Annotated in this window: 54 protein-coding genes and 1 riboswitch (2 of these 55 cut by a window edge); of the genes, 13 read left to right on the forward strand and 41 right to left on the reverse strand. The window is 44.6% G+C overall.

Annotated features, from left to right (window positions below; all coding sequences use genetic code 11):
- Positions 1–334 carry the 5' portion of a VanZ family protein gene (locus tag A7975_RS23245; RefSeq protein WP_053372993.1) on the reverse strand. Its footprint begins 209 nt before the window's first position, so the window shows 334 of its 543 coding nt (coding positions 1–334); its start codon is at positions 332–334; the stop codon falls past the left edge of the window.
- 107 nt (positions 335–441) lie between these two features.
- On the opposite strand from A7975_RS23245, the gene A7975_RS23250 reads away from it, so the two are divergent.
- Positions 442–762 carry a hypothetical protein gene (locus tag A7975_RS23250; RefSeq protein ID WP_053372994.1) on the forward strand — a complete coding sequence of 107 codons (321 nt, stop codon included), beginning with the start codon at positions 442–444 and terminating at the stop codon, positions 760–762.
- Positions 763–764: 2 nt separating this feature from the next.
- Here the strand turns inward: A7975_RS23250 and A7975_RS35515 are convergent, their stop codons facing one another.
- From A7975_RS35515 to A7975_RS23395, 32 genes are all read right to left on the reverse strand, one after another.
- On the reverse strand, positions 765–1019 hold the full coding sequence (locus A7975_RS35515) for an aspartyl-phosphate phosphatase Spo0E family protein (RefSeq protein ID WP_369688959.1): 255 nt from the start codon (positions 1017–1019) through the stop codon (positions 765–767).
- Positions 994–1167 carry a hypothetical protein gene (locus tag A7975_RS34305; RefSeq protein WP_176707792.1) on the reverse strand — a complete coding sequence of 58 codons (174 nt, stop codon included), beginning with the start codon at positions 1165–1167 and terminating at the stop codon, positions 994–996. Before A7975_RS34305 ends, A7975_RS35515 begins: the two co-directional genes overlap by 26 nt.
- A gap of 575 nt (positions 1168–1742) precedes the next feature.
- Positions 1743–2726 carry a copper amine oxidase N-terminal domain-containing protein gene (locus tag A7975_RS23255; RefSeq protein ID WP_065386681.1) on the reverse strand — a complete coding sequence of 328 codons (984 nt, stop codon included), beginning with the start codon at positions 2724–2726 and terminating at the stop codon, positions 1743–1745.
- Positions 2727–2750: 24 nt separating this feature from the next.
- Complete coding sequence (locus A7975_RS23260) at positions 2751–3437, reverse strand: hypothetical protein (protein ID WP_141680391.1); 687 nt, start codon at positions 3435–3437, stop codon at positions 2751–2753.
- A gap of 186 nt (positions 3438–3623) precedes the next feature.
- On the reverse strand, positions 3624–3773 hold the full coding sequence (locus A7975_RS34310; RefSeq protein ID WP_176707793.1) for a hypothetical protein: 150 nt from the start codon (positions 3771–3773) through the stop codon (positions 3624–3626).
- Positions 3774–3821: 48 nt separating this feature from the next.
- Positions 3822–3906, reverse strand: a riboswitch (cyclic di-GMP riboswitch).
- Positions 3907–4208: 302 nt separating this feature from the next.
- The gene (tagD, locus tag A7975_RS23265) at positions 4209–4610 is read right to left on the reverse strand and encodes a glycerol-3-phosphate cytidylyltransferase (RefSeq protein ID WP_065386683.1); all 402 of its coding nucleotides are present in this window, start codon (positions 4608–4610) and stop codon (positions 4209–4211) included.
- 49 nt (positions 4611–4659) lie between these two features.
- Positions 4660–5457: a LicD family protein gene (locus A7975_RS23270; protein ID WP_065386684.1), complete on the reverse strand. Its 798-nt coding sequence runs from the start codon at positions 5455–5457 to the stop codon at positions 4660–4662.
- Between the two features lie 64 nt (positions 5458–5521).
- Positions 5522–6943 carry a lipopolysaccharide biosynthesis protein gene (locus A7975_RS23275; RefSeq protein WP_065386685.1) on the reverse strand — a complete coding sequence of 474 codons (1422 nt, stop codon included), beginning with the start codon at positions 6941–6943 and terminating at the stop codon, positions 5522–5524.
- A complete protein-coding gene (locus A7975_RS23280) occupies positions 6943–8244 on the reverse strand; it encodes a glycosyltransferase family protein (protein ID WP_141680392.1) in 1302 nt (433 codons plus the stop codon). The genes A7975_RS23275 and A7975_RS23280 overlap by 1 nt, the downstream gene beginning before the upstream one ends.
- 57 nt (positions 8245–8301) lie before the next feature.
- Complete coding sequence (locus A7975_RS23285; protein ID WP_065386687.1) at positions 8302–9663, reverse strand: hypothetical protein; 1362 nt, start codon at positions 9661–9663, stop codon at positions 8302–8304.
- Positions 9664–9671: 8 nt separating this feature from the next.
- Entirely contained in the window at positions 9672–10649 is a 978-nt protein-coding gene (locus A7975_RS23290; protein WP_065386688.1) for a glycosyltransferase family 2 protein, read from the reverse strand.
- A 2-nt stretch (positions 10650–10651) separates the two neighbouring features.
- On the reverse strand, positions 10652–11779 hold the full coding sequence (gene wecB, locus A7975_RS23295) for a non-hydrolyzing UDP-N-acetylglucosamine 2-epimerase (protein ID WP_065386689.1): 1128 nt from the start codon (positions 11777–11779) through the stop codon (positions 10652–10654).
- Positions 11780–11801: 22 nt separating this feature from the next.
- On the reverse strand, positions 11802–12653 hold the full coding sequence (locus tag A7975_RS23300) for an SDR family oxidoreductase (protein WP_065386690.1): 852 nt from the start codon (positions 12651–12653) through the stop codon (positions 11802–11804).
- Between the two features lie 4 nt (positions 12654–12657).
- A complete protein-coding gene (locus A7975_RS23305) occupies positions 12658–13674 on the reverse strand; it encodes a polysaccharide biosynthesis protein (protein ID WP_065386691.1) in 1017 nt (338 codons plus the stop codon).
- Positions 13667–14878: a glycosyltransferase family 4 protein gene (locus A7975_RS23310; protein WP_065386692.1), complete on the reverse strand. Its 1212-nt coding sequence runs from the start codon at positions 14876–14878 to the stop codon at positions 13667–13669. The genes A7975_RS23305 and A7975_RS23310 overlap by 8 nt, the downstream gene beginning before the upstream one ends.
- A gap of 1 nt (position 14879) precedes the next feature.
- Complete coding sequence (locus A7975_RS23315) at positions 14880–15773, reverse strand: SDR family oxidoreductase (protein WP_065386693.1); 894 nt, start codon at positions 15771–15773, stop codon at positions 14880–14882.
- 28 nt (positions 15774–15801) lie between these two features.
- Complete coding sequence (locus tag A7975_RS23320; RefSeq protein ID WP_065386694.1) at positions 15802–16422, reverse strand: sugar transferase; 621 nt, start codon at positions 16420–16422, stop codon at positions 15802–15804.
- A gap of 67 nt (positions 16423–16489) precedes the next feature.
- Positions 16490–17122 carry a TraB/GumN family protein gene (locus A7975_RS23325; RefSeq protein ID WP_065386695.1) on the reverse strand — a complete coding sequence of 211 codons (633 nt, stop codon included), beginning with the start codon at positions 17120–17122 and terminating at the stop codon, positions 16490–16492.
- Positions 17123–17154: 32 nt separating this feature from the next.
- Positions 17155–18978, reverse strand: coding sequence for a polysaccharide biosynthesis protein (locus A7975_RS23330; protein ID WP_065386696.1), 1824 nt, complete (start codon positions 18976–18978; stop codon positions 17155–17157).
- Positions 18979–19023: 45 nt separating this feature from the next.
- Positions 19024–19716 (reverse strand): CpsD/CapB family tyrosine-protein kinase, encoded by a 693-nt coding sequence (locus A7975_RS23335; RefSeq protein ID WP_053373012.1) that lies wholly within the window; start codon positions 19714–19716, stop codon positions 19024–19026.
- A complete protein-coding gene (locus A7975_RS23340; RefSeq protein WP_141680393.1) occupies positions 19697–20464 on the reverse strand; it encodes a YveK family protein in 768 nt (255 codons plus the stop codon). Before A7975_RS23340 ends, A7975_RS23335 begins: the two co-directional genes overlap by 20 nt.
- A gap of 161 nt (positions 20465–20625) precedes the next feature.
- Positions 20626–22731 (reverse strand): S-layer homology domain-containing protein, encoded by a 2106-nt coding sequence (locus A7975_RS23345; RefSeq protein ID WP_065386698.1) that lies wholly within the window; start codon positions 22729–22731, stop codon positions 20626–20628.
- 120 nt (positions 22732–22851) lie between these two features.
- Positions 22852–23634, reverse strand: a complete 783-nt coding sequence (locus A7975_RS23350; protein WP_065386699.1) for a tyrosine-protein phosphatase — start codon at positions 23632–23634, stop codon at positions 22852–22854.
- 205 nt (positions 23635–23839) lie between these two features.
- Positions 23840–24817 carry a diaminopimelate dehydrogenase gene (locus A7975_RS23355; RefSeq protein ID WP_065386700.1) on the reverse strand — a complete coding sequence of 326 codons (978 nt, stop codon included), beginning with the start codon at positions 24815–24817 and terminating at the stop codon, positions 23840–23842.
- Between the two features lie 32 nt (positions 24818–24849).
- Positions 24850–26109: a Glu/Leu/Phe/Val family dehydrogenase gene (locus A7975_RS23360; protein WP_053373017.1), complete on the reverse strand. Its 1260-nt coding sequence runs from the start codon at positions 26107–26109 to the stop codon at positions 24850–24852.
- A gap of 323 nt (positions 26110–26432) precedes the next feature.
- Entirely contained in the window at positions 26433–27599 is a 1167-nt protein-coding gene (locus A7975_RS23365) for a mannitol-1-phosphate 5-dehydrogenase (RefSeq protein WP_065386701.1), read from the reverse strand.
- Positions 27600–27716: 117 nt separating this feature from the next.
- The gene (locus A7975_RS23370) at positions 27717–28379 is read right to left on the reverse strand and encodes an HAD family hydrolase (protein WP_053373019.1); all 663 of its coding nucleotides are present in this window, start codon (positions 28377–28379) and stop codon (positions 27717–27719) included.
- Positions 28380–28742: 363 nt separating this feature from the next.
- Positions 28743–29684 carry a DMT family transporter gene (locus A7975_RS23375; protein WP_065386702.1) on the reverse strand — a complete coding sequence of 314 codons (942 nt, stop codon included), beginning with the start codon at positions 29682–29684 and terminating at the stop codon, positions 28743–28745.
- A gap of 93 nt (positions 29685–29777) precedes the next feature.
- Complete coding sequence (locus A7975_RS23380; RefSeq protein WP_065386703.1) at positions 29778–30851, reverse strand: ABC transporter substrate-binding protein; 1074 nt, start codon at positions 30849–30851, stop codon at positions 29778–29780.
- Positions 30851–31651 (reverse strand): ABC transporter permease, encoded by an 801-nt coding sequence (locus A7975_RS23385; protein ID WP_065386704.1) that lies wholly within the window; start codon positions 31649–31651, stop codon positions 30851–30853. Before A7975_RS23385 ends, A7975_RS23380 begins: the two co-directional genes overlap by 1 nt.
- A complete protein-coding gene (locus A7975_RS23390; RefSeq protein WP_053373023.1) occupies positions 31635–32453 on the reverse strand; it encodes an ABC transporter permease in 819 nt (272 codons plus the stop codon). The genes A7975_RS23385 and A7975_RS23390 overlap by 17 nt, the downstream gene beginning before the upstream one ends.
- Positions 32443–33552 (reverse strand): ABC transporter ATP-binding protein, encoded by a 1110-nt coding sequence (locus tag A7975_RS23395; RefSeq protein WP_053373024.1) that lies wholly within the window; start codon positions 33550–33552, stop codon positions 32443–32445. Before A7975_RS23395 ends, A7975_RS23390 begins: the two co-directional genes overlap by 11 nt.
- Before the next feature lie 201 nt (positions 33553–33753).
- Here A7975_RS23395 and A7975_RS23400 point away from each other — a divergent pair, with 201 nt between their 5' ends.
- From A7975_RS23400 to A7975_RS23425, 6 genes are all read left to right on the forward strand, one after another.
- The gene (locus A7975_RS23400) at positions 33754–35190 is read left to right on the forward strand and encodes a PTS mannitol transporter subunit IIBC (protein WP_065386705.1); all 1437 of its coding nucleotides are present in this window, start codon (positions 33754–33756) and stop codon (positions 35188–35190) included.
- A 95-nt stretch (positions 35191–35285) separates the two neighbouring features.
- Complete coding sequence (locus A7975_RS23405) at positions 35286–37307, forward strand: BglG family transcription antiterminator (RefSeq protein WP_082198403.1); 2022 nt, start codon at positions 35286–35288, stop codon at positions 37305–37307.
- Positions 37308–37309: 2 nt separating this feature from the next.
- On the forward strand, positions 37310–37747 hold the full coding sequence (locus A7975_RS23410) for a PTS mannitol transporter subunit IIA (RefSeq protein ID WP_053373027.1): 438 nt from the start codon (positions 37310–37312) through the stop codon (positions 37745–37747).
- Positions 37744–38925, forward strand: coding sequence for a mannitol-1-phosphate 5-dehydrogenase (locus A7975_RS23415; protein WP_065386707.1), 1182 nt, complete (start codon positions 37744–37746; stop codon positions 38923–38925). Before A7975_RS23410 ends, A7975_RS23415 begins: the two co-directional genes overlap by 4 nt.
- Positions 38922–40655, forward strand: a complete 1734-nt coding sequence (ptsP, locus tag A7975_RS23420) for a phosphoenolpyruvate--protein phosphotransferase (protein ID WP_065386708.1) — start codon at positions 38922–38924, stop codon at positions 40653–40655. The genes A7975_RS23415 and ptsP overlap by 4 nt, the downstream gene beginning before the upstream one ends.
- Positions 40648–40908, forward strand: a complete 261-nt coding sequence (locus A7975_RS23425) for an HPr family phosphocarrier protein (protein ID WP_053373030.1) — start codon at positions 40648–40650, stop codon at positions 40906–40908. The genes ptsP and A7975_RS23425 overlap by 8 nt, the downstream gene beginning before the upstream one ends.
- Before the next feature lie 218 nt (positions 40909–41126).
- Here A7975_RS23425 and A7975_RS23430 read toward each other — a convergent pair whose 3' ends face one another.
- Both A7975_RS23430 and A7975_RS23435 read right to left on the reverse strand, forming a co-directional pair.
- On the reverse strand, positions 41127–43367 hold the full coding sequence (locus tag A7975_RS23430) for a YhgE/Pip domain-containing protein (RefSeq protein ID WP_082198404.1): 2241 nt from the start codon (positions 43365–43367) through the stop codon (positions 41127–41129).
- 76 nt (positions 43368–43443) lie between these two features.
- Positions 43444–44019, reverse strand: coding sequence for a TetR/AcrR family transcriptional regulator (locus A7975_RS23435; RefSeq protein WP_053377502.1), 576 nt, complete (start codon positions 44017–44019; stop codon positions 43444–43446).
- 235 nt (positions 44020–44254) lie between these two features.
- Here A7975_RS23435 and ytxJ point away from each other — a divergent pair, with 235 nt between their 5' ends.
- From ytxJ to A7975_RS23450, 3 genes are all read left to right on the forward strand, one after another.
- Complete coding sequence (gene ytxJ / locus A7975_RS23440) at positions 44255–44593, forward strand: bacillithiol system redox-active protein YtxJ (RefSeq protein WP_053373032.1); 339 nt, start codon at positions 44255–44257, stop codon at positions 44591–44593.
- Between the two features lie 450 nt (positions 44594–45043).
- Positions 45044–46291: an S-layer homology domain-containing protein gene (locus tag A7975_RS23445; protein WP_065386709.1), complete on the forward strand. Its 1248-nt coding sequence runs from the start codon at positions 45044–45046 to the stop codon at positions 46289–46291.
- 125 nt (positions 46292–46416) lie between these two features.
- Positions 46417–47526, forward strand: a complete 1110-nt coding sequence (locus A7975_RS23450; protein WP_053373034.1) for a stalk domain-containing protein — start codon at positions 46417–46419, stop codon at positions 47524–47526.
- 89 nt (positions 47527–47615) lie between these two features.
- Here A7975_RS23450 and A7975_RS23455 read toward each other — a convergent pair whose 3' ends face one another.
- Positions 47616–48998, reverse strand: a complete 1383-nt coding sequence (locus A7975_RS23455; protein ID WP_082198434.1) for an amino acid permease — start codon at positions 48996–48998, stop codon at positions 47616–47618.
- Between the two features lie 250 nt (positions 48999–49248).
- On the opposite strand from A7975_RS23455, the gene A7975_RS23460 reads away from it, so the two are divergent.
- The 3 genes from A7975_RS23460 to A7975_RS23470 all read left to right on the forward strand — a co-directional run bounded on the left by A7975_RS23460 (position 49249) and on the right by A7975_RS23470 (position 52883).
- The gene (locus tag A7975_RS23460; RefSeq protein WP_053377503.1) at positions 49249–49863 is read left to right on the forward strand and encodes a PH domain-containing protein; all 615 of its coding nucleotides are present in this window, start codon (positions 49249–49251) and stop codon (positions 49861–49863) included.
- A gap of 202 nt (positions 49864–50065) precedes the next feature.
- Positions 50066–50764 (forward strand): response regulator transcription factor, encoded by a 699-nt coding sequence (locus tag A7975_RS23465; RefSeq protein WP_231637327.1) that lies wholly within the window; start codon positions 50066–50068, stop codon positions 50762–50764.
- On the forward strand, positions 50742–52883 hold the full coding sequence (locus A7975_RS23470; RefSeq protein ID WP_065386710.1) for a HAMP domain-containing histidine kinase: 2142 nt from the start codon (positions 50742–50744) through the stop codon (positions 52881–52883). The genes A7975_RS23465 and A7975_RS23470 overlap by 23 nt, the downstream gene beginning before the upstream one ends.
- 72 nt (positions 52884–52955) lie before the next feature.
- Here the strand turns inward: A7975_RS23470 and A7975_RS23475 are convergent, their stop codons facing one another.
- The 5 genes from A7975_RS23475 to A7975_RS23495 all read right to left on the reverse strand — a co-directional run.
- Positions 52956–54128 carry a trans-sulfuration enzyme family protein gene (locus A7975_RS23475; protein WP_065386711.1) on the reverse strand — a complete coding sequence of 391 codons (1173 nt, stop codon included), beginning with the start codon at positions 54126–54128 and terminating at the stop codon, positions 52956–52958.
- Complete coding sequence (locus tag A7975_RS23480) at positions 54125–54952, reverse strand: carbohydrate ABC transporter permease (RefSeq protein WP_053373039.1); 828 nt, start codon at positions 54950–54952, stop codon at positions 54125–54127. Before A7975_RS23480 ends, A7975_RS23475 begins: the two co-directional genes overlap by 4 nt.
- A complete protein-coding gene (locus A7975_RS23485; RefSeq protein ID WP_053377504.1) occupies positions 54952–55833 on the reverse strand; it encodes a carbohydrate ABC transporter permease in 882 nt (293 codons plus the stop codon). The genes A7975_RS23480 and A7975_RS23485 overlap by 1 nt, the downstream gene beginning before the upstream one ends.
- A 72-nt stretch (positions 55834–55905) precedes the next feature.
- Positions 55906–57222 carry an ABC transporter substrate-binding protein gene (locus A7975_RS23490; protein WP_255314480.1) on the reverse strand — a complete coding sequence of 439 codons (1317 nt, stop codon included), beginning with the start codon at positions 57220–57222 and terminating at the stop codon, positions 55906–55908.
- Positions 57223–57329: 107 nt separating this feature from the next.
- Positions 57330–57671: the 3' portion of a FadR/GntR family transcriptional regulator gene (locus A7975_RS23495; RefSeq protein WP_053373040.1), read on the reverse strand. It continues 336 nt past the right edge of the window; the window shows 342 of its 678 coding nt (coding positions 337–678); its start codon lies off the right edge, out of view; it ends in the stop codon at positions 57330–57332.

Consider the following 57671-nt stretch of genomic DNA (forward strand, 5'->3'; position numbering starts at 1 on the left):
TCGAAATGAACCAACGCCCGCGGGTCAGCGCACGCAGGAACATAAACAGCATGGCAGCAAACGTAGCGTACACAAATAAATGCGCGCCCTTGCGAAATAGGAATTCAATGAAGCTATATGGCCGATCATGTGAATTAATAACGCTGGCTCGATAGGTAATCGTCATATCAGGCAGCCATCTCACAAGCTGATCATAATTAAAATGGCTCCGCAAGAAAGGCTGAATACTTTGCTGCTCATAGGTCTGGGACGAAAACATAAATAAGAGCGCGAGCCATCCGGTTAACAAAATGCCCCATATTAAGGTTGGTATCCATCTCGTAGATTTGTTCATTTTCTCTTGCACCTCCTGCTCAGCAGTCTTCTCCCGCTTTTCTCCTTCTATCATACTTGAAATGAATCACACAAACAAAATTTGAGCGTTTCGGGACAGGAGAAGGCATGCCAAAAAACGGCAAACTCGCTCAAAAGAAGCAGCCGTTGACATTATTAATAGCACGTATTTGGAAGAAAAAGAAGTATAACCCAATCAAATATAAAAAGATAGCAGTAAAAAAGTCCTATTTTAATATAGTCAATATGTCTAAAGTTTGGTATTATTACTTAAAAGATGCGAAAGAGGGAGATCATATGTCTAGTTATTTAATGTTCACCGAGATAACAACACCATTTAAGCTAATAGGAATAAGGGTTTTTAAGGATGAAAACGGTAAATACTGGTACAAATATAAGAATAACAAGCGTAAACGGATATTTAAATAGAGCTATTTTCTTTCAAATGAAAATGTAAGCGATGCGCAATTGGATTCATTTTTACATTTCCTTTCATATCTTACACAATCATAGCAATTTAGAACGCGATCCAACGCTTGGCTCGCTCCTAGCACTTCATCAGATTGGTAAGACTGGCTCACTAATAGCTTTTCGACCATTTCCTGCCGCAGCAGCTCGATCGTCTGCTCTAGCTTTATCTTCTGTAGAACAGTATCTCTATTAATGGACCCGCACCTCTCCCTGATTTAGTATATTCGAATCGACACCTACTGGCATTTCCTCGCAAAATAGATGATTCAACCTTCTTGCAGCTTGGTTATTCGCAAAATAATCGCCAGCTTTCTTGCAGCTGTCTATGTTCGGACCAGCATACTCCAACTTCATATCTTCCATTCGACTTCGCCTCTCTGGACTAATAAAAGGGTATATAGATTCCTGATTGCAGCATACACATGAGCTTCTTGATTCGTACCGCACAAAACGCTCTATACCCGGACTCTGAGCTATCCCTTATGTTATGCACTATCATTTTTTACCACTATGCCGCAGTAGTGAAACAGGCTGTAAGGTGCCGCACAAAGCAGCTCACGGGATTGAGTATTTTGACCCACCTCACAAACGTATATATTGCGTCCAGCAACTAGGCTGGAAGTATAGTCATCCATTCGGTAAAACGCTTTAAATATGCCCATAGTCCCCCTAGATTACCACTATTGTATGAATTTAGGCTGGCGTGTAATATTAGTGTAATTCATATTTTAGTACTATGGTAGTGGCTTTACTGGTGAATTGAGTTATTTTTTTACATTTCGTTGCACTGTGAAGTAAAGAAAGACAAAAACATGCAAAACAAGATATTAATACAATGTTTTTGCTGTTATTACGGTCAGCAGCATAGCCAAAAAAAGGGGCGGTAACGAAGTCTCATCGACTTCGCTACCGCCCCACTTATTTGTTTCAAAATTTGATTATGCCGTTGTTGCTACAATTGCTTTTAAATCTTCAATGTCCTTGTTGAAAGCTTCGCGATAGGAAGCAATGATGCTCGTGCTGTAGCCGTTTGTTGTCAGTTTAGACGTCGTATCCGTCATAATGACCTCAAAACTCGCCGAACATTTGTTAACCTCCGAGCGGCCACTCTCCTTGAGCTTAGCTTTTTCCTCAGCAGTCGACGCTAGGATGTATTGCATGCCAATATCTTTTAGCGTTGCATCGCAGCTTGCCTTCAATGCTTTAAGCTTCGATTCAGCTTCAGCCGTAATTTGCTCAGATGTCGGTTTAACCACACCTCCGCCCGCGCCGCCATTGCCGGCATTACCTCCAGTATTGCCATTGCCAGCGTTATTACCGGTACCACCTGTGCCTCCGCCTGTTCCTGGCAGAACCACACCTCCGCCAGCACCCTGTTCAGCCCGGTAAGCAGCCGATTCGCCGCTAACCGTCTTAGTCACGGGATCAAAGCTGATCTGCGTGCCCACGGACTCTGACAAGAAGCGTAGTGGCGCATAGATGGAGCCTTTATAGCCATAAATGGATTGGCCAGCTGGCAAAGCTGCTGTCTTCCCATCAAATACGAGCGTTGCCTTGACAGGCTGAATCGTAATTTCAACGCTTGCTTGCGGTTTTGGGCTACCTGATGCTGCACTCTGCAATTGCTTCTTCAGTGCGGCAAGCTCCTTCTCTGTCGGTTCGGAGATTGTAGCTTTTCCGCCATCCCAGTTCACCGTTTTTTGCAGTGCATAGGAAATGTAGCGAATCGGCACATATGTACGCCCCTCATAAATAAACGAATACTGACCGTCCGGCAGCTGTAGAGCTTGTCCATCAAATTGCAATTTAATCGGCTGCGTTGTTGCCTTAATCGTCGTTGTTGCCGCAGATGCGACGGTTGCCAGTGCAGATGACAGCATCATAATGGCAAGAAAAATAGATAGTACACGTGACTTTTTCATAGCGCCTCCTAAAAATAATAGAACTTACTTCTTGAGCGAGTTAGCAATTACAGTAAGCGCATTGGCTCTAGCAGCAGCCTTCGCGCTCTCGTATTGCGAGCTCCAATCAGGGAAGGACTGATCACCTAGATCGGCTGCCTTGTACTCGCTCTTGGCAGTGCTTATTAACTGATTAAACTTAGCATCACAGTCGGCTTCGGCAGCAAAAACCTTATTCAGATATTTGCTCTGAATCGTCGAAAGCGTCGCGTCTTTATCCGCGCTAAGCTCTTCTGCGATCTGCTGAACCAAACTATTGCTGCTTGCTTGACACGACGATTTCAGCTTCGCTAGTTTCGCTGTAACCGAAGCAACAATCTCTTTCTTCTTCTGGGACTTATCATCCGTATTGGTAGATTCATCCTCCGGCTTATGGCCTATATCTAAATTATCAGACGTTGGTTCTGGTGTCAAAGTTGCATCCGGGCTAGACTTAAGGCCTTCCTCACTCTGAGTCGTTGGAACCGGAACAGGCGTCTGCGTTGGTTCATCCTCCGGCTTTTGCACCGCTTGATTGCTAGGCTGCTCAGTGCTCTCTGGCGAGGCCTGTACCCCATCATTTTGAGCCGTCTCTTCTAAACGCCCATTTAACTCTTCTACCTTATTCAGCTTCGCATACAGACTCATGCTGCCATAAATGACAATTCCAATAACGACAATTGCACCTGCCATTATAAAAAGCATTTTATTAGATATTTTCATAGTATTGGTTTCATATGGGTGCTGCATGAGCTATAACCTCATATGATTCTCCTTTGTTTATTTTCAAAAAAACAAGCTGACGCTTCATAGTGACAGGGCGCCAGCTTGGGATCTCGGTTTTCCAAACCTATAATATGTACAACAAGAACTTGAACATTAGAGACCAACGGCTGCTAGTTTATCTTTATGATAAACAATCTTCAAATAAATCTCGATGCGCCTATCTTCATCCAAGCAGTCTTCCCACAGCATCTCATGAAATTCCATCCAAAGCTGATGCCATACAATATTGGCTCGTATGAACATACAAATAACCTCCATGTTCTCACATAAACCTTGACGGGAGGCACGATATTCGGTAGCTGGCTGGCAGTCTGATTTCAGATAAGCCCCTGTAGCTTTGCGTCACCACTTTTCAATGGTTTTGCCTTTATCGTACGGTTTATGCGGTTGTTTTGTTTAAGGGTATGGTAACAAAAATGTGGGTGGAAGTATAGATGGATCGTGACCAATACAAATCTTTTTGATAGCTAATAAACCTTAACTACTCTTTTCTTGAGAGTTCTCCAATTTTGCTACTTGTACACCATAACGCACATTCTTTAGAGAACAGTTAACCTTCTTGATCTTATTTAAGATAGCACCAAGATCTCTTCTACTATCTTTCGATAAAAGTATTGGTAAAGCAACTCTTTATTCGATTTTACCCATCAATGAAAAGAATAAAAAATAGATCTAATATCATACATTATGAATTTTAGACATTAAGTCACTTTTTATCTTTGTTGTTGATATCTCAGGCGACCTATCTAGATAAACTACGTCACAATATTCTTTAAGAAACTCAAATTTACCTTCCCAGTCATTTCCAATTACAAACAAATCAGCCTTAAATTCAATTACATCATGTTTTTTTTGTTCCCAACTGTATTCTGGAATTACCAAATCAACATACCGAATAGCCTCTAATAACCTTTTTCGTTCTTCATAAGAGAAATAACAACTTTTCCCTTTAATTTCATTGAACTCATTTGTTGAAAGAGCAACTATTAAATAATCTCCCATTTCTTTCGCGCGCTTTAACAAGTTAATATGTCCGTAATGCAACAAATCAAAAGTTCCATACGTTATAACCTTTCTCATACTGCAACTCCTCTCTGCATTAACAATTTAAGAATAATAATGTGCATATCTAAAACTTAATAAATTTAAATGAATGATGGCTTTTTCGTTTTTCTTCAGGAGGCATTTGCATATAGTCTCCGTATAATAACGTAAGATATCTATTATAATCACTTGGGACATTGTAATACCCGTTCTCAAAATACAACTTTGTACCATCACCAAAATACTTTTTCGGTGTTATTTCTCTCATTCCCCAACTTCCAAAGTAATTTGCGATTATCTCTTGCTCCTCATACTTATATTTCATCGAAAGTTTTTCGAGCTTTTTATGTAGCCATTCCCGAGTAAAAGTAAATCTAATGCAACTTATAAGCACTTTTTTACAGATATTCATTTCCTTTTTCGTCATTCCATTGTAAATATTTTGAACTTTTTTAAAAAATCTTATTTTTTGATAATGATAGTTCTGTAAAAATTTCGAGTCAGGAGCACCGTCTAATGGGAAAATATCTATATATATACAATGCCTGAAATTCAAATGACTTGTCATATTTTCTTCCAATATAGTATTTTTATTGCAAATTTTGGAGAAATAGTACGGATACTCTTTTTCATTATAAAAACTATTCAATATACAGCCCGCAGGTAATTCATGTTCAGGAATGTTTAGCAATTTAGAATAATCAGACCTAGGTATTCCTATATCAATATCATCATCCCACGGAATAAATCCATTATGTCTAGCTGCACCTAAAGCACTGCCACCAATAAGAAAGTATGATATCTTTTTTTTCTCGCAAAACTCAACAAATGCTTTTAATATTTCAATTTCAACACTATGTAATTTTTTTATGTCAAATTGCACATTACCATCCTCCAATTAACAATATTTCTTTTATAAAAAATACAAAGATATTTTTCAACAAATATTATACTTTCACCGATTTGTAAACTTTAATAATAAACCTTCTCAATAAACTTCGATTAATAAAAACATTTCCACAATTTATCAGGAAGAATATAAAGAAACCTATAACAGGCTTAAAAGATATAATGGTAATCACGAATAAAATAATCATTGAAAGTTCAATTATCATATTGCTGTAACTAGTAATTCCCATCTTCTTTTTCAAAAAGAACTCCGATGCATAACATCGCCAAATCAATGTTACTGTTGTTCCAATAACAATAGAAAATATAGAATGTGTAAAATAGAATGCAGGAATAATAGCTAATATAGCAAATACAACACTTGATAAATTCGCTATTAGCATCGCTTTTTCTTCTCGCAAGACTTTATAATATGTATTAATCATAAACTGCATTTTCCCTTGAGATACAACGATAATAAATAATAAATAGAAGTACTCAAGTATTCCATTAAAACTTGTATAATAGTTTTTAATCAAATAATGCAACGGGTAGTACCCCGCTAATAGAAAAAATAATCCAATGCAGAGAAGTTGATTCAATTCAACATAAATTACAGGTAGTTTCTGCTTCATTACTCTTTTTAATAATGGATACAACGACATGCTCGCCGCTGCAATGAATATTAATGCAAAAGTAGTAATAGTAGTGGCAAAAGAGTATAAACTATAAGTTTCAAGTGACATATATCTCTCAACAATAAATCTACCTACTCCAATAAGCAGAGAACCAACAATGTTTGCAAACATTAAACTTATTCCTATACTAATATCATCCCAGTATTCTTTAATGCCTATAGAAAAGGTAGCTGTATGCCCACGGAAAAGCTCATTGGATTTATATATGTTAAACGCTAATACAAATAGTTTTGTAATAATGTCCGCAATAATTATTACTCTAAAATCCACCCAGTCTATTAATAATAATGGGACTATAATAATAACAAATATAAGCTTATTTGCAATTGTAAGAAAACTATTCAATTTTATACGGTTAGTAAACTGCAATACAGTTAGCAGTGTTCCATTTATACCTAATATAATTAGATTTATACTTATTGCACAAAATGCAAACACCTTATTGGGATCACTTTCCCTGAAAGAAAAAACTAGTAATATTCCTGTCGTAATTGATATAGCAATAATAAATATTCTCATAGCTATTCTTAATTTATCAAACGGTAACTGATTATAATTATAACTACCATAACGTAGGTACAATCCATCATTGAACCCGAAGCAGAATAACATGATAAACCCTATATAAAATAAATACACTTGCCAATATCCATAATCCGCGACGCCCATTGTAATAGGTAAGATAAAGCCTGTCACAATACTTAATAAAAATGATAAAGCTTGAGAAGTTATTGAATACATAATATTTTGAATACCTAATTTATATATTTTCTTCTCTTCCATTACATTAATTCCTTACTTTCATTTTCATTCTCTTTATCAATAATTATATTAAGTATTTGGGATGCAATATATTTTGGCGATGCTTTACGAAATTTATATTCTATTTCTGAAAACTTTAAAGTTTTACCATTACATTCTTGATAAAATTTAATAATAGATTTGGCATTTTGTTCAATTAATCCCTTATCTTGTTTTAAACACAAGCTAATAGGATAAGATTTCAGGAGATCAACGATTGAATCATCATCTCTATTATAGAAATGAACAATTGGCTTTCCAGCCGATATATATTCAAAAACTTTACTTGGAGATTGCAAATTATCCCTATTTCCGACAGATACTAAAATCCCACTGCTTGCAACAGCTATATCAGCGTCTTTTTTGGAGACATATCCATGATTTACTATTTTCCCTTCCGCTTCCTTAGTATAAGGATCAATAATATCACCACAATTTCCAGACGTATAAAGATGAAGCTCAGAATCGTAATCAGATAATACAAACTGCATAGTTTTCAAAAGATAATCTGGATTGCGAACAACCTTATCGAATACCCCTGTATATGTTAATATTAACGGAGCTTTGTTTTCGCCTTCTCTATTAATAGTCAAATTATTAATATTTTCTTTCAACATTGGATGCTCAGTTGAAATTATACGACCATGAGAGTTGCTAAATTTATCAAAGTGATGAAGCATGTGATTTACACAAAATACTTTTGTTGATAAATCAAACATATTTTTTTCAACTTTTAGATTAGCCTTTCTTTTTAATCTTTTATTCCATTTAGCTCTATGAAGAGTATGGCTTTCTACGAATGGATCAAACAAATAAGGTATAAGCTTTGTTGTAGTCACATTCTTTTTAAACTTCATCCCCGCAACCACTGCTTCCATTGGGAAACACATTGGAATCACTGCCTCGACAGGAGCTAATATCTTATTTAATGCATTATAATAAGCATCTATCATAGACTTTTGCAGGCTTGCTCTTGATGAGATTAACTTAATATATTCCTTGAATCGTATACCGTTCAGTAAAAATTTAAACAATAATTTTGAAGCCCCTCTTTCGGTTCTTATCTTTTCATCTATTTTCATTCGTATATCCCACCATCTGTGAGACACTCTTACAACAGTATGTCCTCGATACTCTTCCACATCAGATTGATCAATTCTTGACTTCATACAAATAACTGTTACATTATTTTCCTTTGATAGTTCTTCAACTATATTAAGGCAGCATGTTCCTACAGCAGAGGAATATGGATAGTATGAACCAACCATAAATACTATATTCAATATGATCACTCCTTGCTAGAGCTACACTCCAGTTCCCATACATTAACATTATATATTTTATGATATTTTTAATTTGAAGCTTCTTTTCATAAACCATAATAAAGTTACAGTCCAAAAAGTCATAAATGTAGATGGATAAGAAAGAACTTGATTATTAGCTGGAAAATAAAAAAAGATTATAAAGAATAAACACATTAAAACAACTGCAGAGGGTTTTTTCAATATAACTACATCTTTTACAACCTCAGCGAAAAAAAATCCTAAAATAAACATGATTGGAATAACACCTATGAAATGAAAGTCATTTGCCAACCATACATATATGCTATGCCAATTTGCCATTGGGTTCCATCCATAATCCATAAGTTTTACTTGATATGTATTTGGGTACACATCATTTCCAGAAAGCTCTTTGAAATTTTCCATTAAAAACATTGAATTACCTATTCCAAACATAGGAGTCCATGGCAAAGTAAGTGCCATCGATAATGCATAATAACCCTGAGTGAGATACGAAGTTAAATAAACCAAGGTCGGTTGCAAGATCACCGGACATATTTTAGATAAAAATGAATCAAACTCAATTGGTACATTTCCAGTAGAGACACTTAAGTTATACCAATTCTCATTAACACGACTTCCTATTGAATTAGTAAAGTATGTAATGCCCAAAGTCAGCAATATCAATATAATCAATATTTTCCTTTTACTTTTTTTCTTGCTGCTACTTAAGATTTGAATTGCACTTAAATCTGCACGTTGCATTTTTTTTATTAAAACAATAATTCCTATTATAATCAGAATGTCAAAGATACCTTTATTTGTTCCCGTTGCAACCCACCTGAATGACTCTAATAATATAGAGAATATACTGATAGCTTTAAAAGACAAATTCAACCTTTTAAAATAAATTAAAGATAACGGTATAGACGACCAGCATAAAGGGGCAAAAAGAGTTGATGTTTTCGTTAATAGAGCTCCTCCAAATTGTGCCGATGAAAACTTATCTTTATATTGCTCATAAGGATTGAATAATCCATTTTGTACTTTTGAGTACAGGTCTTGAATAGAAAAACCACTCATTCCAGTATTATGAATAGTATTAAGAATTGTGAATATAAAGTTGATAGCTATCATTATATATAATAACTGCATAAATTTATAATCAGCCTCTGGAATATCACCATTCTGTTTAGTATATTTATTAATTGAAATCTTATATCCAATATATAAAGCAGACTGGGCTGCTATTAAAAATGTAAAAAACAATATTGAATTATGCATCGGCCATTTAAACGGACCAAAAAGAAATAGTACAATCGTAGCACATAAATAAAATTGTACAATTTTCATTGGCAACATTAATCGTTTTCTTATTCTTCCTATTTTGTTTTGTTCTATAATACCTATACTTGTCATTTTTACTCCTAATGAATAAATTTTGCACCATATTTACTGGAAAGTATTTTAAATAATAAAGGTGAGATAATAAACAGGAATGATGATATCGCTACTTTTGCATTATTAAATGTTATTAATTTCTTCAATTCATTCTTTATGTTGTATTTACGTATAAAGAGATTATATTGAACCCTATCTTTATAATTTGAAGCTTGCCATACAATGGACCACATTAATTTTGCAGCCCCATATTTTTTGTATTCACTTGAAAAATCGGGTGTTTTGGATTCGAAATAGACCTCGAGTTCTTTCATTAGAACATAACCATCAAATCTATCCTCATTAAATTTTGAAGTAGCAGAATTAGGTCTCAATAAATATTTGTACAAAGTTTTATCAAGATATGCTATTTTATTACAATTCGCAATTATACGCCATAACATATGCAAATCTTCACTATATTTAAATCCTTCTGCGAATTGCAAATGGTTATTCAATAGTATTTCTTTGGATACCATAATTGTGCAACAACCTGATTTTAGTCGTCCATATAGAAAATCTCTCAAACATGTAAGCATATCAACAATTTTCACGTGTCCAGTATCAATATAGTTGCTAAATAAGTCTTGATTATATGGAGCCTTTATTACTTTATGCTTACAAAAAACTATTTGAGTCTCTCTTTGATTTAGAATATTATACATATCATAAAGATAAGTATCTTCCACAAGATCATCTACATCGCAAAAACATAAATAATCACCTTTTGATTCTTTTATACCAATATTACGTGCGGCACTTACACCTTGATTAACTTGATTAATAATAGTCACGTTTAAGCCAGATCGTTCCTTATAATATAATAATTGATTGTACGAATCATCTGTTGAACCATCATTAACAAAGACTAATTCAAAATTTTTATACAGTTGCTTAGAAAAACAATTAATAATATTACCTATGTATTCTTCCCCATTGTACAAAGGTATAATAATACTAATCAAATTTATTCCTTCCCCCAAACTACTTTATTCACAATTTTTGTATAACTCTGTATAATCTTGATTACTTTAACTGATACATTTGTATCTACATAATCAGTAACCGCTAACACCTCTTCATTATTATCCCACATACCTCTACACAACTCGACTGACTGAAGAATATCTTCTTTTTTTATTCCACCAAGTATTATTGCAGCCTTATCAAGTGATTCCGGACGCTCTGATGATGTTCTAATTGAAACAGCTGGAAACCCAAGTATTGATGCTTCTTCAGGCACTGTACCACTATCCGATAGTACACAGTAAGAATTTAATTGAAGTTTATTGTAGTCAAAGAAGCCAAAAGGTTTCAAATTCTTCACTAATGGATGGAATTTAAATCCTCTTTTCTCAATTATTTTTTCACTTCTAGGATGTGTAGAGTAGATCACTGGAAGTTGGTAATGTTCTGCAATGTCATTGATAGCATTCATTAGAGAGAAAAAGTTCTTTTCATTATCAATATTTTCTTCTCTATGAGCTGAAACTAATATATATTTCTCTTTTTCTAATCCAAGTTCACTTAAGACAGCACTCTCTTGAATTTTATTCGAATATTTTTTCAATACTTCGGTCAGAGGGGATCCCGTAACAAATATATGTTCTTTTCGATAACCCTCTGATATTAAATACCTTCTTGCATGTTCTGTATATGCTAAATTCACATCAGAAATATGATCTACAATTTTCCTATTAATCTCTTCAGGGAGATTCTGATCAAAACATCTGTTACCAGCTTCCATATGAAAAATTGGAATTTTAAGGCGCTTTGCAGCTATTGCACATAATGCAGAATTCGTATCTCCTAGTATAAGTAAAGCATCAGGTTTCTCTTGTAAAAATAGGTCAAATGATTTTGCTATTATATTGCCCATTGATTCACCTAAATTTTTACCAACACTATCTAAAAAGAAGTTCGGTGCTCTTAATTCTAATTGATCGAAAAAAACTTGGTTTAGGGTGTAATCCCAATTTTGACCTGTATGAACTAATATATGATCAAAATATAAATCCATTTTCTTTATCGTTTCACTTAATCTTATTATTTCAGGCCTCGTCCCAACAACGGTCATTACTTTTAACTTTTTCATATATATTCTCCTTAACAACCTATTAAGAGTAGTGTGGATATAAATCTTGATGACTCACAATCCATTCTTTCATTTCTATTACCATTTCTTCATACGAAGGAATTACGAATTTAAAATCGGTTCTATTATTAACCAATGACTTATCTACTACTACTCTATCATTGATGTTTATTGATAAAGTATTCTCTTTAAAATATGTATTGAATAGAACAAGTAGTTCAAATTTATTTATTGTTTCATTATTTACTAAGTTGTATAGTCCTGTGAGATTCTCATACATTGCCTTCTCCATTGCCTTCGCTAATGTTAGAGTAGTTACTCCTGTCCAAATAGCTTTGTTATAACCACTTATCTCTCCGCTTTGTTTCATAAACCAATTAAACAATCCAATACCATTTTCATTCCGATCAGGTCCAATTATTGAATTCCTAAATGTTACGTCCTTGGTATTCTCCAATTCGCCTAAGGCCTTTGACCGATCATAAAATGTTTCTCCGTCTCTTAAAGATTCTTCTGCATATTTTCCATTTTTCCCAGAGAAAACACAATCGGTACTCATATGGATGACTCTTGTCTTCATCTCTTTTGTTATCGAACTAAGATAATGAGGAAGGTAACTGTTTAAGAAAACAGCATCTTTTTTATTTTCTTCCGCATTATTATTCAAAATTCCAATACAATTGATAACAGCATCAAAATTACCATTATCTAATAAACTCTTTAATAAAGGCAAATCGAACGCATCCCCGATAATATTTTCACAATATTTAAATGGACGCTTGGAGAATGCAACTACTTGATGGTCTCTTTCCTTCAAATATATCGAAATTGTATGACCTGCCATGCCCGTGGCACCAAGCACAAGAAACTTCATTTCACTACCTCCAGTCCCTTAATTCATTCCTAATATATTCAAGACTAAGAAGTTTTTGCTTTACTTGTTCAATAGTTAGACGTTCCGTATTATGGGAGTTATATTCATCAGAGGTAGATAGCTGCTCATCACCATCAATGAAATATTTATCATAATTTAAATCCCTTTTATCGACAGGTACCCTATAAAAATTGCCCATGTCCTCTGCATGAATATGCTCTTCTTTAGTTAGCAAGGTTTCGTATAGCTTTTCACCGTGCCTAGTTCCTATTACTTTGATTTCGTTATCTACCTTAAACAATTCTTTAATTGCCTGTGCTAAATCACCTATTGTTGAAGCTGAAGATTTCTGGACCATAATATCACCAGACTCTGCATTATGAAATGCAAATATCACTAACTCTACTGCCTCTTCAAGGCTCATTAAATATCTAGTCATATTAGGATCAGTTACTGTAATGGGCTGGCCAGCCTTAATTTGCTCAATGAACAAAGGAATAACAGATCCCCTAGATGCCATTACGTTACCGTATCTTGTTCCACATATTAACGTCTTTTCTTTATCAATCGTTCTAGATTTTGCGACAAATACTTTCTCCATCATCGCTTTTGAAATTCCCATTGCATTAATAGGGTACGCCGCTTTGTCTGTGGACAAACAGATTACTTTTTTAACACCACTTTCAATCGAAGCAGTAAGGACATTGTCTGTGCCAAAGACATTGGTTTTCACTGCTTCTAACGGAAAGAATTCACATGATGGTACTTGTTTAAATGCAGCTGCATGAAATACAAAATCCACATTATACATGGCGTTCTTAATGCTAGCAATATCTCTAACATCACCAATATAAAATTTAATTTTGTCGTTTTTATATAGCTTTCTCATATCATCTTGTTTTTTCTCATCACGTGAAAATATTCTAACCTCTGCTATTTCTGTGTCTAAAAATCTGTCTAACACTGCATTACCAAAAGAACCAGTACCGCCTGTAATTAAAATCGTTTTGTCTTTAAACATCATGTACATCCTCACTTTTATTGATTTTCTGTAATAATCCATATAGTCGGGACATATATACGCCTTTAGAGAAATTTATATCATAATATTTTTTTGCTCTTTCACCGTACTCAATGTGCTTATCTTTTTCCGAAATAAAAACTCTTATATTTTCAGCTAACATTTTATAGTCTTCTGCAGCACTGCAATAGCCACATCCTGACTCTTCAATGACAAGCTTGGTCTCCCCATCAATCGCGCCTATAATAGGTTTTGACGCTGCCATGTAAGATTGAACTTTATTTGGCAATGTATATGAAATAACTTTATTTGCTTTTAAAGTAACCAGAAATGCATCTGCCATTTGGTAAAACTCTGGCATAGCTGATATAGGATGATGTCCATGAAATACTACATTTTCAAGTTCTAGTCGTTGTGCTAACTCTTCACACTTCCTTCGAGATGACCCATCACCAACTATATGCCATTTAATACTATTGATCTCCTTGAGCTCATTTGCTGCGTTTATTATAGTCTCTACACTTTGCATTTCACCGATATTTCCAGCAAACACTAAATTAATCGTGTCATTAGTCGCTTTTTCAATATCTATCTCTTCAAAAAGTCCTTCAGCATATACAGGAAGATAAGTAATATTATTATTAATATCTAATTTACTAACAAAATACTCTTTAAATAATCTAGAGCTAATCCAGATCTCATCAGCACTCTTGTATATCCATCTGCTTAATTTTAATAATCCACGGTATAATCTACTTTTATCTGATATTCCTGCGGAAGCTATGCTTTCTGGCCATAAATCATGGCAGTATAGTATTAGTGGTTTTTTAGTCATTTTTTTGAGTAATAAACCTGGTAATGCCATTGTTACAGGGGATAACTGATATACTAATATATTATCAAAATCCTTCTTTATAAAAAGTGATCTAATAGAAGAGACTACTGCAAAGCTTAAATAATTCAACCCTAGTCTTACCTTCCCATTCCCTCTTCCTAGAAGCCAAGAACGAATGACTTTTACTCCATTTATGGTTTCACTCTGATTCCTAAACCATCTATACTTCTTATTCACAACACCGCCAGGATAATTTGGAAGTCCTGTTAATACCGTTACCTCATGTCCATCCTTAACTAATTGAAAACAAATGTCATTAACTCTAAATTGCTCAGGATAAAAATACTGACAAACAAACAGAATTTTCATATCATTTCCTTTTATCGGCGACTGAGATATACTCTTTAACTTCTCCGTCAATGCCCTCACTAAAAGACATTGGCGAGTAGTTAAAATCTCTATTCGCTTCCGCGTAACTAAATGTTTTATCTTCTTGCATTCTAAGTACTTGTTCTACTGAAATAATTGCATTTTTCTTAATTTTGTTTAAAATTTTTGCTGCTGTTATCGAAACAGATATAGGAATATTAATGAAAATTGTCTTCTTATTTAATTTACTGGATACACATTTTAATAAATCTAAATATTTAATAGCTTCTTTTCCTGATAAATTGTACTCATTATTGTATGTTTTATTTTCATTTATTAAGACATTATAATAAGCATATCCTAAGTCTTTAGCATGTACTGGTTGCATTAAGTTCTCCCCCTTGCCGAATACAGGGAAAAACTTATGATTATAAATATAATCTACCAATTTGTACATGTTTCTATCAGCAGAAGACCCATAAATCATTGTCGGTCTTAAAACAGTAATGCCGATCTCATCACGCTTTTTAAGTATCTCTTCCTCTATGTTAATATACTCTTCTGATGCACTTTTATATTTTGAGAAGCGCCCTGTTGTATGAATAAGAATCGCCCAACGAACATTATTTTTAATTGCCGCTTCAACTATGTTCCTTGAAAATAAAATTGTTGAAATATGAACTAAGGTATCTACACCGACCATTGATTTTTCTAGTATTGTTGTATCTTCTAAATTTCCATAAACTATTTCAATATCAAGTCCGGAGCTATCAAGACTTTCCGTATTACTATTTTCTCTTACTAAACATCTAATTCTCCCAGTGTAATTTTCTTTAATCAGCTTTTGTAAAAACCATCTGCCAGTATGTCCCGTTATTCCTGTTACATATAACATTAAACTACCTCCAATATTTGCACCATATTTATAGAGGGGCTCTTTCTCTAGAATGTTGAGTTGATCCTTCTTTTATCCCTTCGCTTCTAATTACACTAGCAATCGTCATTAGAAATACCTGTATATCAAACAACAGACTCATATTTTCAATATAATGCCCATCAAATTTAGCTTTAGCCTCAACTGTTAATTCATCTCTGCCATTTACTTGCGCCCATCCTGTAAGACCTGGATATACATCATTTGCACCATATAAGTCTCTTTGAGCAATCAAATCATATTGATTCCATAATGCTGGACGAGGCCCAATAATACTCATTTCACCCTTTAATATATTTAAAACCTGCGGAAGTTCATCTAAACTGGATTTTCTTAATAGTCTTCCAATACTAGTGATATATAACTCTGGGTTCTTTAACAAGTGAGTTGGTGTATCTTTAGGAGTATCAAATCTCATCGTTCTAAATTTTAGAATATAAAACTCCTTTTTATTTTTCCCAATTCTTTTTTGTTTGAAAAATATAGGACCTTTGGAATCGATTTTAATTATTACTATAAGTACCAAAAAGAATGGTAATAACACTATTAACGAAACTGATGCTATTAAAAAGTCAAACACTCGTTTGTATATTTGATAATTCAGCCTCATCTCGACCCTTCATTCCTCTTATTATAATTTCACCCGAATTACTTATATGGATTATTTTCTTGGTGTTTTATTTCTCTTTTATTACCTCATCATAAGACTTCCCTTGACTCATCCCATACTTCTTAGCCACCTGAATCAACTCATCATACTGCTCAGGAGATAGCTTATCTAAAATAATGCTGCGAGCTTTTTTCTTCTCTTCAAGCGTCATCCCGCCGCTAGCAAGTGCTTGCAGCTCTTTTATATCAGACATGCTAAGCTCTTTAAGCAACACGGATGAAACCTGCGCTTTTTCAGAGACAGTAATTTTCTCTTGAAGATCTTTGGCTTTATCTACCGTTACCTCGCCGTTATATTTATCCTTCGGCTTTTCTTCTTTCGGTTCAGAAGAGTCGCCGCCCGTTGTGCTCGAGCCATCTTTTCCCGGCTTCTCTGCATTGTCTGTAGAGCCCTCCGTCGTTCCATCCTTACCATCCGTTGGATTCGAATCGCCCTGATCCGTTTGATCCGTCCCCTGTTGATCAGGCTTTGTCTCCGGGGCTGTAACCTCTTCATTTAATAGATCCTTTTCCAAGTCGGCGGCAAGAGTAGAAATAAGCTTATCTACAGCATAATTAGCTGCAAATAAGCCTCCTACTCCTAATATGACAATAATCGATGCCACCCAAATTAATATCTTCTTCCACTTTTTCTTACGCATATGTAATCTCCTCCGCTCTCATAGACTGTCTGTTAGGATACATGTGAATAAAAAGGAACAAGATGCTCAATAACATCTTTTATCGAATTTTGGTTTTCTCCAATTACTTTTTCAATTCGTTTGAACTGAAGCTCGAGCTCTACTCTATTGATCTGTGTTGGCTTGCCTATGTAAATGCGTTCATGCTGAGTAGATGATACGGCCTCTTCATCGGTTAGCAGTTCCTCGAATAGCTTCTCGCCTTCTCGCATGCCGCTAAATTTAATTTCTATATCCACGTTAGGCTCATAGCCTGATAAGCGAATGAGATCCTGCGCCAGATCGAGAATACGAACCGGCTTGCCCATATCCAGGACGAAGATTTCGCCGCCTTTTGCGAACGATCCCGCTTGAATAACTAGCTGTACGGCTTCGGGTATGGTCATAAAATATCTAACCATATCCGGATGGGTCACGGTAACGGGACCGCCTGCAGCAATTTGTTCTTTGAATCTCGGTATAACGCTTCCGCGGCTGCCTAGTACATTTCCAAATCTGACCGCTACAAACTGTGTTTCACTTATGGTGTTGATACTCTGTATGTACATCTCTGCAATTCTCTTGGTCGCTCCCATGATGCTGGAAGGATTCACAGCCTTATCGGAGGATATCATGACGAACCGCTCAGCCTTGTATTTATCTGCGCAATCCGCTACGTTTCTTGTTCCAAAAACATTGTTCTTTACTGCCTCGGATGGATTTCGTTCCATGAGCGGTACATGCTTATGAGCCGCTGCATGAAATACAACCTGCGGTCTAAACTTGTGGAATACGCTCTCCAAGCGGCCTCTATCCTGAATGTCCGCTATAACCGTTTCCAAATGAACATTCGGAAACTTTGATCTAAGCTCCATCTCAATCAAATAGATACTGTTCTCGCCATGTCCGAGCAGCAGCAGGCTTGATGGCTTAAAGGCAGAAATCTGTCTGCAAAGCTCAGAACCAATGGAACCGCCGGCACCTGTGACAAGAACAACTTTATCTGATACATAATTGGCTATGCCTTCCAAGTCGGTTATAACAGGCTCTCTCCCAAGCAGATCCTCGACTTCAACGTTGCGCAATGATTTTACAGCGACACGGCCTCTAATAAAATCGTTAATGGATGGAATAATTTTGACTTTGGCCCCAGTCAGCTTGCAAATATTGATGATTTCCGTTATATGTACCCGCTTGACGGATGGCATCGCGATAACAATGTCATGAATTTGATGTTTAGCTGCAATCTCTTCTATGTTGAGGCGTGTGCCAAGCACTGGTAAGCCTACCACTTGCATATTGCGTTTATGAGGGTCATCATCGATAAAGCCTATAATTCGGTTGCCCATAAAGCTGTTGCTCGTCATAAATTCCTTCGCGATTAACGCTCCGCAGTCACCAGCTCCAACGATTAGCACATTGTTCGTTAAAGCAGTCTTTTTTGTTCTGTTTACTCGGATTAAGCGCCATAGGAATCGTGAGCCTCCCATAAAAAGCAGCATTAACTCCAGCGTTCTTGAAGTAATGGATAATGGAACCCGTTCTCCATTTAAGGCATAGGTTGCTCCATAGGATATAATAATGCCGATTAGAATCGCTTTAGCAAGCTCAATGATCTCCCCAATACTGGCATATTGCCACATTCGTCTGTACATGCGGAAGTAAGCAAGACTGCTGCCGCATATAACGGTTGTTAAACATGCAAATTCGAGCATTTGTTTTTCGTAGATGGGAGGGACATTTCCATTGAAACGAAAGAGATAGGATATCCCGATCGCTATCCATATAATACAAATATCAACAACCAGTATGATTAGCATTCTATTCTTATTACTCACCTAGCTCATCCCCCCACAGCAATAACCATCTACGAACAACTCTCTTTATTTGTCTTGAACGCCATAATAATAGTAGTACGATTCTTCATTTGCTCTACGCTTAACATTATTTAATACGACACCTAGAATACGCGCATTCACGCTCTCTAAGTTTTTCACGGCTTTGCCTGCAATCTCACGCTTCACTTTGCCTTGATCAACGACTAGAATGACGCCGTCACTCTTCGTAGCTACAATCTGAGCATCCGTAACCGCTAGCAGCGGCGGCGTATCGATTAAGATAATGTCATACATACCTCTAAGCTGCGCTATGATTGCCGTCATCCGTTTGGAATTCATCATCTCTGCCGGGTTAGGCGGTATAGCACCCGATGTAATTACATCCAGATTCGGAATATCCGTTACCTGTAGAACTTCCTCTAAGGAGCATTGCTGCGAAATAACGGAGGAAAGCCCCCAGCGATTCGAAATGGAAAAGGTATGATGAGCAGTGGGCTTACGAAGATCGGCGTCGATTAGAACAACCTTTTTCTCCGATTGTGCGAAAGTGACTGCCAGATTCGTAATGGTTGTCGATTTTCCTTCTCCGGGGCCCGCTGATGAAACCATTAACACCTGAAGCTTCTCATCTATGGATGAGAACTCAATGTTCGTCCGCAATGCACGATACGATTCTGAGATGGGGGAACGAGGATTCGTTAGCGTAATAATCTGACGCTTATTTTTCGATCGAGACACGCTCTAATTCACCTGCCTTGTAGGTTTGAGTGGTTTTGCTGGTTTGGCTTGAATTAGCATCCTCCGTATTCATTCTTGAGATCATTGCAAGCGTAGGCTGGCCCAAATATTGCAGCACATCTGCTTCGGTTTTAATCGTGTCATCCATGTATTCAAGCAAGAAGGTAATCCCAACCGCGATCATTAAAGATACGACAAAAGCAATTGCAATATTTAGCGGTACAATAGGTGCAACCGGACTAGGCTGAGCATTTACTACCGCTTCGTTCAGGATTGATACATTCTCCACTTTGAAAATATGCTGAATCTCTTCCCTAAACACGTTAGATACGGCGTTTACGACTTGAGCAGCTTGCTTATAATCCACATCCTGAACGACCAAAGTCATAACTTGGGTGTTGTTCACGGAACTAACTTGGATTTTGCGGGAAAGCTCAGTTGTCGTTAAGCCAAGCTGCGGGTACTGCTCTGCTACTTTATCTAATATTGCAGGTGTCTTAATGATCTCTTTGTATGTATCGATCATCTTAATATTGGAGTTGATTTGATTGAGATCAAGCTGACCAGTCGCCATTTGTGCGGTAGTCTGGTTTACGATTATTTTGGTAGAGGCCTCATATACAGGGTCTTTGAAAAACAGGCTGACAACGGCTGCTGCTGCTGTACAAACGAAGACAAATAAGATAATAAGAACCAATCTCTTCCTAATAATTGCCATGTATTGTCGCAAATCTAGTTCGTTAGACACTCCGTATTCCTCCATCTGATATAGTCAATTAGAACGATTATATGATTCTTAAGAACTATACCCTATTACATAATAAACTATAATCTTACAATATACTATGTTTTTCGGAAAAAAATCTCCCTCCCATCTACATGAGAGGAAGATTTTTCTTATAACTTGAATTATTTAACATTTTTTGAAGCTCTGTAAATGATTACAGCTGCTTCTGCACGAGTTGCATTGTTGTTCGGCAAAAACTTGCCTTCGTTTCCGATGACAATTTTGTGAGTGGCTGCAAATGCAACGCCGTCTTTCAATGCAGCACTGATCTTGTCTGCATCAGCAAAGTCCTTCAAAGCCGCATTAACGTCAGTCACATCAGCCGCACCTTGTGATACCTTCAGCGCACGCGCAATCATCGTAGCCATCTCAGCGCGCGTGATCGTTGCGTTAGCATCAAATTTAGTAGCGGAGCGTCCGTTGATGATTTTAAGCTGAACAGCAGCAGCCACATATGGTGCATGCCAGTCGCCTGCTTTCACATCATCGAAGCTTTCTGTTGCTGAACCGTTCTCCAAATCAAGGGCGCGGATAAGCATTTTTGCGAATTCAGCGCGTGTTACTTTATCTTTCGGAGCAAATACGCCTTCCGACTTGCCTTCAATCGCGCCTTTGGCAGCAACGACTTGAATTTCGCGGCCAGCCCATGCTTCAACGGAAGCGATATCGCTGAACGATACTTTGTTTTCAACGACTACATATGAAGAGAACGAATCACGGGACTCGACAATAGAGCTGCCAGTTACGCGTCCGCCGTGGAATACTAGCTTGCCATCAACGATTTTTGCAACAGAAAGAAGTTCTTGATCAAGACCTGTAGTATCGCCTAGCGGGATGCTGATAACGATCGGTTGATCAAACGTTGTTTTTGCAGCGCCGCCAACTGTCAGGTTGAAGTCATATACTTCAGACACCGATTTCAACGTGCCTACAACTTCAGCAGTAGCGTCCGTTTTCTTAATCGTAAGCCCGATAGCAGACGAGAATGAACCTCCGACAGGAAGCGTCACTTCGAATTTACCGACTACGAAAGTTGCACCGGATACGTTTCCAGCTGCCGCTGCTTTAACGATAGCGTCAGAAAGGTTCAAAACAACATCCTTTTGCACGACCGAACCAAGATCGATCTTTAGAGCAGACTTCGTAAGTGCCGAAGATGGTGAAACTTCTTTCACTTTTGCCGCTACAGCATTAATACCGGAAATTGCGGATAATGCGCTGCCCTCGTTCAATTGAAGAACAGCTTGTCCATTTATAACACTTACATTTGTTGATGCGCTAATTGTTGCCAGCTTTGTAATCTCGTCTTTCGCATCTGAAACGAATTTAGTAATAATAGCAGCTTTCTCAGCTTCTGTTGCCTTATCAAGTGCTGCTTTCAAGTTTTTCAGCAATTTATCAGTTGACTCTGGAAGCGGTGCATCAATCACTGGATTCGGACCTGAATTCGGACCCGGATTTGTCCCTGGGTTTGTAGGCAGAAGTGATTCATAAGCTTTAAACAAAGCAGCAGCTGCATCCGTGAAATACTTATTTTCGCCTACTGCGTCTCTTGAACGAGTGAACACTTCAAGAACGTCATCTGTATTTACTTTGTAATATACAAACACCTTCTGTAGGCTGTATTGCGTTCCAGACAATGCAGCAATGGTATCCTGCATCAATTTCTTCACGCTGTCCTTGTTCTGCATAAGGTCAAGCAGTTCCGATAATCCCTTGTTTTTCACTTGATTAACGAGCTCTTTTTGAATATCCAAGAAATATTTGAGGACGTCATCAACAGTTAAGACCACATCCGCGCGACTTGCAAAGGATTGCAGCAATGGCTCATACTGCGCGCGCAAGCTCTCTAGACCTTCAATTGAAGGTGCATATGACAACTCTACCGCAGCATAAAAAAGATTTTCCAATTGCGTTTCTTCTTCGTTAGTCGGATTAAACTTGTCAACGATTGGGTCAACAATATCGCCCTTTTGATGAATTTCCAAATCATTTAACGCATCTTGAAGCGCTTTAACTTTGTCCATCCCACTTGTCGCAACAAGTGCGTCACGGAGCTTCTTGATATCATTCACTAGCGAAGAATCAGCCAATGAAGAGGCATAAGCTACCCCACTTACTCCAAGCTTCTCCGCCAAGCCTTTGCTGCTAAGCGGAATGCCAGCGAGAGCCGTTAGGGCTACACTCGCTGCAATAGTAGATACTGCCAGTTTTTTTCTTAATGTCACTCTGTTTCACTCCTGTATGTAGAATAGTTGCACTCATCCAAAATAGATGAATGACTAATAAAGCCAATAGAATCGCACTTCGTATGTATTTACTTCAAATGTCATTCACGCTATCACAGGCTATTTCTTGTAAAAATAGGAAATAATGCGCCGAACGACTCCTTCCCCGTTAGAAACAGCCGGTTGAGAATGAAAAGGCTCATCCATAATGATGGACTCCGCATTCATCTGCAAATAGCTCACCCACTGTTCTCCCATCCGCCTCTCAATTGAATCGTAGGCTTCGCGCAATCGAAAACCGCGCCGCTCGATATGATGTGCATCGGAAGATACTATATGGATAAGTCCAGCTTTCATCAGAGACCATGAAGCTTGCTCAATACGCTTACCGAATCCCCCTAATAGGGAATGTGATGTAACCTGCGCGAATGCTCCTGCTTCAATTAGCTCAGCTAATCGTTCAGGATGCTTCACTACCTCTGCGTTCCTTTCAGGGTGAGCGATAATCGGTTTGAGGTTTAATATATTGAGCTCGTGAACGAGTTCAATCATCGATTTCGGTATGCGAGAGGATGGCATTTCAATTAATACATAGCTAGAGTCAGCTAAGGGGAGAAGCTCTTTCCTATTCCAAGCATCTAGCAAATCATCATGGACTCTAATTTCTTGACCAGTCCGAATAGTAACAGGCACACCTGCTGCCAATAACTGTTCGTTAATGGAGGAAGTGTGCTCGGCTACGTCGTTTGCTGTATTGGTATAGGTCCCATTGGCGTGGTGCGGAGTTGCAATGATTGTTGTAATTCCCTCTGAAACGGCTGCCCGGGCCATATTCAGAGTATCATCAAAACTCGCCGCACCATCGTCAATACCGGGTAAAATATGGGTATGGATGTCTATCATGCTGATCTCACGTCCTAGTAGATTTTGATCAAAAGCTCCTGATAGGCAGGTTTGATCTTATTCTACCACAGGAAGTTAGATCTTTCAGCACTTCTCGTTATAATTCGACAGTTCTTTTCTCACACTTTTCTAAGTATATCCTACATTTGACAAATGTGATAGGAATAAAATGTAAAAATGAGGATTTGTTCAGAAAAATTTCAGATTAAAGCAGTTCTTTGCGCAGCTCCGCTGCAGATTTTGGCGAAAGGTAGGCAAACGGAATGTCGAAAACGGTTTTCGCGCCAGCCTGTCCTTCACTTGCAAGCTTATATGCCGCTCTAGCATAAGCAACTAGAACGCTCGCCGTGAACTCTGGATTGCTGTCCAGCTTCAGTCCGAATTCAATAATTTGCGTGCTGTTCTCGCCCGTCTTGCCGCTGCGCAGCACCATCCCGCCATGCGGCATCGAGGAATGCTCAGCCTTCATTGTCGCTTCGTCGATAAAGTGAACCGTCGTATTGTAATCGGAGAAGTAGTTCGGCATGGTACGGATTTCCTCCGCGATAGCCTCTTGATCCGCGCCTTCTTCGGCAACGATATAACAATCACGAATATGCTTCTCGCGCGTCGTAAGCTCAGGATTCTCCCCTCCGCGTACACGTTCTACCGCTTCATTGCTCGGAATAGTATATTGCACGCCATGCTTCACGCCGTTCACTCGGCGAATAGCGTCGGAATGGCCTTGGCTTACACCTTTGCCCCAGAATGTGTATTCCTTGCCTTCAGGCAAAATCGATTCCGCAAGCAAGCGGTTAAGTGAGAATAAGCCCGGGTCCCAGCCCGTTGAAATGACGCTCACTTTATTGCTCACCTTCGCAACCTCATCTACCTGCTCAAAATATTCAGGGATGCGCGCATGCGTATCAAAGCTGTCTACCGTATGGAACAAGCGTGCAAAAGCAGGCCCTTGCTCCGGCAGGTCCGTCGCCGAACCGCCGCATAGAATCATAACGTCGATATCATCGACAAAGCGCTCAGCATCTTCAATTGCATATGCTTTAGCTGCAGATGGGATAGATGCCGGGTCTCTGCGAGTAAATACCGCATCCAGTCTCATATCCGGGTTTTGTTTGATCGCAAGCTCTACGCCGCGACCAAGGTTGCCGTAACCAACGATACCGATGCGAATCTGTTTTGCCATGATGCCGTCACCTCTTCTTATTTTATAAGTGCTTAGATCCAACCTCTTGCTTCCATAGCTGCCGCGATCCGTTTAATCGAAATCATATAAGCCGCCGTACGAAGATCCGTATTATGCTCTTTAGCCAGGTCGCGAACAGCCACATACGATAGAATCATGTTCGTCTCCAGCTTCTCAAGCACTTCTGCTTCGCTCCAGTAGTAGTTCATCAGGTTCTGTACCCATTCAAAATACGAAACCGTAACGCCGCCCGCATTAGCAAGCACGTCCGGAATAACTGTGATGCCGTGGCTCGCAAGCACACGGTCCGCCTCAGGCGTTGTTGGACCATTAGCAGCTTCTGCAACAATCTTCGCTTTGATACGGTCTGCATTGGCAGCCGTAATAACGTTCTCAAGTGCAGCCGGCACCAAGATGTCAACATCAAGCTCAAGCAGAGCTTCGTTTGAAATCGCATAGGATTCGCCATATTCACGGATGGAAGACGTATCCTTTAGTATGGAGATTCTTTCGATATCCAATCCATCCGGATCGTAAACGCCGCCTTTGGAATCACTAACCGCTACGATTCTACAGCCTGCTTCGCTAAGCAATCGAGCTGCAATGCGGCCTGCGTTGCCATAACCTTGAATCGCTGCAGTCGCATTTTGCACAGGAATGCCTTTGTCTTGAAGCGCCGCCAAAATCGTATACACGCAGCCTTGCGCTGTCGCTTCGTTACGGCCTTTCGATCCGCCCAAAATAAGCGGTTTGCCCGTGATAACGCCAGGCGAGTTCACGCCTTTCAGTCTGCTGTACGTATCCATCATCCAACCCATGATTTGAGGCGTCGTGTATACGTCCGGTGCAGGAATATCTTTATCCGGTCCTACAAAGTCCGCGATCGATTCCATAAATGCACGGCTCACGCGCTCAAGCTCACCTTTGCTTAGAAGGCGAGGATCACAAATAACGCCGCCTTTGCCGCCGCCGTACGGCAACCCAACAACGCCGCATTTAAAGCTCATCCACATGGAAAGTGCTTTAACCTCATCAAGCGTTACGTCAGGGTGAAAACGAATGCCGCCCTTAGTTGGACCAATTGCGTCATTATGCTGGGAACGATACCCTTCGAACACTCGGATCGAGCCATCATCCATACGAACAGAGAAGCTAACCGACAGCACGCGCTTCGGACGCTTCAAGATTTGCGTAACATGCTCAGGCAGCTGCAGATGCGCCGCTGCCGCGTCAATTTGCTGCTGTGCGATTTGGTACGGGTTTAACGTTTCTTCAACTATACTCACTGTCATTTAGGTTCAGTCCTTCTTCTCAAAGTTCGACTCCCATTCCATTGAAAAGCCGCTTTTTTGATTTTACCTTTTTCAATTCTATTTTAAAAGATTTTTTTCGCTATAAAGTGCAAATATTCTTTCAATAAATCCATTGTCATGTAAGGTTTCATTAGATGACAGTAACAGTAACACCTGACATAGGCTGTATAAATATGACTTTTATGCAATCGCTTGCTCTAAAAAACGCAAAAAAGATGCGACGGAAGGCCAGCTTCCACCGCATCTTTTACATCTTTGCAAATCTAACCCAAGATCAAACGGCCAATAATGCATCTCAGCATTCATTTTGCAGCTGCATAAGTCTCTCTCAGAGCGCTGTAGCTATCTACAATCTCCTGATGAATCGCATGCTTGTGAGGTATTCCCATATGGGAGGTGACGACTTCGTGAATGCCGGAGCAGCGAAGCGCCGTCTGCAGCATGACAGCCTCCTCGTCCTTCTCGTAATCAAAGAGCAGGGCATCGGCTATCGCTGAGGTCAGATGGGGAATCGGAATCCCTAGCTTATGCGCCTGCAAAGCCGGCCTAACGAGCCTATCGTTCAACGAGAGCTTGCGCAGGGGAGAGCGCCCGACACGTATGACATTATCGGTCAAACGAGGGTTAGTAAACCTCATCATCATTTTCTGAATGTACCGGTCATGCTTCTTCTTGTCCCAGTGGTATTTAGAGGTGAGGAGACTCCCCGTTTCCATAAGCACCTGCGACAATTCCTCCTTGATTCCATCATCTCTCATCGCCTCCTGAATCGTGGCATACCCTTCAAGATAACCATGATAAGCAGCGGTGCAATGACCCGTATTCACCGTAAACAACTTACGCTCAATGTAAGGTTCTAACGCATCCACATATTTAACCCCTTCGATCTTCTCATAACCCTCAATCATCGCCGATCGATCCACAATCCATTCAAAATAAGGCTCCACCGTCACTTTAAGCGGATCATCATGCTCCTGCACGGGTACGATTCGATCAACAGCCGTATCTGGAAAAGCGATGCACCGATCTGCTGTCTCATGCCAATCCGCCGGCAGATGCTCATACACGCGGCGCTTGAGCTGCGAACTGCCGGAAATCGCATTCTCGCATGCAATGATATGCAAAGGTTTGTAGTTGCGGTTTCGAAGCCTCCGTTCAATGCCTGCGGCAATGGATTCCGCGATATGCTTCAGCGCACTTACACCTACAGCTGTCGTGACCATATCCGCAGTCGCAATCGCATCGGATACCGCCGATTTATTTTTGCCGCTGATGGCTGTTACGTTTTTCACAATTTCCGAATCTCGCGACTCGTTAGCCAGCGTAACCGTATATTGCCCCTGCTGTTGAAGCAGCTGCACCTTCCTCTCGTTCCGAGCCACAAAAGTAACCTCATAACCCGCATTCGACAAAAGAAGGCCAATAAAGCCTCTACCTATATTGCCCGCGCCAAAATGTACAGCCTTCATCGTCCGAACCTCCTTCAGTGGATGGTATCGCCTTTCATATAATCAGAATATTCTGACTAATTTATTTACAGGAAAGCATGGCATGTTCCCTTCGAACACCCATCTCGACAACGAGCTTTATAGAGCACCCGCAACCAATTCGTGAAAATCAATATGCGACAAGGATTCCGCATGATAGTACCGATCGGACTTATCAAATGCCAAGCTCTTCGTAATCGTATTCGGAACGACTATACACGACATCCCGGCTGCCGATGCAGCACGCGCTCCATTCGGGGAGTCCTCAATTGCCACCGCTTCACTCGCTTCTACGCCAAGACCAGCAAGCGTCTGCCTGTATAGCTCTGGATCCGGCTTCACCTTCGCCACATCATCCGCCGTCCGAATGCATTCGAAATAATGCGCGATCTCGAGCTGCTCCAAATATTTATCGATCCAAGCACGGGCCGAGCTGGATGCGAGTCCGATCTTCAAGCCAGATTCCTGGGCATCCTTCAAATAATCCAGTATGCCGGACCGCACCTGTTCGCTTCGCATGAGCTCAGCATGTTGGAGATGCACCAGTTCACGGAAAGCTTGCTTATCGATCGGCAGGTTAAGATCCGTCATTAAATATTCATAAGGGTTAAACGCATGCAGACTCGTGCCGATGCAGCCGGAATACTGCTCCAATGTCAGCTCTACCCCATGTTCTTTATACGCGTCACGAAATGCATAGTACCAAGCCGTTTCCGTGTCAATTATCGTACCGTCAAAATCAAAAATTATCGCTTTAATCATCCATCCATCTCCTCTCATATGTTTAAATGTTAGATTTACTAACAAAACCGTAACATGTTTTAAAAGTTCACGTCAAGGCAGGGCACTGCCCAAATGCGCCTCCAAGCGCACGGCAGCGGTATTCGTGAAAACGGTTCAAACCATTGCGCCGACTCGTTTTTCGCTATTTTATGCAAGCGCTTTGCTGCTTTTCGAAAAAAATTTCAGCCCTTTTTTATTAACCGCTTACATCGCCCCTTCCTCTTCTCCCAAACAAAAAGGAGCCGCCCCATGAGCACAATAGCGCTTAGGGCAACTCCTTACGTATGAACGCTCGTAGGCTACGAATTCACGCAGCTTACGCCGCTTGATTCGCTGTTCTCATTAAAGCATTTGACCGCCGCCCGTATTCGTTACCGGGACGATCGGTTTCGCCTGCTGCTTGCGCTCGATGCTGATCCAGATTAGGCCAGCGGCCATACAGCCAGCACCGCACATTTGGATGAATGCGATTTTCTCATCGAACATAAAGTATCCGGCAATGACTGCCGCAGCAGGAACCGCATAGCGGAAAAAGTTCGAGCGAGTGGCTCCGACCTTAAACATGCAGGCGTTCCATAGGACAAATGCTAGCACCGTACATATAAGCACATTGTAGCCAATCGATAAATAATGGCCGGCATTTAGAGCGGACCAGTCTGTCTGTCCCCATGAACCGAAGGTTAGCGGAAGCATGAACAACGATCCAAACGCGATGGTCCATGTGCTTACCCGAAGGGCCGAGTATTGCTTCATCAGCGACATTGAGCTGAGATTGAATAGCGGACCGATGATGCTGACGGCAAAAGCCATCGCGTTGCCCATCATATTTTCAGAGGAGAGGTTAAAGCCTTCTCCACCGCCGAGTATGACTAAGCTGACGCCGACAATCGAGATTGCGCCGCCAACGATAAGCCGAAGCGTAATCGATTCCTTGACGAAAAGCGGTGCGAATAAGGCAGCGAAGATCGGCCATGGCGCCACGTTAAGGAGCGAAGCGTTCGCGAGTGTCGTATATTTGATCGAGTACATCACCATAATTTCGAGCAAAGTAATGCCGACGAGCCCGATCAACGCAAGCTTCGGCACGATTCGCCAAGGAATGCCTACGCTGCCCTCGGTCATTTTTAGAATAAGGAAGAAAAACGGCAGAGCAAGTCCAAATCTCAAAAAAGAAAACACAATCGGGTTAAACGATTCCATCGCCAGGCGAGATATGCCGAAGTTCGCCCCCCATACAACTGCAATCAGAACAAGCCCACCGTAATTCAACCATTTGTTGTTCATTCTTTCCGCCCCATCTTTTCGCATATGTCACTATCCAGAAATTCCTCATCCATCATAGCATGCGATCAGGTTAAAATATTCAAGGGATTTTGCTCATTTTTTATGCATTTTAAACTCTAGAAACAGCTCGTTGTAATGGGCCAGCATTCTTTTGCCGAGATTATCGTAAACCTCAAGTCTGCCGGTCAGCTCTTCGTTCGGATAAAAACGGTCATCGGTCGCGATTTCCTCCGGAAGCAGCGCCATCGCCGCCTCGTTTGGCGTCGAATAACCGACATATTCCGCATTTTGCGCCGCAACCTCGGGATCGAGCATAAAGTTAATAAATTGATGCGCGCCCTCGATATTTCGAGCCGTTTTTGGAATGACCATATTATCGAACCACAGGTTCGAGCCTTCTTCCGGCACGACATAATCGAGCTTATCGTTCTCGTCCATAATTTCCGATGCATCCCCGGACCAGACGAGGCCGACAGCCGCCTCTTCGTTCGCGAGCAGCATTTTGATCTCGTCGCCTACAATCGCCTTCACGTTAGGCGTCATCTGAAGCATCTTCGCCTTCGCCTCCTGCAAATGCGCTTCGTTCGTATCATTGAGCGAGTAGTGCAAGCTGTTCAGCCCCATGCCCATGACCTCGCGAGCGCCGTCGAGCAGCAGAATTTGATTGCGGAGGCTCTTGTCCCACAGATCATTCCAGCTGGAGAAGTCGAGCTCGCCTACAAGCTCAGGATTATAAATAATGCCGACCGTTCCCCAAAAATACGGAATCGAATACGCATTATCCGGATCAAAGGACAGATTCATGAAGCGCGGATCGATATATTTCAAATTCGGCAGCTTCGAGTGATCAAGCTTCAGCAGAACGCCTTCCTCTTTCATTTTGCTAATCGCATACTCGGAGGGAATGCTTACGTCAAACGTCGTTCCGCCTTGCTCGATTTTGGTCATCATCGCTTCATTCGAATCGAAGGTTTGGTAGATGACTTTAATGCCGGTCTCCTCCTCGAAGCGCTCAAGCAGCTCGGGATCGACATAATCGCCCCAGTTGTAAATCGTTAGCGTGTTGTCGCCGCTGTAGCCCTCGCTTGAATTCAGGTACGACGTCAAATAGATAAGCCCTAATGAAACAACAAACACGACAACGAACATGCGCACAAGCTGTCCCATTAGCGCCCCTCCTTGACTGACGGCTTCATGTTCCGTTGATTAATAAAGTAATACCCGACAACCAGCACGATCGTAAATAGGAAAATAAGCGTCGATAACGCGTTGATCGACAGCGACACGCCTTGGCGCGCCCGTGAGTAGATCTCGACCGACAGCGTCGAGAAGCCGTTGCCCGTTACGAAAAACGTGACAGCGAAATCATCAAGCGAATAGGTCAGCGCCATGAAGAAACCCGCAAATATGCCCGGTTTAATGAACGGCAGCATCACCCGCGTCAGCACCTGCCACGAGCTAGCGCCGAGATCGCGAGCCGCATCGACCAGCGTCGAGCTCATTTCCTGCAGCTTCGGCAGCACCATAATAACGACGATTGGCACGCTGAACGCGATATGCGACAGCAGCACGGACACGAAGCCCAGCTTAATGCCGATAATGGTGAAAAGGATTAGAAATGACGCGCCGATAATGACGTCCGGACTGACGATGAGCACGTTGTTGAGCGTGAGGAGCGTTTGCTTCGGCCTATTGCTCCGTATGTGATGGATGGCGATTGCGCCAATTACGCCCAAAATTGTCGAGATCGCCGCGGACATCAGCGCAATGACGAACGTATTCAGTACGATGATAAGCAGGCGCGTATCCTCAAACACCTCTTTGTAGTAATCAAGCGTGAAGCTCTCGAAATTGCGCATCGACCCGCCGCTATTGAACGAATAGAACATTAAATAGAAAATCGGCGCATAGAGCACCACAAATATGAATACTAAATAAAGATTTGACCATTTATTTGTTCCGCGCATCGGCTGCACCTCGCTTTCGATTGCCGGTTATGAGCATCATCGCTGCCATCGCCAAAATTAAAAATACCGCGATGGTCGCCCCCATCCCCCAGTCCTGCGTCACGAGAAAATGCTGCTCGATTGCCGTTCCGAGCGTAATGACGCGGTTTCCTGCGATGAGCCGCGTAATCATAAACAGCGACAGCGCCGGAATAAATACGGCCATACAGCCGGATTTCACGCCGCTGATCGTGAGCGGAAAAATAACGCGGCGGAACGTCGTCCACGCCGATGCGCCCAGATCACGCGCCGCATAGACGAGCGATGGATTCATTTCCTCCAGCGCATTAAAGATCGGCAATATCATGAACGGTATAAAAATATAAACGGATACGAAAATAAAGCTGAAATCGGTGAACAAAATTTGCTTATTTCCGATGCCGATCGCTTCAAGCACCGAATTAACAAAACCATATGTACCGAACAAGCCGATAAAAGCGTATGCCTTGAGCAGCAAATTGATCCAGCTTGGCAAAATGATAAGCAGCAGCCAAAGCTGCTTATGCTTGGTCCTCGTCAGCAAATAAGCCGTCGGATAAGCAGCGAGCAATGAGATGGCGGTTATGAGAAACGCATACCAAAACGAGCTAAGCGTCATCTTTAAATAGACCGGCGTAAAAAACTTCGCGTAATTGCCAAACGTAAAATTGCCATCCACATCAAAAAACGAATAATACGCAACTAAGACGATTGGCGCAATGACGAACAGCACGATCCACGCCATATAAGGGATTAGATAAAAACTGCGTGATTTATTTGACATCGACGGCCTCGCTGTACGCTTCGAGACGTTTATCGAATTCCTCTTCCGTCTCGTCAAGACGCATGACATGAATCGCTTCCGGGTCAAAGGTCAGCCCTATTTGCTCGCCAACCGTCGCTTTGCGCGTGGAATGGACAAGCCACTCATTGCCTGACTCATCATAGCAGCAGATCTCATAATGAACGCCGCGGAACAGCTGCGAATCTACGCGCACCTGCAGCTTGCCGTTATCAGATGACGTAATCTCCAAATCCTCCGGCCTGATGACGATGTCGACCGCCTCGTTTGGCGTCAGCCCTTGGTCAACGCATTCGAAGGAACGGCCAGCAAATTCCACCACAAAGTCTCGCGCCATCCGGCCCGGTACAATGTTCGACTCCCCAATAAAATCAGCGACAAAACGGTTGATCGGCTCATCGTAAATATCAGTAGGCGTTCCGCTCTGCTGAATTTTTCCTTCATTAATAACAAAAATCTCATCCGACATCGCCAGCGCTTCCTCTTGATCATGCGTAACGAATATAAACGTGATGCCTAGGCGGCGCTGCAGCTCGCGCAGCTCATACTGCATTTCCGTCCGGAGTTTCAGATCAAGCGCGGAGAGCGGCTCGTCCAATAAAATAATTTCCGGCTCATTCACGATAGCCCGCGCGATCGCAACGCGCTGCCGCTGTCCGCCGGACATCTCTGTAATCTCACGTGACTCGTAGCCGTTCAAGTTTACGAAGCGCAGCGCTTCCTTAACTTTAGCGGTCACATCGGCGTTTTTGAGCTTTTTGATGCGCAGGCCGAAGGCGACATTTTCGAACACGTTCAAGTGAGGGAACAGCGCGTAATCCTGGAATACAGTGTTCACCTGCCGCTCGTTCGCCGGCACCCTATTAATGACTTTTCCATTAAAATAAATCTGCCCCTCGGACGGCTCGGTGAAACCCGCGATCAGTCTGAGAATAGTCGTTTTGCCGCAGCCCGAAGGGCCAAGCAGCGTATAAAACTTGCCTCGCTCTATCGTAAAGCTGACGTCCCTAAGAACAGCGGCGTCATTATGATCATATTGCTTTGTCACATGCTCAAAGCGAATGATAGTTTGATCTTGCATATGGCATTCCCCTTTGCATATTTAGAAGAAACAATAGTGATTATACAGCATCCCCGAAATTCGGCAATAGTAAAAGGCAAAATGATGTCAACATTCATCATGACGCAACCTGCTTTTCAATTCATTGATTATGAAAGCGCTATACATTACGATTAATTCAGGTTCAGTTAGTGAACATTATTATACATTGGAGGTTGAAGCATGAGTAAACTGACATCCGAGCAACCGGTATCCGGCGGTGTTAAAGTTTCCGTTCAACGATTTGGTCGTTTTCTAAGCGGCATGGTCATGCCGAATATTGGCGCGTTTATTGCATGGGGACTCATCACGGCACTATTTATTCCGACTGGCTGGATTCCGAACGAGAGTCTGGCAACGCTAGTCGGGCCGATGATTACCTACTTGCTCCCTATACTCATTGGTTATACCGGCGGTCAAATGATCCACGGCGTACGCGGAGGCGTAGTCGGCGCAATCGTCACACTTGGCGTTATTGCAGGGGCGGATATTCCGATGTTCCTCGGAGCCATGATCGTTGGCCCGTTCGCTGCATGGGTATTGAAGAAATTCGATCAGTCCATAGAAGGAAAGATTCCTTCCGGCTTTGAAATGCTCATCAACAACTTCTCTTCCGGCATTATCGGCGGCGGGCTTGCGATCATTGCATTCAAAGGGATTGGTCCCGTTGTTGCATCGCTAAGCAAAGTGCTTGCTTCCGGCGTAGAGTGGCTGATCAACACAGGTTTCCTGCCGCTCGCGAACATTTTGATCGAGCCGGCTAAAGTGTTATTTCTTAATAACGCCATCAACCATGGCATACTTGGGCCGCTTGCACTCGATCAAGCCTCGCAAACAGGCAAATCGATCATTTACATGCTGGAATCAAATCCAGGTCCGGGCCTTGGCATCTTGCTCGCTTATTGGCTGTTTGGCAAAGGGATGGTTAAGCAATCGGCGCCAGGCGCGGTTGTCATCCATTTCTTCGGCGGTATTCATGAAATTTACTTCCCGTACATTCTCATGAATCCTCGTTTGATTCTTGCAGCCATCGCTGGCGGCGTAGCCGGCACGTTCACCTTCTCCGTCTTCGGAGCAGGACTTGTCGCGGCTCCGTCACCAGGCAGTATTATCGCTTACTTCACGATGACGCCAAAAGGCGGTCTGCTGGCTATGCTAAGCGGCGTAGCGGTAGCAACGATCGTTTCCTTCCTCGTCTCAGCCGTACTGCTTAAGACCAGCAAACAGAACGAGGATGCGGGCAACGAGCTAGAGGAAGCAGCGAAAAAAGTACAGCAAATGAAAGCCGAATCCAAAGGAAATGCCGCGGCGCCTTCCGCTCCGCAAACACAGCTTGCGAAGGAGCAGGTTAACAAAATCGTATTTTCCTGCGATGCCGGGATGGGTTCAAGCGCAATGGGCGCTTCCATTTTGCGCAAAAAAATAAATGCAGCCGAGCTGCCGATTACCGTCATCAACACGGCGATCAACGATATTCCCGGTGATGCCGACATCGTCATCACCCACAAGACACTAACCGACCGCGCAAGGCAAAAAGCGCCAGGTGCCGAGCATATTTCCATCGATAATTTTCTCAAAAGTCCAGAGTACGACCTGCTCGTACAAAGACTAAGTTCATAAAATTAGACTCAGCGCTGACAGATTTCTGTCGGCGCCTATGTCCATTCTTCTGCTAAGGAGGATAGCCTATCAAAGCCTCAACTAGGCAACGTCGAATGATTGAGATGCTGCTTGACCAGAAGCAGGAAATTACGGCGGCGGACATCGCAGCAATCGTCGGAACGAGCACAAGGACGGTTCACCGCGAGCTTGCCGATATTGAACCGCTGCTTGCTGCAAACGGCATTGTTCTACACAAAACAGCCGGGCTTGGCATTCGAATTGAAGCAGATAACGAAACGCTGGAGCGATTCAAGCAATCGCTTGATCAAACCGATTCCTTCGAGTATACGGGGGAAGAACGCAAGGTTCTTGTTCTATGCAGGCTGCTTGAGCATGACGAGCCCATCAAGCTATTCTCGCTTGCGCATGAGCTGCGCGTTACCATGCCGACCGTCAGCCATGATCTCGATGAGCTGGAAGGATTGATCATCAAGCAAGGCCTGACACTCGTCCGAAAAAGAGGCTACGGCGTTGAAATCAACGGTCCCGAGGAAGCGAAGCGCCATTTTATCAGCTTGCTTGCGTTTAACCATCTTGATGATTCCGATCTCTTCGGGCAATTCAAAGACCAAGCGGTCACGAATCCGATAACGGCACAGCTGCTTGATATGATCGGAAAAGAACATTTTAAAAGGCTCGAGCACGCTTTGTGGGAGCTGAATGATGATTGGCCAAGCACCTTGTCCGAATCAGACTATACAAGATTGCTTATTAAGCTGTCGGTTGCGTTAACCCGCATCGAGCATGATTGCTTGGTATCCGCGGGCAAATACGATAACGGCGATAACATTCCTTTGCTGCGCAGCCTGCTTGACCTGCTCGACATCCAGCTGCCCATAGAAGAAAAAAGTTATCTTTCTCAATTGCTCGGAAATGAAGCTTTTCCGGAAAGCAGCCTGTTGATCCATCATGATGACATGCCGACCATCGAGGGCGTCAAGCGGCTCATCCGCTACGTCGAAGAACGGCTGCATATGTCTCTTATGGAGGATCGATCGCTTGAGGAAGGCCTTATCCAGCACATAAAGCCGGCTTTCCAGCGCATTTCGGTCGGTATTGCGATTCGCAATCCGATGCTCGCCCCGATCAAGAAGGATTATGGCGCGCTGTTTTCAATCGTGCGAAGCGGTGTACAGGAAGTATACGGGCACATTCAAGTGCCAGATGAGGAAATCGGTTATATCGTCATGCATTTTGGAGCTTCCTTGGAGCGATTAAAGCCTTTTCCCAGAAAAATAAGGGCTGTACTCGTTTGCACGAGCGGTATTGGCTCCTCCAAGCTGCTTGCCGTCAAAATCGCCAAGGAGCTGCCGCAAATCGATTTGATCGGACATTATTCGTGGTATGAAGCGACAAGGCTTCCACCCAGTCGATATGATTTGATCATTTCCACCGTGGACTTGCCGCTGGAGCCGGACCGTTACATTAAGCTAAGCCCTATGCTAACGCCGGAAGAAACCAATAAGCTGCGCGCTTATATCAAAGGCACGACCTTAAAGAAGATCAGTCCTGCCCTTGCGGCAGACACAGAAGCTTCCGGGCAATCGCCAATGGACCGGTTGCTGCTGCTGCAGCTCTATTCCGGCGTCGTCCTGCGGCTGCTTGACGGATTCCATGTTCATGACCTGACTCTAATGGAAGGACACGAGCATCTGGATAATCAGCTGCCTAACATGCTTTCCTTGATTGGCAAGCCATATATCGAACAAAATAGCGCGAAAATAACCGCTCAGCTGCTGGCAAGAGAGCAGCAAGGCAGCCTTGTCATTCCGGACACCGAGCTTGCTTTGCTTCATACGCGCAGCGAATGGATTGAAGAGCCGCTGCTTGCTTTGTACCGATATGACAGACCGCTAAAGCTTAGCGAGGATGCAGAAGCCAGACATCTCTTAATGATGCTAGGCCCCCTCAAGCTTGATGCATATAGCCTAGAGCTGCTCAGCGAAATTAGCGCGATGCTGCTGCTGCCTGATCTCCTTGCCGTACTGGAGAATGATGATACAGCCGGCATCAAGCTCTTTATTTCAAAAAAGCTGGAGCAATATATAAAAACCAAATTGGATTGGAGAGAATGAACATGACCATTCTATCGACAGAGAAAGTTAAACTAAACGTGAGCGTAAAAGATAAATACGAAGCGATCCGCATGGTCGGACAAATGCTTGTTGACGCAGGACACGCGCCGCAGGCGTATATCGACAAAATGATTGAACGCGAGGAAGCTTTATCCACCTATATCGGCGGAGGACTTGCCATGCCGCATGGAACAAACGACTCAAAGGCACTTATTCAATCGACAGGCATGGCGATCATCATTGTCCCAGCTGGCGTGGACTTCGGCGGCGAGGAGCCTGCGCAACTAGTTATCGGTTTAGCGGCGGTCGGCGACGATCACCTTGATATTTTGACCAACGTTGCCGTGCTTGTATCGGAGGAGGAAGACATGCAGCGCATTTTGAATGCTTCCTCGCCGCAAGAGCTGATTTCTATCTTTGAATCGGGTATGGAATCATGAAGGCCGTACACTTCGGAGCTGGCAACATAGGCCGAGGTTTTATCGGATTGCTGCTGCATAACGCCGGCTACGAGGTATGCTTCGTTGATGTCAACGAAGCGCTCGTCTCGGAGCTGCAAGCAAAGCGGCAGTATGCGGTGAAAATTGCAAACGAGCAAGGCGATACGTATCTTGTTGATCATGTAACGGCTATTGACGGCAAGGATGTCGGCTTAGTCGCCGAGATGATCGCAGAAGCTGACATCGTAACAACTGCAGTCGGCGTATCCGTTCTGAAGCATATTGCAGCTGCGGTAGCTAAAGGCATTGAGCTAAGGCTCGCGAGCGGCAAAGCCGCTCTCCCTATTATCGCGTGCGAGAATGCTCTCGGCGGCAGCACGATTTTGAAGCAATTCGTTTATGAGCATTTGTCTGCGGACGCTCAGAATGACGCTGATTTGCATATCGCCTTCCCTGACGCCGCCGTTGACCGCATCGTTCCGCTGCAGCAGCATGAGGACCCGCTCCAAGTTACGGTTGAGCCGTTTTATGAGTGGACGGTAGAGCGCTCCCCGCTGCTTGCTTCGCAGGTAGAAATCGCAGGCGTGCATTATGTCGATGATTTGGAGCCGTATATCGAGCGCAAGCTGTTTACCGTCAATACGGGTCATTGCGTTGCGGCATACCACGGATATTTGAAGGGGTATGCGACGATCCAAGAAGCGATGAAGGACAGCGAGATATTGGCTAAGGTCGTAGGCGCGCTTCAGGAATCGGGAGCTGCGCTTGTGCAAATGTATCAGTTCGACGAGAAGGAGCACGCTCTCTATATCGATCAAATACTGGAGCGCTTCATCAACCCATACTTGGTAGATGAGGTAGCCCGAATTGGCCGCTCGCCGATTCGCAAGCTATCACCGAAGGACCGCCTTGTTAGACCGGCCTTATTAGCTTATCAATATGGCATTCCTGTTACTGAATTGACAGCTGCGATGGCAGCAGCCCTTCACTTTAACAACGCCGATGATCCCGAGGCTGCTGAGCTTCAAGCCTCCATCAAGGAACATGGCCTTCATTATACATTAACTAAATATACAGGCTTAGAAGCACAGCATCCGCTTCATAAACAAGCGGCAGAGCAATACCGCGCGCAGGAGTCGGTACTCCAAGCAGCGGCGAGGGGAGCAGGATCTTTATGACCGTTTCATTAAAAGGAATCGCGGCATCGCCCGGCATCGCGATTGCACGCACGTACCACCTTGCAGCCGAGCGGTTTATTCCGGTTCAGCAAGCCATACAAGACAGCGCGTCCGAGGTTGAACGGTTTCGCGGCGCTGTCGCATTGGCCAAAGGCGAGGTCGAGGCGATTCGCGCCTCGGCGGAAGAACGTCTTGGCGCGGACAAAGCTGAAATTTTCGAAGGACATTTGATGATCCTTGAGGACCCGGATCTCATAGAAGCAATCGAGCTCAAAATTGAAGAGGAATCCATTAACGCCGAATTTGCGCTGCACGAGGTATCGCAATCTTTTGTCGAGCTGCTGCAATCCATGTCGGATGAGCTGCTGCGCGGGCGCGCCGTTGATATCGAGGACGTCTCCGGCCGCATTATGAGCCATTTGCGCGGCATTCCGCATGTCGATCTCGCCAATCTTTCGGAAGAATGTATCATCGTAGCGCGTGATTTGACGCCATCGGATACCGCTCAGCTTAATCTGGAATTCGTTCGGGGTTTTGTTACTGAGGTAGGCAGCCGCACCTCCCATTCCGCTATTATGGCGCGATCATTGGAAATACCTGCGATCGTCGGGATTGGCTCTGCGATACGCGATATTTCGGAGCATGGCGTAATCGTTATGGATGCGAATGAGGGCGTCGTCCTTATTGATCCAACGGCGGAGGAGCTAGCTTCTTATCAAGGCAAGAAACAGATGGATGATCTGCGCAGAGCGAGTCTAAGCAAGCTGAAGGATCAGCCTACCTTCTCCAAGGATGGCAAACAAGTTGAACTGGCAGCCAATATCGGCAAGCTTGAGGACATTCAGCGCGCGATCGACAACGGCGCCGAAGGGATCGGCCTTTTCCGCACCGAATTTCTGTACATGGGACGCAGCTCCCTCCCATCCGAGGAGGAGCAGTTCACCAGTTATAAATATGCGCTTGAAAAAATGGACGGGAAACCCGTCGTCATCAGAACGCTTGATATAGGCGGCGACAAGGAGCTTCCTTATATGGAGCTGCCTAAGGAAACGAATCCTTTCCTCGGACAACGCGCCTTGCGTCTATGTCTGGATAGACAGGATCTGTTCCGCACGCAGCTGCGCGCGCTGCTTCGCGCCAGCCGGTACGGCACACTGAAAATTATGTTCCCGATGATCGCCGTATTGGAGGAGCTGCTTGAGGCGAAGAAGCTGCTTGAGGAAGAGAAGCAGAAGCTTATCGCCGAAGGCGTTCAGCTTGCCGAGCATATCGAGGTTGGAATGATGGTTGAAATTCCGGCAGCCGCTGTCTCAGCGGATCTTTTCGCACCGGAAGTTGATTTCTTCAGCATCGGCACAAACGATTTGATTCAATACACCATGGCAGCGGACCGCATGAACGAAACGGTATCTTACTTGTATCAGCCATGGCATCCCTCCCTGCTGCGCTTGATTCGCTTCGTTATACAAGCGGCGGAGAAGGAAGGCAAATGGGTCGGCATGTGCGGCGAGATGGCTGGCGATCAGACTGCCATCCCTTTGCTGCTTGGACTTGGCCTGCATGAATTCAGCATGAGCGCAGGTTCGATCCTGCAAGCAAGAGAATTGATCGGTCAGCTCGACCAAGCCGAATGGGCAGGCTGCGCGAATCAAGCGCTGACCATGCGGAGCACACAGGAAATCACACAATTTGTAGAACGTACAAGAAACGGAGTGGTTCATCATGATTAGCCAAACATTTACCATCCTTAATCCGACGGGCTTTCACGTACGCCCGACCAAAACCTTCGTCCAAACCGCAAGCAGCTTCCCTTGCAAGGTGAGCGTGCTCAATAAAGGCAAAAAGGTAAACGGCAAAAGCTCGCTGAGCATGCTTACACTAGGCATCGCGATGAACGAGGAAGTCACGCTGGAGATAGACGGCGAGCAGGAAGAGCAGGCGCTCGAAGCGCTCGGCCAATTGCTCACAGCCATTCACGAATAAAATAGCAGCGGCTGTCCGAGAAAGAAGGCTAGATGCCTCCCTTCTCGGGCAGCCGTTTTTTTATCGCCCTCGCGGCGAGGGTAGAACGGCTTAACGGCCTCATACATTGCATAAACTGCAATGTAGAATGGATGAGTATGTTTTACGTTTGGAGAATGATACGGAGCCCCCCCTTATACACAAAAAAAAGGACAGCGATTGCTCGCTGTCCTTTGAAATTAAACGGATGATGCCGGCACTGCCTTTTCCATGCTGTCGTCCTTCGTTTTCCTGTGGGACAAAGCAAAGTAGATGTAAGATAGTACCGCGAACAGGATTGCTATACCCGCCATAACGGCCGTGTATCTGCCCATCATGCTGTAGTCACCGCTGGAAATGATATCTCTAAAGCCTGCTACCGAATAAGTCATAGGCAGGAATGGAGATACTTTCTGCAGGAAGCCAGGGACAAGCTCGATAGGGAATGTACCCGCGGAGCTCGTTAGTTGGAAGATCAACAGAATAACCGCGATAAACCGTCCCGGATTACCCATTGAAGCGACCAAGAACTGAATGATCATCATGAACGTAATGCTCGTTAGAATCGAATAGAATAAGAACAGCCCCATGCTCTGAACCTCTAGCTTCAGAACAAAAATCAGTGCAGCATCAGCGATCAATGCCTGAATCGTACCGATAAGCGCAAGCGTAAGCGCCTTGCTCCAGAACCAGCTCCAACCGTTGACCGGACGAACGGCCGGCTCGCGAACCGAGTATACAATCGTTAGCAGCATTGCGCCAACGTATAGTCCAAGCGATAGGAAGTAAGGAGCAAGCCCCGTACCATAATTGTCTACCTTCGTAACTTTCTCAACATCAAGCTTTACGGGATCAGCAAACATATCCACCATGGCATCCGTCAACTTCAGATCAGATGTTTTATCGGAAGCCTCATTCAGCTTGCCGGACAATTCCTGCGTACCGTCCTCAAGCTTCAACAGCCCGGAAGCAACCTGCTGTGCGCCATCCTCCAGCTGGACTGATCCGTCAACAAATGGCGTTACGCTAGAAGATAGCTGGGAAAGACCCGCCGTCAGCGTCGCTGCTCCACTGTTAAGCTGCTTAGCGCCAGCAGCCAACTTCGCTCCGCCCGCACTCGCTTCAGCAAGCTTCGTACCAAACTGCGTCATGCCGCTTGTAAATTTCTCTGCCCCAGCGACCAATTGCTGTCCGCCTACGCCAAGCTGCTTGCCTCCGGCAGCCGCTTCTTCGACCTTCTTGTCAAAGGTCCCAAGACCATCCGACACTTTAACAAGGCCGTCGCTCAGCTTTGCCGCCCCATCGCTGAGCTGCTTCTGGCCTGCCGAAGATTTCTCCAAGCCCGCCGCAAGCTCTTGGCTCGCCTTCAACAAAGATGCAAAGCTTTCGCTCTCCGCCAGCTGCGGGTTCGCCTGACCCAGCTGCGCCAGCCCATTCGCAAGCTGCGCCGCACCTGCCTTCAGCTGCTCCTCACCAGCAGCTGATTCCTTAAGACCGCCCGCTAGCTGCCCCGCAGCCTGCTTCGCGTCAGAAGCGCCTCCCGCCAGCTGTCCGCTAGCTCCGGCCAATTGCGACAAGCCGTCGCTAAGCTTCACCGCTCCGGCTCCAAGCGAGCCCGCGCCATCGCCAAGCGATGAGGCTCCCGCGCCAAGCTGCTGCTGCGCTGCCTGCAGCTGCGCCAGGCCGCTAGCCAAGCTTGCCGTGCCTGTGCTCAGCTCGGCACTGCCCTTGCCAAGCGCCTTGCCGCCATCATTCAGCTTGCCGACACCTTCTTGCAGCGTCATTGATCCGCTGACCAGCTTCGCCAAGTTTTTCTCGATGAGCACGGCGCCATCCTTCGCCTTCGTCGTGCCGTCGGCGATTTCGCCTGCTCCGTCACTCGCTTTGCCAATACCGTCCACGAGCTCTTCCATTTGCTCAAATACGGTGCGCGTATAAGCAGCCGTTACTTCTTTGTTAAGCTCCATTTTCATCGTGTCGACCGCTTTGCTGCCGATCTGCGAAGCTAAGAAGTTATAGCTCTCGTTAGCCAAATAAGTGAGCTGTGCAGGCGTTGGGTTATCCGATGTCAGAGAAGTTGTTTTCTCCGAGAAGTCGGCCGGAATTTCAATCGCCATATAATAGGAATGGTCTTCGATTCCCGCCTCTGCATCCGCCTTGTTTACAAAATGCCATTCGAACTTTTCATTCTCTTTTAGCTCTTCCTCAAAATCCTTGCCAATATGCATCATCTCATCGTTATACTCATAACCTTTATCCGCATTTACGACGGCTACCGGCATTTTATCCAAATGACCGTACGGGTCCCAAAAGGCCCCTAGAAACATCGAGGAATACATAACGGGTATCATCAATACGCCAATCACCGATATCAACAACATTTTGTTGCGGGCGATCCCGGACAATTCCTCACCAAACTGCTTTAAACCTCTGAACTTCAAATCGTCCACTCTCCCAATCACTGATTGACCATTTTTCTCATTTAGTCATTTTTCTGTGTAAAAAAAGGCATCCAGGCTATTCCGGAGCCAATCCTACTTGCATATAGAATCGCAGTTGTTCCGCTACTTGCTGCTTATTCAGCGGTTCATGCGTTTTTTTCCATTCTACGGTGAGCGCCATATACAGCCGCAGCATGACGAATGCTGTCATCTCCGGGTTGCAAGGCTTAATTTCGCCTTTATCCATCGCAAGCTGTACCTGCTGCTGAATGTAGCCAACAACCGCCTTCTCGATTTGCTGAATGCCCTCTACTGCCATCGGTGTACCGATTTCGCGCACCTCATGAGACAGCTTGAGCGCAAGCTCATGCTCCTCGCGGAATTCAAGCAGCTGCTCGAGCGCAGCGTTCAAATTATCGAAAAAACGCCGATTCGGATCAACGACTCTCTCCGCCACCTGTTTCATTTCGATAATAAGCCGCTTCATAATTTCGTGGAACAGCTCTTCCTTATTCGTAAAGAACGTATAAATCGTCCCTTTGCCTACATTCGCAATCTTCGCTACCTGATCCATCGTCGTCGCCTTATATCCAAACAACGCGAACGACTTACCCGCAGCATCCACAATCTGCTGTCGTCGATCAATGGCCATTCCTTCACCTCCGTGCGTTCGAATCCTCGTTTGAATAACTGACCAAAAAACTAAAACGGTCATTTCGAATTCCGTAATCATAGCACGCTCCATTTCCGATTGCAATACCTAAATTAGCAGAACAATCCGCAGTAGCCTATTCGCCTAAAGATGACTTTACTCGGCAAAAAGAGCTATAATACAAATACAGTTGTAACTATCTTCTGCACAGCAGATAAAAAGGAGTGTATCCCTTATGTCATACAAAGAAATTACGTCTATTGAAGAATGGAATAATGTTTATGAGGCTTCCGCTACTCGTCCACTCGTTGTATTCAAGCACAGCACAACTTGCCCGGTAAGCGCGAACGCTTTTCAAGAATTCAACAACTACCTCGACGGCAAGCCAAGAGAAGACGTGGAATACGTGCTCGTGAAGGTCATCGAGTCGCGCCCCGTTTCCAACCAAATTGCAGAAGACACATCCGTTAAGCATGAGTCGCCGCAAATTATGTTCATCGAGAAAAAAGAAAAAGTATGGACGGCTTCCCACTGGTCCGTTACGAAGGCTCATATTGCAGCTGTACTTGACTAATCATTACCCCCTTACTAATAAAACTCCCAGCCCTTCGCTTTTAAGCGCAAGGCTGGGAGTTTTTATTTTTAATTCCTTTACTATATCCCAAGATCCAATAATCATTCCTCTTCTCCATCTACAACGGCTTTGATTACGAATTTCAACTGTTCATTTTCAAATTTATCCATAATGAACAGGTCGCCGCATCTTATTCATCCATTATTTTCATATATTCGTCTATTTTTGTTCGTTATTGTTCTTTATCATAATGTGATTTTTGTTATCTCATTGTCTCCAAAAAAACGCTGAAACCCCCTATATCTCACCACCATGCTTAAAGGCTCATGGCACTTAGAACTAGGGAAGCAGAGCTATTCATGCCATTCAGCCCATTCTCAATAACGCATTATTGTGGTTATCTAGAGAATGTCGGAATATATCGTTTTTTATAAATTAGGGGGATATTTTATGAAGCGTTTCGCTTTAATCGCAGTCGTCATCACCGTTTTTTGGGCAGCGTTCTCTGGCTCACTCGCAAATGAACAAGCAATAGCAGCGTCATCGACGCCCTTATTCAAAGATATTAAAGGCCATTGGGCGGAGAAAACGATTAACGATATGGTAAAACAAGGGATTTTAGACGGATATCCGGACGGGACCTTCCGACCACAAGAACCCGTGAAGGTTGATCAATTTATTAAAATGCTCATTCTTTCGTATACCGATTTGCATCAAAACGGTTCGCGAAGCTGGAACATACCGTTCCTTCAATCGCTTAGCGAAGAGAACCAAGCCATTTTGAAGCAGGATTACCGCTATTTCGACTTCAAGCCAAGTACGGTAGGCTATTGGGCTAAGCAGTTTATAGATGTAGCAAGCGATCTTCATTTTCTGAACAAGAGCAGATATAACGATTTCCAAGCCGACATGACCCGCGAGAACGTCGCAGAAATTGTCTACTATACTCTTCAGGAAACGGAATTTCTTGAGGACGGATTGTTCGGCCAGAAAATGGCCCAAGCCTACGGCGATCTCATGGGCGCCACCGAGCGCGAGCAAAAGTTTATCGCCGAGACGCTTGTTAAGGGCATTATGCAGGGTTACCCGAACGGCTTCTTCGGCGTTGGCGATACCGTCACTCGCGCGGAGTCTCTTGTCATTCTGAACCGTCTTACCGACAAATCGAAGCGGCTAGCCGTGCCCGTCTCTCCCGAGAAGCTGGAGCGTGTCGTTCCAACTGCTGGCGGCGGCAAAAAAATTATTATTTTCCCAGACAAACGGATGTGGGACGCTTACGAAGCGCTTCTTGTGGCGGGGCAATTGCGGGGCTCGAATCATGACTTTTACGAAACGACGCTTCGCCTCTTCAAGGATCAATCGGAGAAAGACAGCGTAATGAACCGTCCTTCCGGCTCGGCGGCACTAAATGAGGAAGCGGCTGTATGGCTTGATCCGCAATACAATACCTACGGCATTACGATGAGGCTTCGCGAGGGCACGCTTGCCCGCAACAAAGAGGTTGTCGAGCAATTCGCCAACCAGCTGTTCGGCTATAACGCCTCCACGTTCAAGGAGCTGTTCAACGATCTTAGCAAGCGCGTCGAGTCGGGCGCAAAGGTAGCCTCCCAGCAGAAGCTGATCGGCACCGACAACGTCAGCATTCAAGTGGACGCAGCGACGAAGACGGTTATTTTCTCCATTGCTACAAAAAAATAGGCTTATTCCTGTTTAAAGAAGCTGCCTGAAGGTTAATGACCAGAAGCAGCTTCTTTTCGTATGCAACATCAAGATTCATTCTCTCGTCTATGCTTAAACCCACTATCCATGAGGAGGTTTTTCAAATGAAACACACAAGCCCTAAACAATCACGTTCAACTCGCAAGGCCGCAACCGTTATCGCTGCCGCTATGCTATTTGCATCCGCTCCCGTTGCAGGATGGCTCCCTGGCGGCGGTGTAGCAGCCGCGGCCGCGCAGCAGCTAAAAATCGTCTCGCAGCCTTTTGTCATAGACGGCATCCGCTCTTCCATACCTACCGCCAATGTAGATGGCAATACGTATATCAGCATCCGTGCGCTTAATAATAAGCTTGGGCTCTCGACAAGCTGGGATGCGGCAACCAGATCAGTTGTCATCAAAGGGCGTGACAGAACACTTTCCGCCTCACCCGATGATGGCAGCTACAAGCTAAACGGCCAGCCTTTATATGGCAATCCCGCGATTTTAATTAACGGCTCCACCTACCTGCCGCTTCGTTTTGTTTTGGAGCGAATGGGCTATGGTATTTCGTATGACGGCAAAACGCGTACCGTTGGCATTGAGACGATCAAAGAAAACGCGCTGTCCATCGGCACGGAAACGATCAGCAAAGTGACGAAGGACCAATCCTTGCTCATCCATTATCCGGTCATAACGGGTTATACGAACGAAGCGTCACAGACCAAGATCAATGAGTTTCTAAAGCAAGAAGCAGAAACCTATGCCGCCTCAGGCCAGCAAGCTATTGCCAAAGCTGCTGCGGACAACAAAGAAATGGAAGCGAACAATAAAGACATGACGATGCCTGTCTTATCCTTCGACGGCGCTTATACCATCACGTATAACGAGCAAAATACGGTCAGTCTCTACGTCGACTACTATTCCTATCTCGGCGGTGCGCATGGCATGACCGAGCGCGTGTCGTACACGTTCGATCTTATGACTGGCGAGGAGCTTAAGCTTGAGGATGTAACGAGCGGCAATTTGAATTATACCTCTATTATCGACGCCTCTATTCGTGAGCAAATCAAGGCTAGAAAGCTGCTTCTGATCTCGCCGTTTGAGGGAATTAAGCCGGATCGCGACTTCTACCTTAAGCATGGCGCTGTTGTGATCGCATTCGGTCAATACGAATACACCTCCTATGCAGAAGGCATGCCGGAATTCGCTATTCCGTTCAAAGCATTCGAGTAGACAACCATTTGATCGCCGCACAAAACAAAGAAGGTCTCTATCAGGCAGCAGCCTGATAGAGACCTTCTTTTTCTTTAAGTTGCTGCCGTTTATTCCTCCGGGTCCAGCTTGCATTCAGCAAGCGTAAGCATGCGAGTACGATGCTTCCATTTGTGTCCGATAAAGATGGCGAGGAACAACGGGATTCCGATATAGGAAGCAATCATATAGGGCCAGTCGATGCGGCCGTCCTTGATCGCTCCGATGAACTGTCCGCCAATGACGACTATACAGAGCAGCATCGCCAGTATCGGACCGAAGGGGAACCACTTGGCACGGTAGGCAAGTTCCTTCAGATCCCGTCCCTGCGCTACGTAGGCTTTGCGGAACCGGTAATGGCTGATCGCAATGCCGAGCCAAACGATAAACCCAGACATGCCGGATGCATTGAGCAGCCATACATAGACAACCCCGTCGCCAAAGAACGAGGCAAGAAAAGCTAGCATGCCGAGCGCCCCCGTTACGAGAAGCGACGCGACCGGAACGCCGCGCTGATTAAGGCGAGCTAGAAAACGAGGCGCTTTGCCCTCCTTCGCAAGCACCCAAAGCATGCGCGTGGAAGCGTACATGCCTGAGTTGCCCGCCGACAATACGGAGGTTAAGATGACCGCATTCATAATAGAAGCCGCAACCGCAAGCCCGGCCTTCTCGAAAATAATCGTAAACGGACTCGTCGAAATATCGCCGCTCGCCAGCTGTTCATTCGAATAAGGAATCAGCATGCCGATCAGCAGAATCGCAAATATATAGAACAAGAGAATGCGCCAAAAGATGGAGCGGATCGCACGGGGAATATTTTCGCGCGGATTCTCGCTCTCTCCTGCCGTAACGCCGATCAGCTCCGTCCCTTGAAACGAGAAGCCCGCCGCCATGAACACGCCTAGCGTCGCCAGAAAGCCCGCAGGGAAAGGATTATCCGTCAGGTTGCTGATGCCAACGGCCGGTCCGTTCCAAATGCCGATCACCATCATAAGGCCTAGCGCAATAAACACGATTACCGTTACGATTTTGATCATCGCAAACCAGTATTCCGATTCTCCGTAGCCCTTGACGGACAAGAGATTGAGACCGAGCATAAGCAGCAGGAACAAGCCGCTCCACAGAATGGAAGGGCTGTTCGGAAACCAAAATTTCATAATCAGCGTAGCTGCCGACAGCTCCGCCGCAATCGTGATCGCCCAGTTGTACCAATAGTTCCACCCTAGCGCAAAGCCTAGCGATGGATCAACAAACTTAGTCGCATAGGTGCTGAACGTTCCCGATACGGGCATGTGGGTAGCCATCTCGCCCAAGCTAGTCATTAGAAAATAAACCATAATGCCAATCAGCGCATAGGCAAGCACCGCGCCTCCGGGTCCAGCGGAATGAATAGCGCCGCCGCTTGCTAGGAACAACCCCGTACCAATGGAGCCTCCCAGCGATATCATTGTCATATGCCGGGCCTTCAGCCCCCTGTGCAGCGTATTCGAATCTTCCTGTTTCTTGCTCAATTACAAAACACTCCGTTCTTCACCACTTATCGACTTACATCGTTATCACGTATGCCATGTCCTCAGTTTGTTAATTTTTTATCATTTTATCCATCTGTTAGGAAAAAACCTTAAAATGAATGATCATAAAATCAGAAATCTATTATATAATGAGTGCGTAATAAGTCAAAGCAATTATGAAGGGAATGGTACGATGTTTGGTAAATTAGCTGCAGACGCGCTAGGACTAAGCGACATTGGCGTCATTATCAAGCCGGCGGATTTCAGCAAAGCTGATTCTGACGATTATGTCATGCATGAGGATAATGAGAAGATTTATTTTCTCATTAAATCAAAGTCCGACGAATACTGCTTTACGAATCTCGCCCTTATCCATTTGGACGGCACAAGCGCACTGAGCAAGAAACGCACGCTAAAACGTTATTCCTACAGCTCAAACCAAATTTCACAGGTCGCGCTTGAAACCGCTGGCACTGTCGATCTTGACGTCGAGATCAAATTCACCATCGGCTCCGTTCCATTCTCGATCGACGTCAACAAGAAGCATATCGAAGAGCTGAAGGACCTTTATAAAGCGCTGATCAAAATCTCCGAAATTACTCGCGAGAATGAAATTTCGCTTGAATACGCAAGACGCAGCATGGATCTCGCATCCTCAACGCTGCAGCATTTCCACAAAGGAGACTTCAATGTCGTTGAGCAGTTCGACGGATTGAACAAATCCGCTTTCAATTGGCTTGTAAACACACATAAGCAGTATCGCATTAAAGATTTTGGCGCTATTTTTGAGCGTTATATTAACAACTAAATCCTTTATTTGTAAGGTAGTGTGACCAAGCAGATCAGCAGTTTGAGGCTGATCTGCTTTTTTTCGTGGATGACAGCGTTTTTATGTAATATTACCTTACATACATATTGCGAAATTCATTCTTTCGCGTATATATTTAAACGAAAGGGTAACGTTTATATCACATGCGAAGAGGTGAATCGACTTGCCAGGAGAACTCATATTGACGGTAGATGATGAAGTTAGAATCGGCGAGCTCGTAGGCATGTATTTATCCAAGGACGGCTTCCGCCATTTGAGCGCAACAAGCGGCAAGCAAGCGATCGAGCTTACCGAGAACGAGCAGCCTTCGCTTATCGTGCTTGATGTTCTGCTTCCCGATATGGAAGGTTATGAGCTCTGCACTAGGCTGCGGCAAAAGACCGATGTCCCGATTATGTTCCTCACCTGCAAGGATACCGAAATCGATAAAGTGGTCGGGCTAAGCGTCGGTGCGGATGATTACGTCAGCAAGCCCTTCAGTCCTATCGAGCTGGTTGCCCGCATTAAGGCACAGCTTCGCCGCAACAGGATCGTCAATAATCGGCAATCCGAGTCAGCACCTTCGGCTGTGATCGCTTCCGAGCATGTGCAGCTGCGTATCGACGCGCATGAGGTATACGTCGACAACAGGCGAATCGAGCTGTCCGCCAAGGAATTCCAGCTGCTTGCCTACCTCATGCAAAACGCGCGCCAAGTGCTCACGACCGAACGTCTGCTCAGCCATATATGGGGATATGACAGCAGCCTCGACACCAAAACCCTGCAAGTGCATATCGGGCATTTACGCAAAAAAATCGAGCGCAATCCGTCGTCTCCGTCACGCATCATAACGATACGCGGCATTGGGTACAAATTCGATGAACCGATTAAAGAGCATTAAGGCTCTCCTCCGGCCGCGCACCTTCGCCTTTCAAATGCTGGCGGCTATGCTGACCGTGTCTCTTATTCCGCTGCTATTATTATCCGCGTTCGCCTTACAAACGGTCACCTCTCAGCTTCATCGCTTCAGCGCTTTGAATACCGCACTGATCGAAAAAAATTACATAAGCATGTACGAAGCGAATATTGAAGAGCAGGTTCGCGCCATTGATACCGAACTCCGCCTTGTCGAGGATGCGGTTCTCCTGTCCAAAGCGCTTGCGGAATCTATTTTCTCTACTGAAAATCATACGGCCGTACAGCCCATCTCCTTCCTGTACGATTCGAAGAAGCACCGTTTTACCGAGAGGCATACAGACGGCATGGGCGTCATTTCCATTCGCACAGATAACCCGCTCGCTTATCCGTCTCCCGAGCAGGCTTACGATTTGGCGCTAAGCAAAGCTTTGTTTCCGCTATTCAAATCCGAATCGTCCCGAAAGCAAAATATCGTATCGATGTACTATATCCATCCAAAATCCGGCTCCTTCTATTACCCGGAATATACAGGCCCATTAGAAGAAGAGACGGCAAAGCCCATAAACACGCTGACCTCTTACAAATTTTATTCCGATGCCTTAAACGTCAGGCCGAAGACCAATCAGGTCGCATGGACGAAGCCCTACCTCGACATTACGCCAAGAGGCTGGATGTTCACCGCAACAACGCCTGTTTATGATGAGAACCGTGTCCTAAAAGGGGTCGTAGCCGCTGATGTAACGATCGAACGCTTCGTTAACAACGTACTGGATACGAGATTCGGCGACGAGGACGGCATCGCGCTGCTGCTTGGCACCGATCACGAGCTGATCGCCGCCCAGCAGCATGGAGCTGGCGAGATCGATCAGCTCGATTTGGCTGTCCTCTTCAGCCAAGATACGGTAAACAGCTTCCGCCGCATGCAGCTTGGCGGCCAGCAGAAGGTTGTATTCAGCCGCGCCATCCCATCGACCGATTGGATACTCGGCTATATTATTCCGGAGCATAAGCTCCTTGAATCGATTCATGCGGCTACGGATGAGCTTTCAACACAAACAGGCGACCGGCTCATCGTCCAGCTCACCCTGCTCGGCTTAGTCGCCGTTGGCTTATGCGTCATCCTCTCGTTTTATTTGCGCTCCAAAGTGTCACGGCCCGTCAACCTGCTTGCCGGCGCCTTCGCTGAAATGGGCGAAGGCCAATTCACCGCTTCATTAGATGATACGCGAACACTCGAATTCAATCAGCTGCTAAGCTCCTTTAACCGGATGTCGCTCAAAATCCGCGAGCTAATGGAGCAGCAGTCGGAGCTTAACCAACAGCTTGAGCATAAGGTGGAGCTGCGCACGGAAGAGCTGCGCGATATGAACAACGAGCTGGAGGCGCGCGTGGATGAGCTGCTGCGGCTCGAGCATTGGCGCAAGGAGCTGTTCATGAATATATCGCATGACTTGAAAACACCGATCACCTTAATCCGCGGCTACATCGAAGCCATTAACGACGGCACGATCAGCGGCGAGGATACGGGTATCTTCTTGCGCAGAATATACGAGGATATCCAAACGATCAATCAATTCGTTCGCAATTTAAATGAACTGAGCCTCCTCGAAACGCGCCAGCTGGAGGCAAAATTTGACGTTGTGGAAGCAGACGCCTTTTTCAGGGACATCGTGATGAAGTGGGAAGCTTATATGAAGCTGGAGCGCCGTCCCTTTCATACGAATCAGCTTGCAGCTGGCGGCCGCCTGCGCGCCGACCCCCATCTAATCAGCCGTGTAATCGACAACCTGCTGGATAACGCCATGAAATATTCGGAGCCGGGCAGCCCTATAACCTTTGCATACGAGCTCGCTGACCAAGTCGCCATCTTCCGCGTCATCGACAACGGAGCAGGCATTCCGGAGGAGTCACTGCCTTATGTGTTCGACTCCTTCTACCGCGTCGATAAGTCAAGAAACAGCGGCATACCGGGCAGCGGACTCGGCTTATCGATCGCCAAAGAAATTGCCGATATCCATGGCGGCCAGCTCAGCGCAATGCCTAACCCCGAGCATGGCCAAGGCTGTATTTTCTCCCTAACGCTCCCGCTTTTCCGCGCTTGAATGACGCTGAGCTTGCTCATCAAAAAAGCGGCTTCTCCAAGGTACAATACCACGGAGAAGCCGCTATTTATTCTACGTAACAGGATTACACACTTGCTCCCAAGCCCGATTGATATCCGCAATCAGATCGCTTGGGTCCTCCATTCCTACATATAACCTAACGATAGCGGCCGAATGGTCGCTGGTTTTCTCGTCGCTTACCGGGCGATTAACGGTTACCAAACTTTCGAAGCCGCCCCAGCTGACGCCGATTTTAAAATACTTCAAACGGTTTGCCCATTCCTTCATTTTCTCGAGCGGCTCACTGGAAAGGAAGGAGAACACGCTGCTTGCCCCCGACATCTGGCTCTGCCCAAGCTCATACTGCGGATGGGAAGGCAAGCCCGGATGGTTGACGCGGGTGACATAGCTTTGCTTAACGAGATGCTCAGCCACTTGCAGCCCGCTCTGTTCATGTCTTTGCATGCGCAGCGGAAGCGTCCGCAGGCCTTTGGCTACAAGCGCAGCCGTTTGGGGAGTCATAATGCCGCCAAGCAGCATATATTCATTGTTCTGAATACGCTCCACAAGCTCTTTCGAGCCCAGCACGACACCTCCGACACAATCGCTGTGCCCGCCGATATATTTGGTTATGGAATGCACCACCAGATCAACCCCCAGCTTAGTCGGGTTTTGATAGCACGGTGTCGCCCAAGTATTGTCAATGATGGTTACGGCGCCTATGCTTCGAGCCAGCTCCGCGCATTTCCTCAGATCCTGCAGCTCAAAATACATCGTCGTCGGACTTTCCAAATAGAACAGCTTCGTATTCGGGCGCACGGCACTGCGCCACTCTTCAATTGAGCTTCCGTCGATAAACGACGTCTCCACGCCAAAACGGCTCATATAGGAACCAAGAAATTCGCGTGTCGGGCCGTACGCCTGATTGACGCAGATAACGTGGTCGCCTTGCGAGACGACGGACATAATGCTTGAGGAAATGGCGGCCATTCCCGAAGCAAAACATTTGGCGGACTCAGCCTCTTCCAAATCCGCCAGCTTCATCTCCAAATATTGAACGGTAGGGTTGTTCCCGCGCGAGTAAATATGATGGTCCAGCTGCGCTTTCATCGCTTCGTCGAATTGATCGTAGCTATCAAAGGCAAACAGGCTGTTTTGATAAATCGGTACATGAATTGCGCCATGATGTCTCTTGTCTAGCGGATCATAGGCTGTCTTGGTGAATTGTTTCTCTAGTTTGCTCATCCTTTTTCCGCTCCTTGCGTCAAGCCTTCCACAATGAATCTTTGGGCGAAAGCAAATAATAAAATCGTTGGAATGATCGATAATACCGCTCCGGCGGACATCGCTCCCCAATCTACGTCAAATTTAAGTATGAATGAATTCATCGCCACCGGCAGCGTCTTCAGCGCATCGTTATCGATGAACATAACCGCCAGGAACAGCTCGTTCCAGTTTTGCACGAAGGCGAAGATGAAGGTCGAAGCAATACCCGGCAGCATGACCGGAATAATGATTCTCACAAGCGCCGTCCACCTTGAGCATCCGTCGATCATCGCCGCTTCCTCCAAGCTCGAAGGAATCCGCTCGAAAAACCCGCGCAGCATGATGGTCGAGAATGGGATAAGGCCAACGGTGTACATAAGAACTAGCGAAATCCGGTTATTGATCAAGCCCATGTTGCTCATCATCAAGTAAAGCGGAGCAAGCGCTACAAATCCGGGCAGCATTTGCGTAGCGAAAAAAGCGAGCATAATTTGCCGATGTCCCCGAAACTTAAAGCGGGCAAGCACATATGCGCTTAAGATGGCGATAACGAGCACGATAATCGCCGATGAAATGGCCACCAGCAAGCTGTTGCCGATGTAAATATGAAACTTTGATATTTTGAAAATATGAATATAATTGTCCAGCGTAAACCGTTCCGGCCAATATTTCAGCGGAAATGAAAAAATATCTTTTTGCGGCTTGAGCGATGTAATGATAATCCAATACAGCGGAAAAACCATAATCAGCAAATAGATAGCTAAATAAATGATTTTGGACGCTCCCAATAGTCGCAGCTTCATTAGAAATCCCCCGCTTTCTCCGCCTTGGTGACTGACAGAAAGAAGATCGTATAGAGCAGCAGAATAACGATCATAATGATGCCAATAGCAGAGGCGGCTCCGTAATCTCCCGCATAAATGATTTTATCGAGCATCAGGGAAGAGAGAATATGCGTGCTGCCGGCTGGTCCCCCGTTCGTCAATCCGTAAATAATCGTCGGATCGTTGAAAATCCAAATGGCCCTCAGCAGCGTGGTCGCGATAATCGTCGGCAGAATGTAAGGCAGCGTAACGTTCCACAGCTTGCGGAAGCTGTTCGCCCCGTCCATCACCGCCGCTTCATAAAGCTCGGAAGGCACCGATTGCAAAGCCGCCAAAAGCATGATGGCGAAAAACGCTATGCCATACCATACGTTGGCGATAATGACGGATGTCATCGCCCATTTTGGGTCTGATAGAAATCCGATTCTCTCATGAATAATGCCAAATTGGAGCAGAATGTCGTTGATAACGCCAATCTGGGAGTTGAACATCCACTTCCAGATCATCCCGATCAGGAAGCCGGACAACGCCCAAGAATAGAACACGAAACCCTGGTATATTCCCCGCCCTTTAAATGGTTTCTTGAGCAGGAGCGCAAGCGTAAAACCAAATAGAAATTGAAAAATGAGCGAGAAGAACACCCAGTACGCGCTGTTCTCCATAGCCATTAAAAATTTCGGGTCTTTAAAAGCAATTTTAAAGTTGTCTAGCCCGATGAAGTGGACATTGCGCAAATCAAACAGCTTATATTCCTGGAAAGCCATAACGATCCCTTTAAGAAAGGGGTAGTAGGTGAACGCCAGCACGAGCAGTAAGGCGGGAATCAACCCAGATAGAATAAACGCCTTTTGTTTTTTCATTTCCGCACCGCCTTTCGCAGATAAAGGTTGATGGGCGGCAACTATTTCGCCGCCCATCATGACTTCACGCCGTTATTTTTTTAATTTCGCTTTCTGATCAACCCAGTATTCGTCCCACTTCTTGAGCGTATCGTCAAGGTTCGAACCGCCAAGCAGCAGCGATTGTCCGGACTCCATCGCAACTTGTCCCCATTGTGCGTTGCCCGGATATTGGAACGCCGGCTTGAAGTTTACGAACACATCCGGATTGTTGGACATGTCGATTAACGTCTTGTACGGGCCGGTTTTGAAGAACTCGTCTTCCGTAGCTTTGGTATGAATCGGAATCAAGCCGTAATCCTTGGAGAACGCTGTGTTCGCTTCAGGACTGGAGAGGAATTCCACCAGCTTCCAAGCTTCTTCCTTATGCTTGGATTGGGATGCGATCCCCCATCCGGCTCCGCCGGCTGCGAACAGCGCTTTGCCCGTTGGACCGGTTACGAGTGGAGCAGTTGCCCAAGTGCCTTCTGTCATCTTCTCCTGCAAGGATTGGATAACGTCCGGATCCTGCAGCAATATGCCGGTTACGCCAGACGTGAATGCCTGTACTTGCTCTTGGAAGCCCCAGTTGATCGAATCCGGAGGCGAAGCGTCCTTGTACAGCTTCAGGTAAAGCTCCATGCCTGCTTTTGCTTCAGGCGTGGAATAGACCGTTGCCCCGTCTTTCGTAAACATGGAGTCTTCCAAGTTCACCTTGTCGCCGTTGTAAGCTAGAATGATTGCATCCGTAGTTCCCGTGGAGCCAGCGCCGCCGCGGAACGAGAAGCCGAAGCGGTTTTTGGCCGGATCCGTTAGCTTCTTCGCTACCTCGTACAACTCGTCCCAAGTTGTCGGAGGGTTTAGGCCTGCTTCTTTCAGCCAGTCCGTACGGTAGAACATTTGTCTTTCATAGAGGCCGTTAGGCACAAAATAAAGCTTATCCCCTATCGATCCGACCGACTTGGATACGGAGCTAACCGTTGCGAAGTCGCTCCATTTGTCGGTGTAAGCGTTAAGCGGCTCGAGATATTCGTTGTTCACGTACTCGGCAACGTTTAAATCCCGTGCTTCCAGCACGTCAATCTGCTCGTTGGACGCGAGCATCGTTCTGATTTTGTTGTCCGCCTGATCAAATGGCGGCGAAATAAATTCCACTTTAATGTTTGGATTGGCCTCCTCAAATTTGGTGACCATGGCTTGAATCAATTCGGTTCTCTTCGGGCTAGTCAAGCTTTCAATCATGCGAAGCGTGACCTTGTCCCCGCCACCGTTGCCGCCTTCGGCTTCATTTTTACTTCCGCATCCCGCTAGCATACCAATCGTCAATATTGCACATAACAGTGAAGCCAACATTTTTCTACGCGTTCTCATCGATTTAAATCCCCCTTTAAATCACATGTATCATACAGTCGTCCTGTCTGATAGGTAGATTATATTGAAAGCGCTTTACCCTGTCAATACAAAATAAAGCGCCCGCATCAAAAACTTTTAATCTTTTCTTCAATGCAATCCATCATCTTATTAAACTCTTCTAAAGCGCCTTCCGTATTATGGGCAGCTATGGCATCAAACATCGTTCTATGATAAGGATAAGTCTCGTCGAACAGTTGTTTCTCGCCTAGCGGCTCGTTAAAGAACTTCTCGTACAGCCCCGAAATGGAGTCCATTACCGTCTCAAGAATAGGGTTGTGGGCGGCTTTAATCACGTAGCGATGGAAGGCCAAATCGATTTGCGAAGTATCTTTATTGCTTTCCTTCAAAGCCTGGTACTGCTGAAGGCATATCTCCAATTCCTTGATTTGGGCCGGTGTAATGCTCTT

It is taken from the genome of Bacillus sp. FJAT-26390, from assembly GCF_001682865.1.
Classification (GTDB): Bacteria; Bacillota; Bacilli; order Paenibacillales; family Paenibacillaceae; genus Pristimantibacillus.

What these genes read in the sequence shown, in the direction of transcription:
- A7975_RS23250 (WP_053372994.1), top strand. Translation starts at nt 442, where the DNA reads ATGCCAAAAAACGGCAAACTCGCTCAAAAGAAGCAGCCGTTGACATTA.
- A7975_RS34305 (WP_176707792.1), bottom strand. Translation starts at nt 1,167, where the DNA reads ATGGAAGATATGAAGTTGGAGTATGCTGGTCCGAACATAGACAGCTGC.
- A7975_RS23255 (WP_065386681.1), bottom strand. Translation starts at nt 2,726, where the DNA reads ATGAAAAAGTCACGTGTACTATCTATTTTTCTTGCCATTATGATGCTG.
- A7975_RS23260 (WP_141680391.1), bottom strand. Translation starts at nt 3,437, where the DNA reads ATGGCAGGTGCAATTGTCGTTATTGGAATTGTCATTTATGGCAGCATG.
- A7975_RS34310 (WP_176707793.1), bottom strand. Translation starts at nt 3,773, where the DNA reads ATGTTCATACGAGCCAATATTGTATGGCATCAGCTTTGGATGGAATTT.
- tagD (WP_065386683.1), bottom strand. Translation starts at nt 4,610, where the DNA reads ATGAGAAAGGTTATAACGTATGGAACTTTTGATTTGTTGCATTACGGA.
- A7975_RS23275 (WP_065386685.1), bottom strand. Translation starts at nt 6,943, where the DNA reads ATGGAAGAGAAGAAAATATATAAATTAGGTATTCAAAATATTATGTAT.
- A7975_RS23285 (WP_065386687.1), bottom strand. Translation starts at nt 9,663, where the DNA reads ATGACAAGTATAGGTATTATAGAACAAAACAAAATAGGAAGAATAAGA.
- wecB (WP_065386689.1), bottom strand. Translation starts at nt 11,779, where the DNA reads ATGAAAAAGTTAAAAGTAATGACCGTTGTTGGGACGAGGCCTGAAATA.
- A7975_RS23300 (WP_065386690.1), bottom strand. Translation starts at nt 12,653, where the DNA reads ATGAAGTTTCTTGTGCTTGGTGCCACGGGCATGGCAGGTCATACAATT.
- A7975_RS23305 (WP_065386691.1), bottom strand. Translation starts at nt 13,674, where the DNA reads ATGTTTAAAGACAAAACGATTTTAATTACAGGCGGTACTGGTTCTTTT.
- A7975_RS23310 (WP_065386692.1), bottom strand. Translation starts at nt 14,878, where the DNA reads ATGAAAATTCTGTTTGTTTGTCAGTATTTTTATCCTGAGCAATTTAGA.
- A7975_RS23315 (WP_065386693.1), bottom strand. Translation starts at nt 15,773, where the DNA reads ATGTTATATGTAACAGGAATAACGGGACATACTGGCAGATGGTTTTTA.
- A7975_RS23320 (WP_065386694.1), bottom strand. Translation starts at nt 16,422, where the DNA reads ATGAGGCTGAATTATCAAATATACAAACGAGTGTTTGACTTTTTAATA.
- A7975_RS23325 (WP_065386695.1), bottom strand. Translation starts at nt 17,122, where the DNA reads ATGCGTAAGAAAAAGTGGAAGAAGATATTAATTTGGGTGGCATCGATT.
- A7975_RS23350 (WP_065386699.1), bottom strand. Translation starts at nt 23,634, where the DNA reads ATGATAGACATCCATACCCATATTTTACCCGGTATTGACGATGGTGCG.
- A7975_RS23355 (WP_065386700.1), bottom strand. Translation starts at nt 24,817, where the DNA reads ATGGCAAAACAGATTCGCATCGGTATCGTTGGTTACGGCAACCTTGGT.
- A7975_RS23360 (WP_053373017.1), bottom strand. Translation starts at nt 26,109, where the DNA reads ATGACAGTGAGTATAGTTGAAGAAACGTTAAACCCGTACCAAATCGCA.
- A7975_RS23365 (WP_065386701.1), bottom strand. Translation starts at nt 27,599, where the DNA reads ATGAAGGCTGTACATTTTGGCGCGGGCAATATAGGTAGAGGCTTTATT.
- A7975_RS23370 (WP_053373019.1), bottom strand. Translation starts at nt 28,379, where the DNA reads ATGATTAAAGCGATAATTTTTGATTTTGACGGTACGATAATTGACACG.
- A7975_RS23375 (WP_065386702.1), bottom strand. Translation starts at nt 29,684, where the DNA reads ATGAACAACAAATGGTTGAATTACGGTGGGCTTGTTCTGATTGCAGTT.
- A7975_RS23380 (WP_065386703.1), bottom strand. Translation starts at nt 30,851, where the DNA reads ATGGGACAGCTTGTGCGCATGTTCGTTGTCGTGTTTGTTGTTTCATTA.
- A7975_RS23385 (WP_065386704.1), bottom strand. Translation starts at nt 31,651, where the DNA reads ATGCGCGGAACAAATAAATGGTCAAATCTTTATTTAGTATTCATATTT.
- A7975_RS23390 (WP_053373023.1), bottom strand. Translation starts at nt 32,453, where the DNA reads ATGTCAAATAAATCACGCAGTTTTTATCTAATCCCTTATATGGCGTGG.
- A7975_RS23395 (WP_053373024.1), bottom strand. Translation starts at nt 33,552, where the DNA reads ATGCAAGATCAAACTATCATTCGCTTTGAGCATGTGACAAAGCAATAT.
- A7975_RS23400 (WP_065386705.1), top strand. Translation starts at nt 33,754, where the DNA reads ATGAGTAAACTGACATCCGAGCAACCGGTATCCGGCGGTGTTAAAGTT.
- A7975_RS23405 (WP_082198403.1), top strand. Translation starts at nt 35,286, where the DNA reads ATGATTGAGATGCTGCTTGACCAGAAGCAGGAAATTACGGCGGCGGAC.
- A7975_RS23410 (WP_053373027.1), top strand. Translation starts at nt 37,310, where the DNA reads ATGACCATTCTATCGACAGAGAAAGTTAAACTAAACGTGAGCGTAAAA.
- A7975_RS23415 (WP_065386707.1), top strand. Translation starts at nt 37,744, where the DNA reads ATGAAGGCCGTACACTTCGGAGCTGGCAACATAGGCCGAGGTTTTATC.
- ptsP (WP_065386708.1), top strand. Translation starts at nt 38,922, where the DNA reads ATGACCGTTTCATTAAAAGGAATCGCGGCATCGCCCGGCATCGCGATT.
- A7975_RS23425 (WP_053373030.1), top strand. Translation starts at nt 40,648, where the DNA reads ATGATTAGCCAAACATTTACCATCCTTAATCCGACGGGCTTTCACGTA.
- A7975_RS23435 (WP_053377502.1), bottom strand. Translation starts at nt 44,019, where the DNA reads ATGGCCATTGATCGACGACAGCAGATTGTGGATGCTGCGGGTAAGTCG.
- ytxJ (WP_053373032.1), top strand. Translation starts at nt 44,255, where the DNA reads ATGTCATACAAAGAAATTACGTCTATTGAAGAATGGAATAATGTTTAT.
- A7975_RS23445 (WP_065386709.1), top strand. Translation starts at nt 45,044, where the DNA reads ATGAAGCGTTTCGCTTTAATCGCAGTCGTCATCACCGTTTTTTGGGCA.
- A7975_RS23450 (WP_053373034.1), top strand. Translation starts at nt 46,417, where the DNA reads ATGAAACACACAAGCCCTAAACAATCACGTTCAACTCGCAAGGCCGCA.
- A7975_RS23455 (WP_082198434.1), bottom strand. Translation starts at nt 48,998, where the DNA reads ATGACAATGATATCGCTGGGAGGCTCCATTGGTACGGGGTTGTTCCTA.
- A7975_RS23460 (WP_053377503.1), top strand. Translation starts at nt 49,249, where the DNA reads ATGTTTGGTAAATTAGCTGCAGACGCGCTAGGACTAAGCGACATTGGC.
- A7975_RS23470 (WP_065386710.1), top strand. Translation starts at nt 50,742, where the DNA reads ATGAACCGATTAAAGAGCATTAAGGCTCTCCTCCGGCCGCGCACCTTC.
- A7975_RS23475 (WP_065386711.1), bottom strand. Translation starts at nt 54,128, where the DNA reads ATGAGCAAACTAGAGAAACAATTCACCAAGACAGCCTATGATCCGCTA.
- A7975_RS23480 (WP_053373039.1), bottom strand. Translation starts at nt 54,952, where the DNA reads ATGAAGCTGCGACTATTGGGAGCGTCCAAAATCATTTATTTAGCTATC.
- A7975_RS23485 (WP_053377504.1), bottom strand. Translation starts at nt 55,833, where the DNA reads ATGAAAAAACAAAAGGCGTTTATTCTATCTGGGTTGATTCCCGCCTTA.
- A7975_RS23490 (WP_255314480.1), bottom strand. Translation starts at nt 57,222, where the DNA reads ATGAGAACGCGTAGAAAAATGTTGGCTTCACTGTTATGTGCAATATTG.